Raw genomic sequence first — 57,671 nt, 5'->3', positions numbered from 1 at the left:
AAAACAAAACAACAACGTAGAACAACAAGCTAAAGCCGTTGCTGTTTCAAGCAACTGCAAATATCGAGCTCTGATTTTCAAGGTTCTAGAACGTCTGCAATTCGCAAAACTCGAAGTGATTGAACGTGACCAACATTCGGTGTTCGGAGACAGAGAAGCGACCTTAAGCGCTCAAATCGTTATTCATGACGCGAGCTTCTATCGAGATGTTGTGACGAGCGGCAGTATTGGTGCATCTGAGGCCTATATTGATGGAAAATGGACCAGCCCAGATCTCACCAAAGTGATACAAATCATGGCTCGAAATCAAGCACAGTTAGACGAGCTTGACGACAAGACGCAATGGATTTCACGAATCAAAAATTTACTGCTACGCCGTAAGAACGCCAACACCGAGCAAGGCTCCAAACGTAATATCCTCGCCCACTACGACATTGGTAACGAGCTGTATGAACGCTTCCTAGACAGTTCAATGCAATACTCTTCCGCTATCTACAGCGAAGATGCGTTAACCCTGTCGAAAGCACAACAGAACAAAATGAAAACCATCTGTGAGCGTTTAGAACTGTCTGAATCAGATAACGTGGTTGAGATAGGCACTGGCTGGGGCGGACTAGCGATATTTATTGCTCAGCACTACGGCTGCCACGTTACGACCACGACCATTTCAGATGCTCAGCACGAGCTGGCAGAACAGCGAGTCAAAGCGCTCGGCTTAACCGACAAAATCACCCTACTGAAAGAGGATTATCGCAACCTCTCTGGTGAGTATGACAAGTTGGTGTCTATCGAGATGATAGAAGCGGTCGGACATGAATATCTGCAAACCTTCTTTGAAAAGTGCTCTTCTCTGTTGAAGCCTTCAGGAAAAATGCTGATTCAAGCGATTACCATTGCCGACAGTCGTTATGATAAATACCGTAAAGGCGTCGACTTTATTCAGAAGTACATCTTCCCCGGTGGTTGTTTACCTTCGATTGCCGTGATGACTCAACATCTTGCCACCAGCACCGACCTTGTCGTCCAAGAAATTGATGACATTGGCCTTCACTACGCTCGAACACTCAACGACTGGAACATCGCCTTTGAAAACAGCTGGGAAGAGCTCGAATCATTAGGTTATTCAGAAGAGTTTAAACGCCTTTGGGTTTTCTACTTCTGTTACTGCGAAGGGGCATTCCTAGAGCGCGTGATCAGTACTCATCACCTTGTCGCAAGAAAACCTCGTTACTTTGGAGCAAAAGATGAAACGGTTTTGGATTATTAATCTCGTTCTGTTTCAAGCGACCTGGGTTTGCAGCGCATTCTTTACCGAGCAAGCCCCGTTCGTCACGCCATTGATCGTGGTAGTTCACTTCCTTCTCTCTCCAACTCGCAGTAGCGACTTGAAAATACTCGTCTTATTACCATTGGGGCTATTGCTTGATAGCCTCATGCTCCATTTCGGTATTTTTGCCGTCGACTCTGAAATTGCTAATCAATCTTGGTTCCCAGTTTGGCTCATTTGCCTGTGGATCATGTTCTTAATCAGTTTCAATCACAGCCTGAATTGGCTTTTAAAATGCTCAAAAGTGATCTTGTTTGTCATAGGGTTCGTAGCAGGTACTAGTAGTTATTGGGGAGGCATCAAAGCAGGCGCCCTTCTTACGACTTGGCCAGATGCATCGGTGCTCGCTGCCCTTGCAATAAGTTGGGGGATTTTGTTGCCCTTACTGGTGGCCGCTTACTCCAACTTAGTACAACCCAAAATGGCAACAACGAGGTGACTTATGGCTTTTCCACGCAACCCTACGCAAGCGTTCAAATCTGAGAGCGATAACAGTCGCGTTCGCACTCAAACAAGCGAGCAATCAATAAATCGACTGTTTAGCTTAGTCACCTTAACCCTCATTTGTGTGGCACTCCTGTTCACCGGAAATGCGAAGGCCTCCGCTGTAGATAATCTAAGCAAACGCGGCCAAGGTGAGATGAGCTACCTGTTTTGGACACTCTACTCAGCTGAATTCTACGCGACCCCAACCAATTCTGAACGCGCTTTAAAGCTTGAATATTACCGTGCGATTGACAGCAAAGACCTCGTTGATGCTACCCAAGATCAATGGAGCAAACTTGGTTACTCCAACAACAATATCCAACGTTGGTTGAAGCCTTTGTACGAGATGTGGCCTAACGTAGAAGCAGGAAGCACACTCACTATCCGCGTAACCGAAGACAACGTGAGTCGTTTTTATTTCGATGAGCAGCCTATCGGTATCATCCAAGACAAGCAGTTTGGTGACGCTTTCTTAGCGATTTGGTTATCTGAAAACACCTCTGAGCCCGGTCTACGCAAACAACTTTTAGGTTTGAATAAATGAATTCAAAAATAAAAATAACAAAATTCGCTCTAGCACTGCTCTCTCTCATTTGGCTGGCGGGTTGTGGTTCTGCCAATTTAGAGAACCACGCAGACACGACCCCAGAGCTAAAGCTGGAAACCTTCTTTGACGGTGAATTGATGGCCTACGGCATCGTGCTTGACCGCTCTGGTAACCTACTGCGCCGCTTTGATGCCAAGCTCATCGCTACTTGGGATGGAGACAACGGAGAAATCAAAGAGTGGTTTTCCTTTGCTGATGGCGAGCGTTCAACCCGCGTTTGGAACCTCATCAAAACCGGTGACAACACCTACACAGGCACCGCCAACGATGTCGTGGGCGCGGCATATGGAGAGACCCAAGGTTCAGCGCTTTACTGGAAATACGATTTGGAAATCGAAGTAGACGGTAGCACTTATGAAGTAGTGCTTGATGATTGGATGTTCTTGATGGACGACAAACGCCTGTTCAACAAAACCGAGATGTCTAAGTTCGGCTTTAAAGTCGGTGAAGTGATTTTGTATATCGAGAAACTTTAATTAACTGGCGTTTCTGATTAGCAGTTCCATCAGCAATAACCTCGATCCCAAAAGACAATCTCAGCCCACAATGTAATCTCAACCCACAACAGAAAATTGTGGGTTGTTCTGTTTAATCCCTCGAATAGCATACCTGTATGCTCAAACCTTTGTGCTAAGATGCGCCACCAGCATACAAATGGGCTAAACTCAGTTGAGCGAACGTGATACACAGTTCCACCAATTCAGAGCACTTCCCCATTGGTTTCGCTAAGCGTAGATCCCCTACCATGAATAATTGAAAAGGCTTTAAAGCATGAGCAAGTTGACCTCAGCGGAGCGTAAAGCTCGCGACAATGAACGTTTCTCACAACGTGTAAACGACCGCAGAGAAAAAGGCGAAGACGTAGTTGCTTACGCACTGACCAACAAGAAAGCTGTAAAATTCCTGACTAAGTCGGAAAAGAAACGCTTCAATGAAGCAAAAGTCATTCGCCAAGAAGAACAGCGAGTGAAAGATCAAGAAGAGCTCAACAGAATCGAAGACTCATTCACGACCAAACAGTTCGACGACGAGTAATCTGATTTTCAAAAGCGCTGGCCCTATGCCGGCGTTTTTACTTTTTAGTACTCCTTCTTTTTTCCTTCCTACTTACTTCACTTTCTCAAACCTCAATTCTATCGAGCAATCTTAGTCATTAGCCTCAGCATCTTGGTCTTAGATCTCAGAAAACAAGCTTTCAAAGCCTTACTATCTCGATTCAATTCAACAATCCCGAGTCCCCATGATTTTAATCACCGGATCAAGCAGCGGTTTAGGCGCAGCTTTAGCTAAGCAATATGCGAACACATCAAACAGCCGTCAGCGCTTAATGATCACTGGCCGCAGCTCACAACGTTTAGCTGAATTAGCGAAAAACCTGCCAGCAGATACCGTTAGCCAAACCTGTGATCTATGTGACCCGCACTCCGTGAGCGAACTGCTTGATGCATTGCCAGAAACACCAAAACTGGTGGTTCACAGCGCTGGCAGTGGATACTTCGGTAAGATAGAACAGCAAGATCCAGCGGCGATCAGTGACATGCTAAAAAACAATATCGAGTCCTCGATATTTCTGATTCGCGAGCTGGTTCAGCGTTACAAAGATCAACCCGTCACCATTGCAGTCGTGATGTCGACCGCGGCTCAAGGCGCGAAAGCAGAAGAGTCCACCTACTGCGCAGCAAAATGGGCAGTAAAAGGCTTTATCGAATCGGTAAGGTTAGAGCTCAAAGGTCATCCGATGAAAATCGTTGCGGTTTATCCCGGCGGAATGGCGACAGAGTTTTGGGGAACTAGCGGCAAAGCGATGGATACTTCAAGCTTTATGACAGCTCAAGAGGCTGCTCAGATGCTGCAACAGGCGTTAACCAGCACTGAGCATGGATTTGTATCAGATATAACGATAAACCGCGGTTAACGGCTAATGAGAGCATCGAACAGGTAAACAGAGCTATTCGAGCTAATTATTTGTGAGGGTGAGCATGAAAGTGTGCGACAATGCTCGGCGTAAATTCATATTCAAGGTTTATTATGAAACTTCTAGTTCGTAACCTATCGCGCTCTACTGCTGAGCAAGACATCCGTGTTCTATTTTCTGAGTTCGGCTCAGTAAAAGAGTGCAGCCTAGTTTTAGACCAAAACACTGGCGAATCTAAAGGCTTTGCATTTGTTGAAATGCCAGAGCACGAAGAAGCGAAAGCGGCACTAAACAAACTGAACATGTCAAAGCTTGGCAGCAACACGATTCGTGTAAAAGTCGCTAACTCTTAATTAGAGTAAACGCTTTATAAGCCACATGGCTTAGCTTAAGCAGCACAAGCACAGATGATAAAGCCCGTAACGATATTCCGCTGAAAAACGTAATATCGTTACGGGCTTTTTGCTGCTCGCGATTCTCTTTTCACAACACGACCGATTCACTTATCGTTTGCGCTTACAACCCTTCATATTCATCAATAGCAAGCCTTGCTTCTGCCATTGAACACCCTGATTCCATCACTAACTGCGCGACCGTCATCGAGGGCGTAGCGGCTAACAACGATGCCAAACACACCACAGGCTTAGGTAGTACTTTGTCTATTGCAGTTGCTATCCAATCGTCTTTTTCATGAGTTAACATGGTTTTAAATTCAATGAGTTGATGATCTTGAGCCACCAACAGCCAGTTGCGTGAACGCCGCACTCGCTTCAACTGGCATCCACACACAGTCGCATTCGCCATCACTTGGCTTTTATCACTCACACGATGTACAAAACTATTCAGTGGGACACTAAACATAACTCTCTGCCAACCAATCTATACCAATCATTCAAGCGCTCTCTAACTACCACTCAGCAACTCTAAATGCTCTATCAATAACTCAATAACTCAATAACTCAATAACTCAATAACTCAATAAAATCATGCTTAGAATTACACAGACACAAAAAAACCGCCAGTGATGCGCTAAGCAGCCTCGCGGTTTTTCGTTATTTACAGCCCAATGCTCAGCAGCAGATTTTTGAATTGCCACTATCGCAGCAGTTTGAACTCCCCTGACTTTCTCGCTCAAAACCCTCAATCGCATCAGCCAACGCAGTAAATGATTGCTCAATATTGTCACGCGAGGTGGCGATGTTCATTCGCATAAAATGATAACTTTCAGCGCCAAACCAACCGCCCGGCGTTAACCCCATTTTAGCTTGTTCAAACACCACACTTTTCAATTCATCTTCCGAAAAGCCTAAGCCAGCAAAATCAAACCACACTTGGTAAGTACCTTGCGGTTGGAAGACTTTTAACTGAGAAATTCGCTGCTCTGCAAATTCGGAAATCCACTTAACTGTGTCTTGCAGATACGCCAGCATACCATCTAACCACTCTTCACCTTTCTCAAAGGCGGCAATAGTCGCAAACGTCGTCAAAGCATTACCATGGTCAAGGTACATCGCCGCGACATTGGTTTTGAACGCTTCAAATAGCTCATTGTTGTTGGTGTACACATAGCCGTTTGAGATGCTGTGCATGCCAAAGGTTTTCGCCGGAGAGCCAATCAAGGTGATGACCTTGTCGTAATCAAAGCTGGTCAAGCTCGTGAAAGCGTGACCTTCAAAGATAATGTCTGAGTGGATTTCATCGCTGATGATCAGCACATCGTGGCGCTTGGCGATCTCGATGACTTGTTCAATTTCTTGCTGCATCCACACACGACCCGTTGGGTTGTGAGGATTACAGAAAATCATCGTTTTTACTTTGTGTTCGATTATCTGCTGTTCCATACCATCGAAATCAATGCGGTAACCTTGCTCATCATTAATCAGTGGGCTGTTCACCACCTGACGATTAGCCTTGTTCACCAAGTTAGAAAACTGGTGATACGCTGGCGTATGGATTAGCACACCATCACCTTCATTGGTGAATTGACGCAGTAACAACGCAATACCAGAAAGCACACCCGGAACCTGAACGAATTTGTCTGAAGACAGATTTAAACCATGACGCTTTGAATACCATTGAGATAGCGCCTCAAACACCGCCTGTTCATTGAACTCATAAGAGTACACACCACGTTCAACCAAACGATTCAGCTCTTGAGTGATCGGCTCTGCTACCTGAAAATCCATATCAGCCACCCAATATGGGAAGACATCAGTGGTGTTGTAGATACCTTGTAGCATCTGCGGTTTACTTTTAATAAACGCATTTTCGCCGTAGTTAGATGCACTGTTAAAGCTGGTCATATAGATTTCCCAAAGTTTACATTCGATAATTTGTAATCAAATCGATCACACTCATATCAGTAAGACGTTTTCTTTTTTGAAAAAGACGAAAAATGCACAAAAAAACGTCATTAAAAACACGATTTATATCTTAAAGTGAGTGGGCGTTTGCTGATCGCCCCTAAGAATCTCTATAAAGGCTCTGATTTTCTTCAAGTTATACATATCGCGGTGCACCAAAGCCCAAACAGGCATCGGCCAAACCAAACTGGAAGAAACTGAGATCAAATCCTCATCTCTCTCCACAAACTCCCTAGGCATAACCGCAATACCACACCCCGACTCCAAAGCTCGTGCGGCTACCTGAACACTCGAACACAGAAATACAACCTGCGTTTCTGGCACCGTGTCGTAGATCCATTCATTCCACAGCAAATGTTGTGGCCTCTCTTTCATGGCGATAAAACGATGCTGCTGCCAATCACTGTTTTGCGGTAATCCATACTGCTCGATATAGCTTTTGTGCGCGCACAATACCATCTCCACACTGGCGATTGGGAACACGATATTGTCTGGCGTCGTAGGTTTATCGCCACTACGAATCGCAATATCCGCCTCACCATATTCAAGGTTAAATTTCCTCAAATCACCAATAAAATCAACACGCATATTGGGATAACAACGCTGGTATTGTTGGATAACTGGCATCAGCATACTTGCCATGTCGTTTATTGCAGTAACGGTTAACGTGCCAGAAAGTGCCTGTTCTTTACTTTTGATTTGTGCGCCCAATTGCGAGAAGTGATTCTCTGTCACCTCACCTAAGCGCATGATATCTAGCCCGGCTTCGGTCGGTAAATAACCTTTGTCATTTCGTTGGAACAACAACACACCAAGCTCAGCTTCGAGAGTGTCGATATGCCTCATCACGGTTGAACGGTGCACGCCCATTTCTTGAGCGGTAGCACTCAGTGTTTGGTGTTGAGCTAGCTTATAGGCTGTTCTTATCTCATTCCACTTATCCATTTTCTCGCCTTTTCAATTATCTGCCTCTCGAAGTTGTGCGTTGCAAAAATGCACACCTCTGTTTTATTTTCGCTCATTTATTACAAATATGAAACGCACTAAGCTATTTCCCCATAGATAAGTGGCTTCTGTGGTCGACAAACGACCTGCCGCAAAAAAGACAAAGTATGAATAAAGGGCAAAATATGAAAAAGGTAGACGTACTCATTATTGGCGGTGGTTTCGCAGGCGTAGCAGCCGCGCAAGAGCTTGAGAAAAAAGGCGTGAGCACGTTATTGGTGGATAAAAAAGACTACTTTGAAGTGACCTACGCGACTCTTCGTAATGTGGCAGCACCAGCGGTGACCAAAGACGATGCTAGAAAGCCCTACCAATCTTTCTTGAAAGGCGCTTTTCTTCAAAGTGGTGTCAGCGAATTAACACGTAACCAAGCCACATTGGATAACGGAAGTACCATTGACTTTAAGATGGCGATCATTGCTTCAGGTACTCGCTACCCGAGCATGCCAATCGCGAAATCGAGCTCTGCGTTCAACCTAACCGATCGCAACAATGAACTATTACAGCACAATCAAAACATCCAAAATGCAGAGAACATATTAATCATTGGTGGCGGGGGCGTGGGAGTGGAACTGGCAGGAGAAATCGCACACGCCTTCCCTAGCAAAAAATTGGTTCTCGCACATAGAGGTGAAGCATTGCTTGATGGCTTCAAGAGCAAAACCAGAAGAGTCGCATTTCAGCAGTTAACAGCACTAGGTGTCGAAGTAGAATTTAACACGGGTTACCAAAACATCTCGGGAAGCTATATCGACCAACAAAGCGGTAAAACGGCGACCGCAGACATCGTATTCGAGGCGGTTGGCACCTTACCCAATAGTGAGTTCCTGCAAGCTCAGTTGCCACACGTGTTAAATAACAAAGGCTTCGTCAAGGTGAATAGCCAGCTCGAGGTGTCAGGAGAAGACAACCTATACGCACTCGGTGATGTCGCCGATGTTGGCGAAGCAAAGCTGGGTTATCTTGCTCAGCAACAAGGGGAGTACCTCGCTCGCCTGATCAGCAACAAGCTAAAGAGCAAATCGACAAAAGGTTACAAGCGAAATCCATTAATGGCACTGATTCCAACAGGGCCAAAAAGCGGCGTTGCCGAAATGCCTTTTGCTGTAACAACCTTTAAGCCTTTGCTCAATATGAAGCAAAAAGACTTGTTCATTAATAAGGTTTACAGTGCCTTTGAAAGCTAAGCGCGCAATGCTAATTGGTTTTGATAACGTTACGCATGCTTTATGACGCTACTTATGATTGGGTAGCGTTGCTTAGGCTTTAGCCTCTACCACAATTTCTGTTTTTACCGAGTTGGCGATAAAGCAGTTTTTGTGCGCCAAATGATGCAGTTTGTCGAGTTGTTTGGCGGTCGGTATCTTAGAACCGGAGAACACAATGTCAGGTCGCAAAGTCACCTTAGTGACCGATGAGCGGCCTGATTCATCTTCCTCAAGCACACCAACGGCATCATCCACATAAGAGTCGATCACATACTTCTGCTTTGCAGCAATGCCCAAAAACGTCAGCATATGGCAACTAGACAGTGCCGCAATAAAGGCTTCTTCTGGATCAACGTTGGCCTCAACTGAAAACGGCAGTGGCACAACATGAGGTGACGACGAGGCAGGCACCGTGACACCGCCATCGAACTCCCACGTATGACCGCGACTGTATTGGTTATCACTAAAGGTTTCATCGTCACCACGAGCCCAACGAATCACCGCACTATATTCAGACATAAACCCTTCCTCTATCCATTAATTATTAAATAATTGGTTCTCAAACGACGAGTTATTTAGCGATCAGCTGGGTGATTGACACCATCGTTAGTCACCACATCACCGATATCAAAAGGGTTCACCCCTTCCAAACAACCGATGTTAAATCCATATTCATTGGGGCTTGAACGGCGTTGATGATGGGTATAGATACCGCAGTTTGAACAGAAGTAATGTTTCGCGGTGTTGGTATTGAATTGATAAAGCTTAAGATGCTCAGCGCCTTTCAAAATCTTAATACCATCCAGCGCCACAGAACCCACAATCGCCCCTCTACGACGGCAGATAGAACAGTCACAACGGCGCGGCTTTTCTATTCCGTTAGGTAGGCTGAGTTCTAACTCAACTGCACCACAATGGCAGGTTGCCTTGTGAAAAGGTTGGATAACCGTGTTACCGACTACTTTCATTTCTCTCTCCAATCACGTCCTTGTATTGTACGCATCATAACCAGTTCAATGAACTCTGTCCTTAAGCTGACGTTGGGTTCGAGAGATACGTCATGGGTTGAGAGAAGTGCCTCGGAATGGCGTGGAGAGTTTGAGGTAAGTTAAACACCCACGTCATTCCATATTGAAAAACGGAACCAAGTTACATAAAGAAAATTCCGAAATAAGTGATAACAACGACACCCAGAATCAGTCCAGAGAGCGTCTTACTAATTATTGGCAATTGAATAAAGCTGCTTAATCGATTTGATACAGCAAAGTCCTTCCCTCCCCAATCTAAACGCTTAAAATCGAAACATAAGCTGAGAAACAGAAGGTGGCAGGCTGTCACGATACGAGCATGGAAAAAATCCTCCGCACCAATCGCTATCATAAAGGATGCAATATGGCAGATAGCGAGAGTAAGTTTCGGCAAAACTGAGCGATACTCCACCAACAGCAATTGAATTAACCAAAAGCCATAAATCACTTTTAATTGCCAAGGTACCACTTCACCAAATAAGAGAATCTTGCCCTCTCCTAACAGCAAGGTTTGTTCACCCGTATATACCCAATACGCAATTGTCGCGGCGAGCACCATCGAGATAAACATCGACAGGTAGGCCTGTTTTTTGAGTTGCACCAATACAAAACCAACAGACTGGAGGACAAAAAACACGACCAAACCTTTATCGACATACTCGACACTCACCCACTGACTAACCGCCATAAAACACAGTAGGTTAAACCCCATTTCGAGACCAAGGATTCGCTTTATCTCACTGGCGTTTTCGACTGGTTTTGTCAACGGCCAGAACAACACAGGCAAAACTAAAGTCAGAGCTAGTGCAAGCCAAATCGAGCTTTGCACAAGTAGATAAAAGCCACTGCCGTACACTAGGCAAATAAGTAAAAATAGCCCGGATGATAAAGGAGAATAGACACTTGATTTCATCGACGCTCCTCGCGCTCAGAAGAGACACGCTCAACCAAATCTGCAGCACATAGATTGGCAGTTTCAATGCATCGTTCCAGCGTAACGGGGACTCGCCAAGTTTGTCTTGGATCAGACAAATACTCACCGCTAAAAAAGACGTTAGAAAAGTTATTCATCGTTGTTGATAGCGAATTCTGAGCTGTCGGTTGAGTTAGTGCGTGTTGCAGGACCCAATAACGGGATTGCCCACGTTCATTGGTCACCACATCGCCACAAAAGTAATCGGAATATAAGGTTTCCAATTCTTGAGGTGTCACCATTTTGGCACCAAGACCAACTCTGAAACCTTGATAAGCAGAATGGTCGAGTAAATCTAATTGCCCAAAAAGCTGGAACAGTAATTCATCCTTTACCTGCTTCTCTGTACAAGACAACATCGGTTTTTGATAAAGGAGGCCGATCGCCTTATCAAGATCAGTCGCTGTTACCGATAGACATGTCACCTCTCCTTCAGACGTACTTCGAGTCGTCACGTGATAACTCAAGCCCCAAGGAGAATCGAGAACTAATCCCACCGTCCTATTCTTCAATACCGAAGGGACTTGAGAGAAATAGAACTGAAACCCGTGGCTCAGTACATACTCATAATTTAATACTGAACTGATCTCTGAGAATAAAGATTTGATAACGTGAGCGGGAAGCGCGAAGACGTAATAATCAGCTAAGACACGACAATCATTATGTAGCAGCACACTATCAATCCGAGTTCGTTTTTTATTGGGATAAATAGCTTTGGCTTTGTAGCCTAAGTGAAATTGAACGCCTTGCTTTTTAAGATGGTGAGTCAACGGATTAATAAGCGCATCACTAATCGGTTCTTTCATTCCCAAACTGTACGCGTCGGGGGCAGAGGCATGCAGTTCTCCATCTTTATTGTTGAGCAAATCCAAAATTGCCAACGCTGGCGTATCATCCGTTGCTCCAATCCAACCTAATAAGACCGAACGAAGGAAGCCAGCAAGTCCAGGCCTAGACTCATAAGAAAAAAACTCACTAACAGGAACCCCAAGCAGTTCCTCCATCGAATACGGTTTCTGTAACCTTTGCTTAAACCAAAGCGTATCCTTTATGGGAACTTGAGCATAAAGCATTGAATAAGCAGACTTTGCGTCGTCCCATAGCTTTTCAAAGCGGGAAAAATACCCGCGTTGAAACTGTATCGTCTTATTATTTTGCGCCCAAGAAAACTGAACCATATTCTGGGGATATAGTGAATCTAAACAATTGCCAGACTCACGAGGAACCTCTTTAAGGAAGTTTATCAAGTTGTAGTTTTTAGCGAAAAACTGTCGATGGGTAAGCTCATGAACCACGCCTCCCTCATCCACCGTTCCGACACATTTTCCTCCGGTGTAGAGCTCCTTATCGTAAACAGCCACATCGAAGCCTTGTTTTACACAATTATGAGCCACTGCTAAGCCAGAAATCCCAGCACCGAAAATGGCAACTTTGGGCCGCGTAGGGCCGGTGCTAACACCGACCTCACTTTCACTCTCATTGACATAATGACAGGTCATGTTTTCTCCTTAAACTATCGGTTCAAGATGACATGATTCGCGAGCTCTAAACGATATAGGTCGTGATTCGGAAGCTGATTCAATACTGGGTTGATGTCTAATTCAAACGGACTATTAGCCAGTGAACGACACATAATTAGGTCATCCCCAACAATCATCACTTTCGGTGTCGCACCCTCCCAGACAAGTTGTGCCGATAGGTTTAGATCACTGATATTAATTCCGCAATCGTAAGTGCGAGAATGCAAAATACCATTTTCTATTTCGTATCCACCAACTAACGCGATTGGATGCTGAACGGTCGGAAAGACTATCGACTCATTCACCTCAGTAGCTTGTTGAGTTGGGAAAGTTATAGCGTCTTCGGCGTGAACAAAAGAAGCAGCAAGAAGGGTCACGAAGCCAAGAACGTTTTTCATTATATTTCTCCATTATTATATTTATTAGCGGGAATGTTCCCAAATGAGAATCTATCTCAAATTCAATGTCACAACTATTGGCTTATGTATTTTAATTCTGTGAGAGATACACCATTGACAGGGAAGGCGAAGAAAAATAAAAAACTGATAAATATTAGATGGTTAAATAGATAAGAAAGACAACAAATGACCAATTGGGTAGAAAAAGAGCTCTACGAGAGTTTCTTTGACGTCGTGATTTATTCAGGCTCTGGATGAGGAAATTAATAAACCTGAATAATTACATGAGCTTTAAATCATAAAAAACTCAAATAACAACTCAAAGGCTTCCTTACTAACACATTGATTATTAAAATTTTATAAAACAGGACAATCTCTCACCTAAACTTGCGAGAAGATAGCTTGATCTTTCCTTCCGACCTCTATTTTTAGCGGCAAAAGGGGATAAGATAAGCGGATATATTTCAATAAGGATGAAGTACGAACGTGTGACGAACAGAGGAGGAATGGTGTCATCTACGATGAAGAGGTCTTTTTACTGACAGACCTCTCATCATAAACATTTACCGCCAGACAAAGCTGGCCAGCATTGAAGCTTCACTATTGATAAATTAACAATAATTGTTCTCAGCCTGACCTCTCGACCAAACCAGTGAAGTTCTCAAGAAGATAATCCAAAAACAACCGAATACGCTTCGGCTGATATTTCTTGCTGATATACACCACATTCAAGTCGGCGCTCGATACTGAAGTCGAGGTGTTGAAGTTCTTCATGTAGCCATTAAGTAGCGTCACAAGGCGTTGGTTATTGATGTCATCTTGCACATCGAGTACCGACTTCAACGCAATCCCTTCTCCTTGCAATGCCCAGTATCGAATCACTTCGCCATCGTCTGAAAATCGCTTCGGCACAACCGTCACAGCCTTCTTCATGTCATGATCTTGAAAGTGCCATGTCTTGAGCTCTTCATTGCTACGCAGCATAGCCAAACAGTCATGTTCAACCAAATCTTGTGGCTTGATCGGCGTACCGTGTTTGGCAAGATATTCTGGTGAAGCGCACAGCACTCGTCGGCTTGGTGATAAACGTCTAGAGATCAAACTACTATCAACCAATTCGCCGTAGCGGATCACGATGTCCATGCCTGATTCGGCGATATTCGATAGGTTGTCATTCAAATACAAGTAGGGAATAACGTCTGGATACTGCTGACAAAATTCCGACAGAATAGGAAGGATGTACTGCTTTCCGATGTCTTTAGGTGCTGCAATCTTTAGTGGGCCTTTAACCTCTTTGACGCCATTTTGAATCAGGTTTTCAGCCTCGCTAACGTTATCCAATATCTCCAGACACGCCTTGTGATACAGCTCCCCAGAGTCAGTTAAAGACACATGTCTTGTGCTTCGGTTCAGCAGTTTCACACCATAACGCTCTTCCAGTGCCTGAAGCCTTGCTGTCATGGTCGCAGGAGAAAGCCCTAACTCTCGCCCCGCCGCTGCTAACCCGTGATGCTTAACAATGCTCACGAACATCGCCATATCTGAAAACTTGTCCACTCACCTCTCCTACCATTCAGTTAATCCGAATAATGATTTTATATTTTAACCAATTATCAAGTTTAGTCGAATAAATATAATGGCAACCATCAGCAGAACACGCAGGAATTCAGAACATGAACAACGAACTTACAAACCAAGAAAAGCACACATTCGTCATCATTGGTGGAACATCAGGTATCGGCAAAGCATTAGCAATGCAATTAAGAAACGAAGACAACACAGTACACATTGCCAGCCGACACACCGGCGTTGATATCAGCAATGAGAAATCGGTTTGTGAATACTTCGAATCGATCGGTGCATTTGATCACTTGGTGATAACCGCGGGTTCATACGCTCCCGCAGGAAAAGTGACAGACGTTGCTATCGCAGACGCAAAAGCAGCATTTGATACCAAGTTTTGGGGAAGCTTAAACGTAGCCAAGCACGCCGCACGTTACATGACTCCAAACGGCTCAATCACTCTAACCACGGGCATGCTGTCACGCAAAGTGGTTGCTGGTACTTACGTAAAAACCGCGATTAATGCCGCGCTAGAGAGCGTAACTAAAGTGCTTGCCAAAGAGCTATCACCGATTCGAGTCAACGCCGTCAGCCCCGGCCTTACCATGACTGAAGCCTACAAAAATATGGATGACTCAGCTCGTTCAACCATGTACGACAACGCGAAAAACAACCTACCAGCAGGCAAAGTCGGAGAGGCTAAAGATATCGCAATGGGCTATCTATTCGCAATTAACAACCCATACGTAACGGGGTCAATCATCGACATCGATGGCGGTGCTCTACTCGGCTAACACTTCGCAAAGAAGCAAAGAAGCAAAGAAGCAAAGAAGCAAAGAAGCAAAGAAGCAAAGAACAATCGTTAGGGCGTGTATGTAAACGTCCTAACAAACAAGAATTAACACAGGTACTTCACTATGAAATCAGAAGCGATCCATAAAGAAAAGATCCCATTCCAAGTTTGGATACTGACACTCGCAGCTTTTGCCATCGGCACCGCTGAGTTTGTTATTGCAGGCATCCTTCCACAAATTGCCACATCCCTTTCGATCACCGAAGGTCAAGCCGGATACCTAATCAGTGCTTACGCATTGGCTATCGTTATTGGTGGCCCGATCTTAACCATCTACCTCGCACGTTTTAACAAAAAGATGGTACTGATTGGCTTAATGGCTTTGTTCATCATCGGCAATATCTTGTCAGCCTTAGCTCCTAGCTACCCACTTCTACTTGCAAGCCGCGTTATCGCAGGCTTAGTTCAAGGTCCTTTCTATGGCATAGGTGCAGTTGTCGCGACCAATTTAGTGTCTGAAAAAATGGCAGGTCGTGCTGTTGGTCAGATGTTCGCTGGCTTAACACTCGCTAACGTTCTAGGGGTTCCCGCAGGTACTTGGGTGAGCTTGCAATTCGGTTGGCACACCACTTTCTTTACCGTGGCAGCACTTGGCACCATCGCCATGATTTCAATCTTAACGTCAATAAAATCTTCAGGTCACAGCGAAGCGAAAGACATCAAAACTCAGCTGTTGGCATTCAAAAATCCAATGCTTCTCATCAGCTTGGCGATCACCGCTTTTGCTTGGTCTGGCTTCATGACGCTTTACGGCTACCTTGCGCCTATCGCCATGCACATCACGGGTTACGGTCAAGAATCAGTAACTTGGATCTTAGTGATTGTTGGTGTCGGCTTAATCATCGGTAACACCTTGGGCGGACGCTCTTCTGACAAAGATTTAGGCAAAGCATCGATGTTTTGGGCTATCGCGATGATCGTTTCACTAGTAGTGGTTGGCCTTGTTGTAGACAACAAAATCCTATTCGTTGCAGCTGCATTTGTCTTTGGTATTGCATCATTTGCGAACGTTCCTGCTATGCAGCTTCGAGTAATGAACCACGGTGGCGAAGGCCAAGAACTAGCAGCAACCGCGAATATCTCAGCCTTTAACTTAGCCAATGCTTTCGGTGGTTTCCTAGGCGGCATGGTACTCGACAGCCAACTAGGCGCAGGGATGATTCCATTCGCAGCCGTTGTTGTCCCAGTGATTGGTTTGTTGCTTATTGCAAAAGCCAACCGAGCTGAAAAGCCACAAAACGACTCTATCTTCAGCCCAGCAGAAAGCAAATAACGCGACTTATCGCCCCAATACAAAACGAAAGATCACAGCATTAAAACAAGGTAATAACCATGAACAAATTATTCGAAACAACAGAACTCAAAGATCTAGAACTACAAAACCGTGTGGTTATGGCGCCCATGACGCGCGCTCGTACAAGCCAACCTGGAAACGTGCCAAATGAAATGATGGCAACTTACTACCAACAACGTGCCAGTGCAGGGCTCATCATCACTGAAGCGACACAAATCTCAGATGACTCTCAAGGGTACTCATTCACTCCCGGTGTTTACACAAGCGAACAAGTGAAAGGCTGGCAAGGTGTCACCTCTGCCGCTAAAGAACAAGGCGCAGCGATATTCTGCCAACTATGGCATGTGGGACGCGTGTCTCATCCAACCTTCCAAAAAGGTGAACTGCCAATCGCGCCTTCGGCACTGGCTCCGGTAGAAACTCAAGTTTGGATTTCTGATGAGAATGGAAACGGCAACATGGTGGATTGCATTCAACCAAGAGAAATGACCCAAACTGATATCGATCGTGTGGTTCAAGATTTTGCTAAGTCAGCGAAGAAAGCGGTCGAGGCAGGGTTCAATGGCGTGGAAATCCACGGTGGTAATGGCTACCTTATCGATCAATTCCTAAGAACTAATTCGAACAAGCGCACCGACAACTACGGTGGTAGCCGCGAGAACCGACTTCGTTTTCTAATTGAAGTCGTGGATGCGGTAATTGAAGCGATTGGTGCCGATAAGGTGGGTGTTCGTTTAGCTCCGTTCATCACCTTCAAAGACATGAACTGCCCAGACATTGTGCCAACGATTCTAGAGGCATCAAAGGCGCTGCAAGCACGTGATATCGCTTACTTGCACCTATCAGAAGCAGACTGGGATGACGCGCCGGTTATCCCTGAAAGCTTCCGTGTCGAGCTAAGAGAACTATTCTCTAACACAATCATCGTCGCTGGCAGCTACACACCAGAACGCGCCGAAGAAGTGTTAAGCAAAGGCTACGCTGACCTTGTCGCATTTGGTCGCCCATTTGTAGCAAACCCAGATCTCGTATCACGCCTACAAAACGGCAGCGAGCTATCCGATCTTGATAGCGCGACTCTGTTCGGCGGTAACGACAAAGGCTATACCGATTACCCAGCGTTGTAGTGATAAAGCATTAAACAAACACCAAGCCTGCATGAGTCCTGCAGGCTTGCCTCTTTAGAAACGTGACCGAACCGATACCTTTTCACACTCGAAAATCCACTTGCATATTTTCACTTAAACCACTGTTATATTTGAACTTTACATGAAATTTAAATTATAAAAACATCAATAACAATTCCGATTTAAACGGATAAATAGAGGACTCTCCATTGTTCAATGTAGGACAGGTTTACAATCGACGTGCAGATATACACGGTCATTACAAAGGTCAGCAATATGGCGGTATCGCTACGCCGGCGGCTCACCCATATGTGTTTATCTTCACTAGCGATGCAGGTGAAGAATTTGGCTACTCTGATGGTTTTAGTGCTGACGGCACTTTCCGATATACAGGAGAAGGGCAAGAAGGTGATATGCAAATGGTTAAAGGAAACTTGGCCATCTTTGAACACCAAAACAACCTCAAAGAGATTCTCTTATTTGAATCTGTCTCTACTGGTTTTGTTAGATTCGTCGGTGTTTGCAACTACATCTGTCATCACATCGAGCAACGCCCCGACAAGAACGACCAACTTCGTGATGCAATAGTTTTCCATCTAGATATTGTCCCACAAAGTGTCGGAAATACCATTCAATCTCCAAAAGTCTCATACCTTACTAAGCCGACTAAAAGTAAGTCTCTGAAGCAATTACGAGACATTGCGTTAGCTTCAACGCCACGCCAAGCAGACACAAAAGAACAACTTACGCATGTGAAGTATCGCAGTGAAGCCATTAAGCTTTACGCAAAAAAGAGGGCAAATGGTATTTGTGAAGGTTGTGGCGTGCCCTCACCTTTTGAGACCAAGTCAGGTCCTTACCTAGAAGTACATCACCTGACACGGTTAGCTGATGGTGGCGCTGATTGCCCTGAAAATGTAATTGCACTCTGTCCGACTTGCCATCGTAAAGCGCACTACTCAGTGGAAGCTGCAGATTTCAATGCGAAACTCATCGAGAAAGCACTAAAGATTGAAGAGCAATTGCTGTAAACATTTTCTTCAAGCAAAAGAAAGGCTCGCGTGACTAGTGCGAGCCTTATGCAGTTTAGGGGGTAAACCACAATCTGATATTAATTAGGGGTAATTATTTAACTTATGAGCCAGTATGCACCTGTGCGCATTGATATTCTATTTTTAAATGATTCACAGCCATTAATCAATCGATAAAAGTTAGCTTTTGGTCAATTTAAACCACAATAGTCACAGTGATTTAGTGAACAGCGTCTAGAAATTCATCATAAACCCCAGATAAATCAGGTTTATAGACTTCTCATTTGCCAATAACCCTCACCATTGGTTGCGAGCTGACTATGTAAGTAATCCAGAGTATCAGCCACCGTTCCAGCAATGCCTTGGGGTGGGTTAAACAACAATAAGCCACTGCCGATCAGGCGATCATCACCCTTAGGATCTCGAAGGCGAAGTTCCGACTTAATCGGACTTGGCAGCAAACCATCTTTTACCGCTGTCACACAGTGGTTCAGAATCAGTGAGCTCTTGTCGTCCGTATAAAGTGGGTACCAAATCAAGGCAGATACCTTCTCAGATTGTTGATACGCCTTAACCAAGGCATCAATCACCGCAAGATATTCAGAATCGGTTTCATAGGGTGGGTCGATAACGATCAGGTGATGATTATCATGCTTAGCTACATCATCAGGGAGCGCTTTAAGCCCATCGCCTGCGGTAATAGTGAGCTTGCTTGAGACATCAAGATCGCGTTGTAGCTTCTCAATGTTGGTTTGCAATAGGTCAGCTTCGTCTTGCTGAATGTCTGAAAAATAGAAGCTGTCTTGGCTGCGGCCTTGTTGATATGCGATGGCAGCAGAGCCGGGATACAAAGAGATAAGCTGATTCGGATTGTAGTATTCCAGCACCGACATAAAAGAACTGAATGCCGGCGGAAGATAAGCCTTATTTCGCCAAAGATATCCGACCCCTTCCGCAAACTCACCCGCGTGATTACTTGGCGCGGTGGTTAGGTCGTAACACCCTGTTCCTGAGTGTGTGTCGATAACATTGAGGCGTGAGTGTTGCTGCATTAATGATTTAACCAGTGCACTCAATACTGGATGCTTGAGTGCATCCCCATGGTCGCCTACATGACATTGATGTCGATATTCCATTCCTTTGCCTCATTTCTACTGACGTCATCTAAACATACTTCATATCATGGGGGCTTGCCTGCTGAATCCATCGTTTTTTGAAATAGGCTCTCTTTTCTGTAACTGTCTGACTCTTATAAAAAATAAAGCCCCTCGTTTTGTTATAAACGAAGGGCTTTATTGACGTTATTTACTAAGTCGTCTTGTGAACGAATAGATAACCTAAGGGTACTCACCCTCAACTTCTACTGGCGCTTTCACTTGGTAGTGACAAGGCTGTAGGCCAAGTAACTTAGGCAGTGTGATACCTACAGAAACAGAAGACCACGTACCGCTGACAATGCCGACAACCAATGCAATAGCAAAACCTTGCAGCGCAGCGCCACCGAGTAGCCAAAGCGCAGATACGGTGATTAGCGTTGTACCTGAAGTCACCATGGTGCGTGAGAAGGTCGCTTTAACCGATTCGTTAAGCCGGTTGTCAGTATCACCGTTTGGATTGCCGCGAAGCATTTCACGCACACGGTCAGCAATGATGATCGAGTCATTCAATGAATAACCGAGAATCGCTAGTACGGCCGCTAATACAGTCAGGTTAAACTCAAACTGAGTAAACGCGAACAGACCTAAAATAAGCGTCACGTCATAGATGATCGCGGCAAGAGCACCAAGTGCCAAACGCCATTCAAAACGTACACTCAGGTACAGCATGATCATTAGGAAACACACCAATACCGCCAAGCCACCTTGGTCAACCATGTCTTGACCCACCTGAGGGCCAACCACGCTGCTGTTAAGCACTTTTACTTGGTCACTTACAGAAGACAAAGCATCCACTAAGTTTGGCTGTGGCGCGTCTGTCAGTTGGCTGTAACGAATTGTCCAGCGATCTTGTTCTGCCATCCCAACCACTTGAACGTCTTGTTGGAAAGCCGTATCAAGTTTGGTTTTTAACGCATCTTTGGTTACTTGATCAGAGAGTTGAACCTCGGCAACCACACCGCCAGTAAAGTCCAAGCCCCAGTTAAAACCTTTCACTGCCACCAGCATCACAGAGCTCATGAACAGCACAATAGAAATCACAGACATCACCTTACGAAGGCGAGTCATGCTGCTGTTTGAAATAGTCATATTTGAAATACTCATGCTTAAATTCTTACATCGTGGCGTTGGTCACGCCCCCAAACCAAATTGATGATCGCTCGTGAAGCAAAAATGCCCGTGAACATACTGGTTAGAAGGCCTAAGCCCAGTGTCAGAGCGAAGCCCTGAATCGGTCCATTACCAATGGTATATAGCGCCACAGCAACGATCATGGTGGTGACGTTAGCATCGAAAATAGAAGAGAACGCACTGTCAAAACCACGGTCGATGGAGCTAGCAAAGCTGCGGCCTTCTTTCATCTTGTCTCGAATACGTTCGAAGATAAGCACGTTAGTATCCACCGCCATACCGACGGTCAGTACTAAACCAGCAATACCCGGCAGAGTTAAGACGGCACCCGGTAGCAAGGCAATCAAACCAAACAATGTGGTCATGTTGACGATTAACGCGCCGTTCGCGACCCAACCAAGGCGGCGATACCATAGCGCCATAAACGTTAAAGTCAGACCAAGCCCAAGCGCCAAAGCAGCAAAGCCGTTGGTTACGTTTTCCGCACCCAAAGACGGACCAATGGTACGTTCTTCAATGATGGTCACTGGCGCAGTCAATGAACCCGCACGCAGTAGTAACGCAAGCTCTTGCGCTTCAGCCAAGCTGCCTGCGCCAGTAATTCTGAAGCGGCTACCCAGTTGAGACTGGATGTTTGCCACACTGATCACTTCACTGTCTTGCTTGCTGTTGCCCGCTCTGTCACGACTGTACTCGCTGTACACAGTTGCCATTGGCTTACCGATGTTGTGACGTGAGAACTCAGACATTTTCTTACCACCAGAAGAATCTAGGGTAATGTTTACTTCTGCACTGCCCATCTCACCGATGCCACTACGAGCATCAATAATGTGTTCACCGCTCAGTACTGCTTTGCGAGCGACAACGACACGGTTGCCATCTGTATCTTTTAGCGTTTGAGTATTGCGAGTTGCATTGTCGTAAACAGAGTAGAACGCCAAAGATGCGGTTGCACCAATCACATCTTTTGCTGCTGCAGGGTCTTGAACACCCGGCAATTCAATACGAATACGGCTTTCACCTTGGCGTTGAATCGATGCTTCTGTGATGCCTAATTCTTCAATACGGCTGCGCATGATTTGCAGGTTTTGTTGAACGGTTAGGTTGCGTAGCGTTCTTTGCTCTTCTTCAGACTGAGTTAACGTCAGTGACTTATCTGAACGATCACGTAGCCAATGTGGGAATTCTTCACGAATCAGCTTTTGTGCTTTTTCGAAATCGGCGTCGGTACGGAAATCAAACTGAACTTGGTTGTTCACCACTTTACCGCGTGCATAACGCACCTGACTGGTCACCTCATCGACCATCGCTTGCGCTTGTGCGTGGTAAACCGGTTCCATGTCCACTTCTAATAAGAACTGCACACCACCGCGTAAATCTAGGCCTAGCTGAATAGGTGCAAAGCCCATATCAGTCAGCCATTTAGGTGCTGCAGGCTCCATAGCAAGCGCAACCGTCGCGTTGTCGAGGAAGCGCTCATTGAGTACTTCTTTGGCTTTCGCTTGTTGCTCTGCGTCTTCTAAGATCACCACTAAACGTTTGTCTTTTTGAAAGGCTGATTTGGCTTGAATGCCTTCGCTAGCAAGATATTGCGTAATTTGAGTCGCGTCGATCGTCTGCTCAGAACGGTTACTGATTTGAACCGAGGCATTTTCGCCAAACCAAGAAGGTAGAGCGCTTAGAATCATGATGATGATGGTGGCAATAAGCACCACGTATTTCCACTTTGAGTAGTGGTTAATTTGTTTTCTTGGAATGCGTTTTTTCACAGTCAAGATCTCTTCTTTTTACCAATCACCGTAAACACGTGCTCAAAAATAGCGCCGGGAAAAAGCAGTGTTCGAGCGTTTTAACCAGCTAGGATGGCCAGTTATTTACTGCGATTGGTATAACTAATGTTTTGCGAACACGAACGACAACTAGTCACAACCAAAACAAGCTGATTGAGTAATAGTGAGGCTAATAATTGTGTGTCGCTATATTGGGTTAATTGGCGAGTTCAACGGGCACGAGGCGACCATCGATACGACCAATTTAGGGTCAAACGATTAGCTAAGAAGTTCTCGGAAATGCGAGTATTGAATGTTGCCCTCTTTCCACCCAGAAAGCCGGGAGGACGGAGAACTCACAATGCTGGTCCAGTGCTGCTTGGAATCCAACAACGGCGTGTTGAAGAGCAGAGAAGCCAGTATTGAAGGGGGAGAGAAGTCGATCAGTAGATGATACGCAGGCTCAAGGTCGGCCACGCTTTCTTGCTCATTGCTGAGCATGCGTCGAAAGGCTGTCGCTTGAAGGCTCGATTCAGTGTCGTGATAGTTGGAACTGTCATCTAATGACGTGGTGCCAAACTGAACCTTATCGCACTCTAAATAGGCCGACGGATTATCCGCAGTTGCCTGTTTACAAAGATTAGTCTGCGAAGATTGCCCTTGAGCCGAATGAATTTGAAATGGCTTAGAAGGAAACGAATAGCCGTTAGAATTCACTAAACCAAAGCTCAGTAAAAACAACATTAAGACTAATCGGGTACCCAGTTTAAGCAATCTAATATCCAAACAACATTCTCGTAGATCGTCAATCTACAATACAAATGAAACGCTGTCTTGATTTAAAACATTTTTTTAGAAAATGATTCGATGCAACCGATTAAGCACCCTCGCAATTTAGATTTACATAGATCTAAAACGGCTTCACAACAGGTGATGGATAGATGTTATGAATGGTGGAGAAACAAGAAAGCCAAGCGATGCTCGCTTGGCTTTCAGTTATCTCTTTCTGTTGGCTTCAAGCTTTAGGCTTTAGGCTTTAGGCTTTAGGACGCATGATGTTCTTAACCTTACGGCTATTTTCACCAAAGATACTTTGCACTAGCGCATTCATCTCTTCTACAGAGACCGATCTCGCCACTCGTTCTACTTGAGACAAAGCTTCGATACCGTAGCCATGGAGCAGATAACGAGACACATACCACGCTTGGTCGATAGAGCTCTTCTCTAGAGGCGCGAAATCAGCTTCGAACTGTTTCACTACCGCTCGCATTTCCTCTTCAGAGACACCTTGCAGAAGGTCAGTAATCACCTTATCGATCGCCACTTCGACTTGATCAACGTTCTCCGGCGCTACCATCGCCCCGATAACCCACTCATAACTCGGTTCGCTATCTAACAACTTTGCATACGTATATGGCGAGTAATCTAAGCTCAACTCTTCACGAATATAAGTGTCTAAACGAGCCGCCAGCAAACGTTGCAGTAAGTCTTCCATGAAAACATCTTTTGCCGACATTTTAACTTCAATACTAGGCTCAGAGATAACTCTTAGGACGTACTCTGCGCTATTCACATTGTTGATCGCCAAATCAATGCGTGACTCAGTTGGCTGCTTATAAGCCACCTTAAAGTCAGGAACCTCGGCTTTTTCTAATGGAATCGAAGCCAAGTATTGCTGAACCAAAGGCTTTAATTCACTTGGGTCGATATCACCCACAATCACCAATTGGTTATGCCTCAATTGACCAAACAGTTGCTGATGAAGATGACTAAGATCTTCCACGGAAACCGCTTCAACACGCTCTTTATCAACAAGGTGATGACCACTTTCCTGACGATAAATATTGTGGTTTACCGCTCGTTCAAACTGGCCAACAGGGCTGCTCAAGAAAGATTCTTGACCTTGTACAAACTCCTGCTTAACGGCCTCTAACTGCTCGGGAACAATTTTAGGCGCAGTGATGAAGGTATAAAGCGCAGCAAACGTATCTTTAAGCCCATCTTTATTAATATTAAATTCAATACCATGGCGGGTGTTGCCAATAAAGGAATCGGCTCGAATATCTTCACGGTCAAAATACGCTAAAAGCTCAGAACCCGTAAACTCACCAACACCACTTCGAGCGAAGGTAGGCAACGCAACCTCAACGGCGGGGTATAAGCTCGGATCCAAAGCGGCTTTTCCGCCGAGGCTCATGTACATCACGCCAACATCATCGCCAGCAAGATAATCGCGCAAGTACCACATGTCGATACCATTGCTTAGCGTCCACTTTTGGATGTATGGGTCTACGGACATTTGTTCAGCAAGCACAACCTCGCCTTGCGAACTAGGTACAGCAAAGGCACTTGCTGTTCCAATCGTAAGCGGTGGAATTCCCGCCTCGCTATACGTGGCTTTTAAACTATTTAGAGAGTTGATGATCGCTGTTCTGTCTTCGGAGTCATCCATACCAATAACAAGGAAGTAATCATCAGAAAGTAGGTTTTTGATGTTGTCGTTAATCACTTCAAGGCTCAAGTTAGCAATGAAGGCTTCCAAACTGACTTGGTAGTCTTTCTGTGATTGGACAATTCGATCAGTGACTAACGCTCTCGCTTTGTAGTTCGCGTGTTCAACGCTGTCCATTTTATCCCAGTCGTGCTCGATATTATCCAGCAAGTCTTGGTAGTAGTGCTGCTCGCCAACGATATCCGTTTCCGAAACGCCAAAATCACGCAGTGATGCCAATGTAGAAAGCAGATCTTGTTGGATCACTTCACGGCCACCAGCCGGAAACCCAACACTTATTGAAGAATAGTGCAGAGCCCCCATTCGATAGCCATCAGACGCTATCCATTGAGTCGGCAGCGCTGCATCATTGAATACTGCTTCTAATCGTTGTCGAATCAATTGTTGAGCGGTTTCATCCAACCAGCGTTGATGCTGCTGAGCATGATTTTCAACTCTATCTAAACCTCGGTTAAACGTCAGAGTGATGCTTGGCGCTTCTCTTCCTGCGTACTCAACATAATCATCTTCATTGAACGAGGTCACTTTCTGTTTTTCTGGTCTTGGTGTGTCGCCACGCTCCCAGTTCGAAAACTTCTCTTCAATGAGTGGAATCACGGTTTTGATATCCACATCACCAGAAACCACCAGTTCAACTATTTGAGGTTGATACCAAGTCTGATAAAAGTTGCTGATGCCTTGAGGAGTAGCATTCACAATCGACGATTTAGTGCCTAATGCATCTTGCGATTCGTACGGGCTGCCTTCAATGAAGTGGTCAAAGAATTTCTCTCCGAATGACTTATCATCGAGGCGAGCCATACGAAACTCGCCAAGAACCACGCCTTTCTCTTTTTCAACTTCTGAACTTGATAGATCCAGACCATCACCAATGTCACGCATCCACGTCAGGGCAGACTGCAATTGGATGTTATCTGGCAAATCTAACTGGTATACCGTCTCTTCATAAGAGGTGTAAGCATTAATATCAGCGCCAAAGCTAGCGCCTGCATCTTCGAAGAGACGAATCACATCATTTTCAGAGAAATTTTTACTGCCATTGAATGCCATGTGTTCCAAGAAGTGCGCATAGCCTTCTTGTTGAGAAGTCTCTTGAATTGAGCCCGCGTGTACGACTAAACGAACAGATACGGATTCTTCATGATCTGGATAAACATGGTAGGTAAGGCCATTTGCTAGCTGACCTGATGTCCATGCCGGATCCGGCTGGATTAAGGTTTCGGTGATACTTGATGTTGAACTACAGCCAACTAAGGTGAGGCATAGAGCCGTCGCTAAATAATATGTTTTCATAACAACCTCTTAATGTCATTCATCGACAATATACAGATTGAGTTAATGATTATTATTTAATATTTAACTCGATGAATACCTTTGTGATCTAGATCTTCATTTTATAAATCACCATGCGCTATGTAAGATCGACGGTGTTCATTTAAAGTGGCGTTTTAATAAGAGCCTAATGCATCCATTTAAGCTAGTTCTCTACATCCCCTTAAACAACGCTTGCGAGGCACGGCTGATCGGTAACTTCTCTCCGAAGACATAAGCCGACATCTGACCTGAGAGCCCTTTCTTCACCTTATCAATGGCCGAGACTTTCACTACCACTGAGCGGTGGATCTGCCAAAACTCATCAGGATTGAGCTGGGCGATCAGCTCTTTTAGTGATACGCGAAGAATAAACTCCTCTAGAGAGCCGCCTTGGCCTTTTTTGAATATCGAGACGTACTTGTCTTCTGCTTTGAAGTAAGCCACATCATCGACGGCGATTAGGTGGATGTCTTCCCCAACACTGGCTTTAAGCCATGTGAGATACTTTTTCTGCGATAGATAAGGAGGTTGAGCTTGCTGTGATGTTGATTGAGATAATTGCTGAAGCTGACTCATTAACGCCGTGATATCGGGCTGTTCTGGCGTAATACCGGATTGTGTTTGATTGTTCGACAGACGTGCTTGAACCTTCTGACAGGTAGCGAGTAGACGCTCTTCGTTGATTGGCTTCAGCAGGTAATCCATCGCATTGTGTTCAAAGGCTTTGACCGCATATTCGTCATAAGCCGTAATGAACACAATCAATGGCGGCGAATCTAGCTTGTTGAGTTGTTTCGCTAGTGAGATTCCATCCAGCTCAGGCATACGAATATCGAGAAACGCCACATCAGGTTCAAGCTGCTGAATACTCTGCATCGCCTCCAAACCGTTTTGTGCCTTACCGACGATCTCTAGCTCCGGCCAAACCTCAGCCAAGCTCTTATCTAGGTGATGTCTTAACAGTGCTTCATCGTCTGCGATAATCGCCGTTACGCTCTGCTGTATTGCTGGGTTGTTCATGGTTAATCCTTTAAATTCACACTGTAAATCGTCTATTTTTCGTCACGGCTCTGTGCTTTCTGGTGTGTCCTTCTAGACAACTGCGTCAGTCAGCGGTAACAAGATCGTAGAGACTACCCCGCCCTCAGTTTGTTCAGTAATCGTTAGGCTCGCCTTATCGCCATAAAGGGTTTCGATTCTTTGACGAATATTGCTTAACCCAACACCATGACCCGTATTCGCAGAGGGCGTTTTCAACCCAGCACCACTGTCTGACACTTCAATTTTCAACTGCTCGGCTTGTTGAGTAATACGAATATTCACTTGGCCACCAGCGGCTTTGGGCTCGATGCCGTGCGTGAGTGCATTCTCGACCAAAGGTTGAATCAAGAACGGTGGAATCACCTGCAAATTGCTAATCTCGTGTGTTTCAATCGAGAACGCTAAGCGCTCACCCAAGCGTATCTTCTGAATATTAAGATAAGCGTCTAACAAGTCGACCTCTTGTGCGATGGTCGATTGCTCGGTGCGGCTGTTTTTCAGGGTCACACGCAGCAAGTCAGTCAACTTTTCGAGCATCAACTTAGCTTTCGCGCTATCACTCTCAATCAACACATTGATGGTCGCAAGGGTGTTGAACAAGAAGTGCGGTTCAATTTGGCTTTGCAGTTGCTTAAGCTGACTCAGCACCACCACCTTTTCTTGATCGGCCTGACGACGCTTGGCCACTTCCAATTCGTTATCGGCGCGTAGTTGTTGCTCTCGTGTATAGAAGTAGTAATAACAAACCGAACAGAAGATCACACCGAGCAAGACTACGGATTTAAGGTCAGAGATATTGGCTCCGAAATATCCGTTCAGCCAATAGTGCGCGTTCAAGGTACCAAAGGTCATCGCGAACACCATTGAGATACCGACTTCAAGCGTTCTTGATGTCCTCTTGAACAACTTCACTAAGATGAAAGAAGAACCCACTGCGCTGTAACCAAAGCCAAAACTGATCGCGAGGTTAACCACAAGGTCTCCGCCCCAAATTGTTTGAGTGGTGATGGCAATGACGAAACAAAACAGAGTGGTCAGCGTGAAACTTTTAATCCATGAAAACTGACTGTTTGAAGAAGTGTTCATTAAAATCGTCCTTTGATATTTAAAAGAATCATATGACTATCGGGTAAGTTAGCGTAAGCAGAATCACTTTTACCGCCGAGAAAGCGTGCAGCAAGTTCCAAATCCAACGATGAATGGCCATTATCTAAAGCCTGATAGTTGAGCCACTGGGTAGCAATAAAGCCGCCGTCTTGAGGAGACAACATGACGTCGAATGTCGGCGTGATATCTTCGAGCCAGCCATGTGTCGAATCCAAAGACCAGTGAAACATGATGTTGTGTTGAACCAAATTGGCGTGTTGATAACCTTGAGCGTAAGAACCAGCCAGTGATGCTGTCATCGGATTAACCGACAAAGACTCGGCACTTTCTATGGCACTTTGCCACTCAGAATCACTCCACGCTCGGCTATCAAACCAGTATTCCAACACCACATTGTGGCCAGTGTCATTGGCCCATGTTAATCCTACTAACGCTTGATAAGCCTCGCCCTGCTCTTCAAGATAAACCGGTTTAAGCAGTGAGTTAGGCTGACCGTAGCCAAGGCTTTGTCGTTGATAGACCACCGAGCCATGAAACTCCCAAGCGAGGTTCAACACCGACACTAAACTCGCCCCAAGCAAGCCGTGACGTACATCGTCGTAATAAGCGACCCATTGATACTCATGGTCACCCACTAGGTTGTAACGACGTAACCCAAATCCTTGTTGCTGGTTCTGCTTTTCGAATTCATTTACGTCTTGAGAAGTCCATGACGAATCACTGTAAAGCAGTGTCCATTCTCCTGTCATATCGAACAGTGACGCCGAGGCCACACCCGCGCCCTCTTCTGCGACAATGCCTACTGGGTTTTGTCGATACGGCTTGATGATGTCTAACGGTCGATAGCCATAACCCACGCCCCAATCCAAACGAACCTTGCCGAGTGTGACATCGAGGTAGTGGTCACCGAACGCTGAATTAGACAGCTCAACACCACCTTGCCAAAACAGCTCACGCACGATGAATTCAGACTCAAAGCTCGCCTCTTGCCCTTGAGGATTGTTGCTCAAAATATCGTTGGCTTTCACTGCAAACAGACCAAGCCAATTGTTGTATCCAGCTTCAAGATCCAGCAAGCCATTGAGCGACTGACGATTATCAGATGCTGAAGGAGTGAATGGCGACTGTCGTGATTCAACCGACTCAGCGCTAAGTTGCCAATCCCACGCCAAGCTCAGGTCGTCCGCTTGAATCGTGTTACTCACGCAAGACAAAGCAAGCAAAGTAGCGATTGAAGACTTTATGTGGAATCGGCGATTGGGCACTCTCATAAGCTCACCTACAGCCCAGACACGCTGTTACGCGATAAGTAAGCAGGGTTGTAATACTTATCTGCCAAGCTTTGTTTAATCACTTCGCGATACTCAATTACGGTTTTTTTACTTGGCTGAATCTTATCAAGTAAGGTCATCGACACCACTGTTGGTAATCCATCACGCACACCTTCAGTAAACCACGCTTGCTTAGCTAACTTTCCTGAACGCAGATACAAATCCGCTTTAACTGGAAATGCACGGTCTGTCGTTAACCACAGATCAATCGATTGATAACTGGCACCCTTGGTTTTCGCCGCGAGCTTTAAGTGATGGGTATCGAGTGTCTCGCCAGTCGGCCTCTCAACCTGTTGCTCGGCAACCCACTCTCCTTGGTAATCTTCACTCCAAGTGAGCGTTGAAATATCCCCTACCGAAGCTTCACCCAATAGCTTTTGCATTGGGGTAATACGAATGGGACGGCGAGATTTTGGCATCAGCAACCAGTAGTTATCTTCAATCATCAGCATCTTTTGACCTGCCTCGACAGCTGATTTAAAGACCACTAATGACTCTCGGTTTGGTCTTGTATAGACGTTGTACTCACGGGTTTTATCCAGTTGCTCGTCTTGGTATAACGCCACTAAAGAGACCACCTTAGAGGCTTGTGCACTGTTCAAACGGTAGCTATCGGCCTTAGCGATCATCTCTGTGACTTGTTGTGAATCGACTGCCCAGCTTGATACCGATGTTAAAGCTGATGCTAAAACCAACACAGAACCTAACATATTGAATGAACGAGTTAATCTAGACATAAACCAGTGCCTCCGTGATTGGCTTATTCACGCCTTTACGAGCAGAGAAATAAGCAGCCAGCAAACATATTGTCAGCACACCTAAAGTGGCGTAACCAACCAATTCTAATGAGAAGTAAATGTTGAGTGGGTAACCTTCGGTTCGACCCGGAGGTGGTGGCATTTGTATATCAACCACCAGCAATAACACCGACACTAAGCCACTCACTAAAGCGCCAATCGCACTGCCAATCACAGCCAGCAATCCCGCCTCTTTTAAGAAGCCTGCCACGATTTCAGAAGGGTAACTGCCGAGTGCTGACAATGTGCCGATTTCACGAGTGCGTTCGGTCACCGACATGGTCATGGTGTTAAACAGCGACACGAACACCACCAATGCCATCACAGCACCCATGATGCCGAAGATCCGGTCGTAAAGATCTTTAACCTTGGTGTAGAAAAACGCGCGATCTTGCCATGGGGTTATCTCGATCTCTGTGCCTTGATCGTTTTGGCTAGCGCTATTTCGATCCAAAGCAGCTTGAATGCGTTGTTGAACGGTCGATGTCTTGCTGGTTTCAAATAAGAACACCGACAATGTGCTGACTTTGTCTGAAGCCAAAAGCTCTTGCGCGGTAGTGATGTGTACATACAGTTGACGCTTATCCAGCTCAGGAACCCCTGTCGAGTAAATGCCCTGCACCTTAAAATCAAAGGCATTCAAAGCGCCATCACTGGTAGTCGCGAGCAATGTCACCCAATCACCAACCGCAACTTTGAGGTTACGAGCAAGGTCGGTTCCCAGCATGACTTGTGGCTCTTGGCTGTCGTATCTTGGGGATTTCACGTCCGACAGGGTTTGCCCGCTGCGCACATCTAAGAAAGGACCTTTCATGTCGAACTCACGCTCATTGACGCCCGTTCCCATAAAAATGGTCGACTTACTGCCATTAGAAACCAAGCCACTAAAATAGACTCGCGGCTGCACACCACGCACATCACTATCGCCAATAATGCTCTTGGTTAGCGCTTGAACGCTGTCCAGACCATTGCTCAGCGGCATGTCTTCATCTTGTTCAAAGTATCCCAGCGTGCTCAAGGTGAGATGACCAGTATCACGCGCAGTCGATTCTCTCAGTGACTCGTAGGTGTAAAGCCCATAACCACCGGCACTGGTGAGTGCAAATACCGCAATCGCGATGATCAACACCGAAAGTAGGCTGCGTCGACCATTTCTTAATAAGTTAAGCCACGCCAAACGCACCGAGGTTGGAAGTAAAAACGTGCTCATTCTTTGTGTTAACTTGCCCATGAGATCGCCTCCGTGGTTGCAACTTGTGGCGCCAGTTGACCGTCGATAAGTTCAATCACTCGATCACAACGCTGCGCCATTCTTGGGTCGTGCGTTGCGACGATAAAAGTCGTGCCCATTTCGTGGCCAAGCTCTTTCATAATGTCGATCACAAGGTTGGCAGTGTGGCTGTCTAGGCTCGCGGTCGGCTCATCGGCAATCACCAAGCTTGGGTTGTGGATTAACGCTCTGGCTATCGCGACACGTTGCTGTTGCCCGCCAGAAAGGTTGTCTGGGCGGTGATGAACGTAGTCTCCTAGCCCAACGCGCTCCAGCATCTGTTGTGCTCTGCTCTGCTGTTCTTGTTTCGAACATTGGCTCAACATCAATGGATAAGCGACGTTCTCGAGCGCCGTCATCACAGGAACGAGATTGAAGCGTTGAAACACAAAACCCAACGACTGACGACGAAAACGTGCAGCAGCGATTTGCTCGGTTGGATACGGTTGGCCATCAATATTGATCTGCCCTCGATAGTCCATATCCAACAAACCAAGAATGTTCAACAGTGTGCTTTTCCCTGACCCAGACGGCCCACACAAGGCCACCATTTCACCGCGCTGGATGTGCCCGTCGACCCCGTTTAGTGCATCAACACGTTGACCGCCCGTGACATATGCTTTGCCGATATCTTTAAATTCAATCATTTCATTGTCCTCTGATTACTCGCCTACTATTTAGCTTTCATGCCCTTTATTTCGCTTTCGCAATGAGCGCCTTAGCCGTCATAGTTTCGATGTTGCCAGCATCGGTGTTTTCCATTTTTTCAAGCCACACCTGTGCTTGCTCGAAGTCTTCAGCACGAATCGATGCGGTAATTGCGTAGCGATAAATCCACGAAGTTGCAGAGAAGTGCTGTTGTTGAAATTCATCTTCCGCGAGTAACGAGAGGAACAGGTCATAACCACGATCAAAATGGTTAAACATGTCTGGTAGAGAGGTGTAAGTCACCGCAGCCATGGCGCGAGTCAGGTAAGAATCTGGTAATCCTTGAACGCGAGGTTGCTCATGAATTGGTTGGTCTTCGTCTTTAAGCAACACCAGTGATTTATCAATGGTCGATAAACCCTTTTCCACATACTTCATCTTGTTCCATGGTAAGAACGCATCACGCCCCATTAAGGTTTCTGTGCTTCCTAAATAAACTAAAGTCAGTGGCGTAGCGCCGTCTTGTTGCAGCGTATCGTTAAGGCGTTCGTAAGCCACCTCAACCAGATCTTCATTGCCTTGCGCGGCTTGATTATAGATATCAAGAACGTCTGAACTTGGGTTAGCCAAAGCTAACGTAGGAGCGAATGAAACAAGAGCAATCAGCAATGAACGCTTAAGCAGAGAAGTGGTAGAGCCTGAATTAAATGAGTGTGAAGTAGTCATGATTTCTAATCCCTTTCAAATGTTGACGTTGAAAGGTTAACTAGAATTTGTCGTGCCGTTTTATCAATGCGACGAATGGTAATAATGAGGAGTGAATGGTTTAGAGAGGGTGTGAGTGGCGGGAACAAAAAGCACAAGTAGTGAAAACATAAAAGGCTAAGTACGCCTAAAGCCTCTTATCAACTTCGTAAACTTTCAACAGCAATTGAGCGAAGCTGCAAGGAAATCGATAAACAATCTTAGTTTGAGTGGCATTGGATCTCGCTCAGGAAACAATGCATAGACATTTTTCTCTGGCATCAGATAGTTAGATAGCAAGGGCAGCAATTGCCCCGACTGAATGGGTGCATTGGCGATAAAATCAGGAAGCCTAGCGATTCCAAGCCCTGCCATGGTCGCACACAGTAATGCTTCGCTGTTGTTGACTCGGTAATTGCCTTTCACTACAACGCTGGTCACCTGATCTTGGTGACCAAAAAACCACTCGGCACTCTCAGATGTATGACGATAGAGCAAAGCGTTGTGTGCACTCAGTTCGCAGATCTCGGTTGGGATCGACAAACCATTCTCATCAAAATACGTAGGCGAGGCGCAGATAACGCTACGGACGCTGGTTAACCGCTTCGCCACCAAACTCGAGTCATTTAAATCCCCAGCTCGAATCGCGACGTCATATCCTCCTTCGACAATATCGACGTAACCATCGTCCATCGTCATGTCGATGTGAATATGAGGATAACGTTTGAGAAATTGTGGGATGAGAGGGGCCAATATCAGACGACCAAAAGACATTGGTGCACTAACCCGCAATGTGCCAATTGCCTGATTTTGCTGACTGGTTGCTGCATCTTCAGCTTTTTGCAGCCAATAATTAGCTTTGGTGAGGTGATCATAAAACTGCTCACCAGATTCAGTAAGCGATACTTGGCGCGTAGTACGATGCAGCAAACGCACTCCAAGGCTCGACTCCAGTTGGATCACCCGTTTGTTGACTGCCGAACGTGACACGCCCAGTTCACGCGCTGCACCCGCAAAGCTCGATTGTTTTACGACCGCAAGGAAATAAGGAATAGCGTCTAAGTGCTGCATGATTGTCGCCAATTTGGATACAGTGTGGAGAGTGTAGAGCCTATTCTCTAATCAATCTAGGTCTTTTATGCTGATTTCATCGACTTCAATAATAGAGTAAGACATGAAATCACTGATAAAACCGATAACGGCAAGAAGGCACATAAATGGTATCGGTCGGCAATTCCAGTCTCCGCTATACGTGGTCAGCATTGGCAGTCTTGTCGCCGTAAACTTTGCGTTAGCCAAATATGCTGTGACCATTGGCATTCCACCGGTTGATGTCGCGATAATACCGATGGCAGGTGCCGCTTTATTGTTGATGACGTTATTGGTTATGCGAGGTCAGCTCAACCGAACGGCATTGGTGCATTACCGTTATTATCTTTGGGCTGGTTTACTGGGCGTCGCAATCCCTAATCTGGCGTCAACTTATGCCCTACAATCTCTTAATACCAGTACATTCAGTGTACTCGTCACTTTGTCGCCCATTTTTACCTTGTTATTCACCTTACCTTTTCAAGGGTCCTCGTTAACCTGGCGAAAAGTACTTGGAATCATGGTTGGGGTCGTTGCCGCACTCTCTGTGACTTTGTCACCACAAATGAACACTTCATCCCCTTGGTCAGCACTAGCCATTGCGCTACTCGTACCCATATTTTTGGCCGCTGGCAATGTCTATCGCAGTCGCGCGTTCCCCTCTCTTGCCAATCCAATTGTTCTGGCCGCTGGCATGCTGACACTACAGAGCATGGTATGGCTTCCGTTTACTCATGCGATCGATGGTGAGGTCATTGCAAACGGAACTGGCGTACTTGCGCTGATGGCATGCTTATCGGCACTCAGCTATTTACTGACGTTTCGTTTTCAACGGATCACGGACGGGTTGGGCTTTAGCCAAGTGGGAAATGTGGTGACCGTCGTCGGCGTTTCCATTGGGATCACGTGGTATGGCGAGCCATTAACGCTGCAATTGATCGCCGCCGTAATACTGTTGTTGATAAGCCTGTACTTATTTAATCACGCTAAATCTTAATCTCGTTCAGATCCAAATTAGTTTAAATTCAAAGGAGCAATTGCTATGTCACCATTAATCGAACAGACAAAACATCTATATCAAATCGTCGACCAAAAGGATGTCCACGCCCTAATGGCACTACTGCATGATGACGTGTCGTTTCATTTTTCGAACGCCGCACCAGTAGTAGGAAAGCCAGCTGTCGAAGCGGTCAACGCAGCGTTCTTTGGATCAATTGAATCAATGACGCATACGTTTTCTGGGATCTACGTAAACGATGATACGGTTGCGTGTGAGGGACAGGTGGATTACGTGCGCCTAAATGGCAGCGCGCATGCCGCTAAGTTCGCGACTTTCTTATCTTTCAAGCAGGGGTTGATACATCAATATAAAATCTTTGCGGATGTCTCTGAATTGTAATGCCGACAAACCTTAAGTAACCATGTTTGCCCAATTGAAAACCTCAGAGCTAGCAATCTGCTTCTATTTCTATGCAGCAGTGCCTAGTCAACGTTGCTGGCCTTTTCAGTCAGTGGAAGTAAATGCCTTAACGCTCTGCTTTAGCCAAACAAAAGCCTAAGTGATTAATGAGAGTTCTGCGTTAGAGATAAGTGTCATCCCTAAATACAAAAAGCGCCCCAAATAGGTTGGAGCGCTTTTTGTAACTCTTAAAGAAGAGATTACTTAATCACGCCACATACAATGCGCGCACCACCGCCGCCAAGTTTAGCCGGATGGTCAGAATGGTTGTCACCGCCAGCGTGAATCATCAACGCTCTGCCTTTCACGTCATCTAATGTCACTCTTGGTGCCATTACTGGCAGATCAGCTACACCATGAGCATTGACGTAAAGCGGTGGTAAATCACCAAGGTGATTATCATCCGTCCAAGGGAAACCATGCTTACCCGTTTTCTCTGGGTCATAATGTCCGCCTGCAGCCCCACCGAGTATGATTTTGCCATCTTTGGTGAGGCTTTCGCATGAACCATTGCCGTGTACATGGAAGCCATGTGTACCAGCAGGTAAACCTTTCAATACCGGCGTAAAAACAGCTCCGTATTCACTTGAGCTTATCATTACAGTTCCGGTTGACTGACCCGAGCCAAGATCAATCATTTCAACATTCACTACTTCAGCAAAAACAGGAGAAGAGATAAGGGCAAGTGCAGCAAGCCATGTTGTTTTGTTCATATTATTACGTCCTTTTTATTGTTATTAGCACACTTCATTTAGTGGGAAGGGATTTCAGCACATTGGATTGACCATAGATTTCGGCAAATTCTTTCAAATTAAGTCCTGCTTTATTACGCAATTCTGGGGAACACTCCGCTTGGTACAAGTCTTTCGCAGTACTGATTTCGCGTTTAATCAATGCCCCCATCAAAGCGGTGTTTCCACGTTTGTCTTGAAGGCATGCATTAGCACCCGAATCGAGTAAAAGCCTCACGGTTTCTCTGTTTCCTTGATAAGCGGCGACCATGAGTGCGGTATAACTTTGGTTATTGCGTTGATCAACGGGGAAACCTTGAGAAACAAATGCATCGATCACTTCATTGTTACCAATACGAGCGGCATCAAAGAACAACCCAACCAGAGATTGGTATTCCTCTTCCAGTTTGTCGTCAGCAGCCAATAAGCTGAGCGAGAAGATCAAAGAGAAAAAAACGGAGCTGAGTAAAAATACGATTTTCATTTATTCCCCCTAACTAACATGATTAGAGAATGGCCTACAGGAGCCCTGATTTTCGGGCAGAAAAGAGCAGATAAATCTCCCGCAGGCCAAAACTTTACGTCTTACATTGTCGCTTAATTGTTCGTTTGCGAGAGTTTTTCCACTCGTGACATACTGGTGCCAGTGGCTTTAGCCAAACGCGTTCCATACTGTTTGTCTGCACGATAGAAGTAGCTCACCATAGTCGTTTTGATGCCTTTGTCCGTCACCTTATTCAAGTCACCAGCGAGGTTAGCAATCAAATCACTTTTGTCTTGTTCATTCATGCTGCGGTACTGCACACCCGCTTGATAGAAATTTCGTGGATTGCTGATCGCTTTTTGTTGCACCGTACCAACAAGCTTGGTTTCTACAGCTTTGAATTGAACATCTTCTGCCAACTCTAGTTTCCGGCTTGGTTCATTCATAGTTCACAGCGCCACTAGTTAACGTTGCATTGTTGCTCAACCCATTTTGGTTATGGCTACTCACTGGCGCTAATGGTCGGTTAACGGGTAGCTGAAATAAGTTTGCTCCCAAGCGATAAAGCTGTGTATCGGCGTAAGCAAACAAACGACCTTGCAGCAAACGGTCTTCCGATGGCTCGATACCAGGAATTAGATTCGAAGGCGAAAATGCCGACTGTTCCGTGTCTAGAAAGAAGTTTTCAGGTAGACGATTCAACGTCATAGTGCCGACTTTTTGATCCGGTACATTCAGCCACACTTTGGTTGCATCCAATCCGTTGTAATCAAGCTTGCTCAACGCCTCCGGAGACAATACCTTCACATAAAGGTCCCACTTAGGGTAATTACGTCGACCAATTTCAGCATAAAGGTCATTAGTAAGATGGTTAAAATCTTTACCTTGCATCTCAGTGACTTGATCAGGGCGAAGGCTTTTAATACCTTGCTGGCTCTTCCATTGGAACTTCACATAGTTCACGTCACCTTGCTTATTGATCCATTTATAAGCATGAACCCCAAAGCCATCCATAGTGCGATAGCTCGCAGGCGTACCTAAGTTGCTGTACACCCAAGTCAGCATGTTGGTCGCACCCGGCTCACTGCTAAAGAAGTCGAAGAATCGGTTTGGATCCTGAACGTTGGTGACTGGAGACGGTTTTAGAGAGTGCACCATATCCGGAAACTTAATCGAATCACGAATAAAGAACACAGGCAGATTATTCCCTACCAGATCCCAGCTACCCTGTTCAGTATAAAATTTGGTGGCAAAACCACGTGGGTCGCGAAGTGTTTCTGGCGATCCTTTAGAGTGAATAACGGTCGAAAAACGAACGAAAACAGGAGTCACCTTACCTTTATTGGTAAAAGGGTCGGAAACCGTTAAATCACTAAAATTACCAGAAGCGACAAATTCACCATGTGCGCCCGTACCACGAGCATGAACAACACGCTCAGGAATACGTTCTCTGGCAAAACGCTGCAATTTTTGGATCAGATGGACGTCTTGCAGCAATACACTGCCATTCTCACCTGCTGTTATGGAATTTTGGTTATCACCTACTGGTGCGCCGTTGTCTCTGGTCAGGGTTTGAGCCTGTAGAGATGTGCTGGCTAAGCCAACTGTAATTAATAAAAAGCTTTTTGACATCTGCATGGTTGCTCTCCAATGCGTGCTAACCATTAAACCAACCGAGTGGTAAATGGATATTCAAAAGCTCTTTTCTGCCCACCAAGAATATAACTTCAATGTTTACATTTGTTTAATGGGAAATAACGATAGATTCAATAGGTGAAAACGATGGAACAATTAAGTGTGATTGGGATGAGGAAAATAGCAGCCCAATTGTGATTTTCAAAAGCAGAACTTTGCTTACCTTTCCGTGCAGACAAAAAAATAGCCGCTAATCAGCGGCTATTTTTAATTATCTAAACGAAGCTTCTATTACTTCTACTTCTTCGTCTCTTCAACCACGGCTTTCATCAATACCGAGGTATCCATGCGGCCTTGTCCTTCAGCAGACAGTGCCTTGTAGGCGTTGTTGGTTTTTTCGGTCAGTGGAAGTTGGATGCCTTGACGTTCTGCTTCATCTAGACAGAAGCCTAAGTCTTTGATCATCCAATCAATGGCGAAGCCGAAGTCGAACTTGTCTTGCGCCATTGTGGTCGCGCGGTTTTCCATCTGCCATGAACCAGCAGCGCCGTTTTTAAGGCAATCAACCAGAGTTGGGATATCCAAACCTGATTTTTCAGCAAGTACCAAGCCTTCAGATAAGCCGTTCAATACACCTGCAATGCAGATCTGATTAACCATTTTTGCGCGTTGGCCTTGGCCGACTTTACCCATCAGAACCGACGACTTACCGTAAGCTTCGAATACAGGTTGAAGGTCGTTGAAAAGCGCTTGTTCGCCGCCACACATGATAGTTAACACGCCGTTTTCTGCGCCCGCTTGACCACCTGACACTGGTGCATCCATAAAGCGAATACCGGCTTGCTTCGCAGCCACTTCAAGCTCTTCAGACAGAACTGCCGACGTTGTGGTGTGATCGACAAGAATTGCGCTTGGCTTCATCGCTGCCAATGCGCCTGTTTCGCTGGTTGTCATGCTGCGTACATCGTCATCGTTGCCCACACAAACCAATACCACGTCAGCTTCTGCGACACACTCAGCCACAGATTCTGCCGCTTTACCTTGGTGTTTATCAGCCCAGTCTAGCGCTTTGCTGTGAGTGCGGTTAAATACCGTTACTTCAAAACCGGCTTTGACTAGGTGGCCTGCCATTGGGAAGCCCATAACGCCTAGCCCGATAAAACTTACTTTCATTTCTTTCTCCTTTTATTTGACCAAGTCATCGCTATGAAAAGATCGAACACTCTCAATCAATGCATCAATAAGCAGGGTCAAAGCCTTTGGCTGATATTTTCTTTCTTTGTACACTAAATACGCTTGGCGATCACCCCGATGGTACTCAGGGAGCACTTGAATCAGATTCATCTCAGGGGATACATGACGAAAAGGCAATGAAGCAAGCCCCAAGCCTTTTTGCGCCGCGGCCGCCACCGCATGAATATCGTTGACGATGAACTTGGGTTTAATCGTGATCATCTGCTCTAAGCGGTCGGATTTGTAGAGCGGCATATCAAATACATCATCGACATTAATCCAATCTTGCAGCTCCAGATCGTCCGGCTTTTCTATTGTTTCACGCGAATCCAAATATTCTTGGCTCGCGAAAAATCCGTGTTTGGCCTTGAAAAGCGGACGAGCAATCATGCCTTCCATGTCTGAGATTTTAAACGTGATCAGTAAGTCACGATCGGTCTGCGGAATAAGCTGTTGCTGGCTCAGGGTTAGGTCGAGCTGAACGTTCGGATATTTAGTGAGGAATTGCTCTACTGTCGACCCTAGAAAGCCACTATAGAAGTTATGAGGCACTGCGAGCTTAATCTTACCTTGGATAGCATCACGCTCTTCCAACAAGCTATTAAAGCCTTGATGGATAGACTCCATGCCACTGCTCAGTGCAGCAAAGGCCTCCTCACCGTCTTTAGTGGCCACCAGCTCACGACCTTTCTTTTCTAGAAGTCGGATATTGAGGCGCTCTTCCAATGCAGTTAACCGACGCGACATAGTCGACACAGGCAGTTGCAGCCGTTTCGAGGCCGATAGCAAAGAGCCCTCTTCAACCACTGCACAGAATAAGAACAGATCATCAATGTTTCCAAATATGGAATTCATACTTCTATATGTGCCTATTTTTCTCATTAATGGATAGGAGTAACCTTATCTCATCAACAACAGAAAATCACGGGAGAAACATAATATGAACAACAAACAATTTTGGGTAACCGCGATTTTATCCTCCCTGACCATGGCGACTATCATGTCTGGGTTAATTTCTGGCTACAAAATGGGATTCAGCCACGAATGGCCGCCAATCTGGCTACAAAGTTTCTTTCTTGCTTGGCCGTGTGCCATCGTGCTCAACCTAACCGTGCTCCCTTTGATCAGAAAACTATCAGCATGGATTTGTCGTCCGAGAACGCTTTGTGTACCTGAGATAACGGAACGATGATCAAGGGCTTATGTTCAAGGAGCTATGATCTAGAAGCTGCCATCAAGGTGCTGCGATCAAAAAGTCATGCTCACGGATACATGTCTGAATTACGCCCATAAAAAAACCGAGCACTAGGCTCGGTTTTTTGTATTCTACATTTTACTCACAAGAGCAAAGCTATCAATTATAGATTGATATTACAGCTCAGCGTTGTGGTAAACCTGCTGAACGTCATCACAGTCGTCAAGCATGTCTAAGAACTTCTGGAACTTCTCAGAATCTTCTTCAGCTACTGGCGTAGTCGTTTGAGGAACGAAAGTGATTTCCTCAACGTCTAGCGTTAGCTCTGGGAACGCAGTGTGTAGTGCTGTCTTCGTTTTGAAGAACTCAGTTGTTGGAGCGAATACAGTGATAACACCGTCTTCTAGCTCAACGTCAGTCACGTCTACGTCTTCCATCATTAGCGTTTCTAGGATGATCTCGTCATCTTCGCCTGCAAACTGGAATACAGCTTGGTGAGCGAACATGTGAGAAACAGTACCTTCAACACCGATTTTCGCGCCAGTTTTAACGAAACATTGGCGAACGTCTTGGAAAGTACGGTTACCGTTGTCAGTTAGACAGTCAACGATTACGCTTGTGCCACCAGGGCCAAAACCTTCGTAACGAGCTGGTTGGAAGTCTTCACCGCCGCCGCCGTTCGCTTTATCGATCGCTTTGTCGATAACGTGAGCTGGTACTTGGTCTTTCTTCGCTTTAGCAATCAGGTGCTTAAGAGGTAAGTTCATGTCTGGGTCAGAGCTGCCGTTCTTAGCCAGTACGTAAATTTCTTTACCGTATTTAGAATAAACTTTAATTTTTGCGCCTGCAGTTTTCGCCATTGAGGCCTTGCGCACTTCAAAACTTCTTCCCATCGGGATCTTCTCTCTGATTCAATTAACGGTGCAAATTCTAGCAAATTACTGTGTCATTTCAATTCAACAGCTTTGCTGGGTAAGGTTTATCTGCGTTTATGCGACACCCATTACCCGTTTGTATTTTTCAACAGACTGATCAAACCAAGCCTTTTCTTCTGGATCACCTAGCTTCATTGCTTCTTCAACAATGGCTTCAGGGCCACATTTCGCTTGCTTCAGTTTCCATACAAGAAACGATGCTTGCTTATCCAGTTCGATTTTATTTTTCTCGCTGGGTGGAAGGAGTGAAAGGTTGATAGACATTATTAGCCTTCGTCTGTAATACGCTTGGCCGAGAAATATATCATAGAGCAGCCTCATAAAACCAATACTATGAGCAATAGTGGGGGGTTGTCGGACGAGAAAGCAGCAAGTCGCTGATGCAGGTCAAGCTAGTTTGGGAGAAGTTACGCCCAATGATACGAAAGTATCGCTTATTCAACTCATACCATGAGCCGCTTAAGCAGATATTCGACTCACCTTATGAGCCGAATAATTAGATAATCGCATCACAGAGGTTGGAAAAATACCTCATCTAGACCCAAAAAGGCTATTCACTCACCGCAAACACATCACAGCGTGAGGCGCAGATGAAGTCGTTTTTGTGTAGGCCTTTGATTGAATGACTCCACCAGGTGACGGTGACTTTGCCCCACTCCAATAAAATCGAAGGGTGGTGGAACTCTTCTTCTGCCAACTCTGACACTTTGTTGCTGAATGCCCACGCTTGTTTGTAGTTCTTAAACTTAAACACCTTCTCAAGCTGTGGGATGCCGTCTCTTTCGATGACCTGCCAGTCTGACAACTCCAACAATAAAGATTGTTGCTCGTCTTTACTTAGGGCAATCGCGTCGATACTGCAGGCTTCGCATTTTTGTTCATTCAACATGTGTTGGTTCCTTGGGTTCAAAAAGTGGTGGTAGTAATCCCTCGTCTATCGCGAGATCAGCTTGCTGTATTAGGTTTTCCTGACTGATTTTGAAGAGCTCAGACAGCTCATCAATCACATAATATTTCGGTTGTATGATGTCGATGCGATAAGGGGTTCTCAAAACCGTTTGCAGATCGAACCGCTCACGAACGGCCAAATCCCCTCCCAACGCATACATGGTTTCCGCCGGAGACGAAAGAATGCCGCCGCCATAGATTTTCAGCCTATCGCCTTCTTTTACTAAACCGAACTCGACCGTAAACCAATACAAACGGGCCAGATACGCGCGTTGTTTAGGTGTGGCTGCTTGGCCTAGTTTTCCGTAATGCTCAGTGAATGTCGCAAAATCGGCATTGGTGAGCATGGCACAATGGCCGAAAATTTCATGAAAGAAGTCAGGTTCTTGTAGGTAATCGAACTCATCTCGCGTTCTCAGAAATGTCGCCACTGGGAATTTCTTATTGGCGAGCAAATCAAAGAAACGGTCGAAATCGATCAACGCAGGCACAGGCTGTACCTGCCAACCTGTTGTTTCCATTAGCACTTTGTTTATCTCTGGAAGCTGGGGAACTCTGTCTAATGGCAGATCCAGCAGGGTTAAACCGTGCAAATAGGCATCGCATGCGCGGTCGTTAATGACGTCCAGTTGCCTTTTCACTAAGTCGTGCCAAATGGCGTCTTCTTCGAGGCTCCACTCAACCCATCCCTCTTGGCTCACGGGCTTAGAATGATATTGAGTCATTACACACCTCCTTTCGAATGTCTCCCTTTAAGCCTATCTCCACTCCTTATATCCGCCAATTTGCGCGATTTTTCGAAACAAGCGATCGTGTAACATTTTATTTACACAGTTCCGTCGCACCCTTATTTTGCTGATCTTTTGACTTTGTAAAACCTAAATACCAGACTGAAAACGTTAACTTTTTGTTAAAGGTAAAGGAATGCACGAAAACAATAAGCCAGTTTGGCAGCCCAGCGAACAGCGCATCGCAGACGCCAACTTAACCCAATTCATTGATAGCCTTAATCAGCAGGCCGTACTCGGGCGGGAATTACAAAACTATGCGGATCTCCATCAATGGTCTGTGGAACATCCAGAGTCGTTTTGGCAGAACGTATGGCAGTTTTGTGAAATGGTCGGCTCGCAAGGGGATGACACCAAAACTCAACGTGAGAGTCGCTGGCAGAAGCCGAAATCAAATCGCGATGCGGTTTGGTTCCCGAATGCTCAAGTTAACTACGCCGAAAACTTGCTGCATTCAGCAAAAACGTTGCCAAACGAGCTTGCGATTTGGTTTGAGAATGAGCGTGGCGAACAGCAAAGCTACACATGGCAAACCTTGTGTGAAGAAGTATCTAGCGTTCAGCAATGGCTCGTGGAGTGTGGCGTACAACAAGGCGATGTGGTCGCCGCTTATACCCCTTATCTGCCACAAACCGTGATCGCAATGCTAGCGACCACCAGCTTAGGCGCGATTTGGACATCGACTTCGCCTGATTTTGGCGTCGAGAGTGTGATTGAGCGCTTTGGCCAAGTGAAACCCAAGGTGCTATTCACCTGCGATGGCTACACCTTCAATGGAAAAACGTTCGATATGACGGACAAAAACCGTCAAATCATCGAGCACTTAAACGAATTAAAACAGGTGTGTGAGATCGGTTATTTGAAACCGACTCGTGATTTAGAGAAGAACGATTTAAAGAAAAACAAAGTTGAACATGATGTGTCGATCCAAAGCTGGCAAAACATCATTAATCACTATCAGCCAAAACCTCTTGAGTTTATTCGTGTCGGCTTCAATGAACCGTTGTTCGTGCTCTATTCCTCCGGTACCACCGGAAAACCAAAGTGTATTGTTCACTCGGTTGGTGGCACTACCATCAACCACCTAAAAGAGCATCAGCTTCATTGCGATATTAAACCGAGAGATCGCGTGTTCTACTACACCACTTGTGGTTGGATGATGTGGAACTGGCACGTATCTTCGCTCGCGAGCGGTGCTTGTTTGGTGATCTTTGATGGCAGCCCAGTTTATCCGCAACCTAACGTTCTGTGGGATTTAGCGCAGCGAGCTGATGTATCGACATTTGGCACTTCAGCCAAGTATCTAGAAGCGATTGAGAAGGCAGAGCTCTCGCCTATCGACAGTCACAACCTTCCTAAATTAAGAACACTGTGCTCGACGGGTTCTGTACTCTACCCAGAGCAGTTCGATTACGTCTACAAACACATCAAGCAAGACCTGCATTTAGCGTCCATTTCTGGCGGCACGGATATTTGTGGCTGCTTTGTTTTAGGCAACCCTATCTCGCCAGTGTATCGCGGAGAGTGCCAACAGGCAGGGCTCGGGGTCGACATCAAGGTGTTAAATTCGTCTGGTCACAAGGTCAATCATGAACGTGGCGAACTGGTGTGTACAAACTCCCTACCCAACTTCCCTGTTGGCTTCTGGAATGACACCGGAGAGCGCTACCACAGCACTTATTGGGACAAGTTCGATAATGTGTGGCATCACGGTGATGAAGTCGCACAGAGCGAACATGGCGGCTACCTGTTCTACGGGCGAGGCGACACCACACTCAACCCCGGTGGTGTGCGAATTGGTACTGCCGAGATCTACCAGCAAGTGAACACCATTGAAGGCATTGTGGATTCCATCGCCGTAGGTAAAGATGTCGACCGCAACGAGCAGATTTGGCTGTTTGTCCAACTGCAGCAAGATGTGAGTCTAGACGAAACGTTACTCACAGCCATCAGAAGTAAACTCAAATCCTCTTGTTCACCAAGACACGTGCCAAGCCAGATATTTTCGATCAGCGACGTGCCAAAAACACGCTCTGGCAAACTGGTGGAGTTGGCGGTAAAACAGGTGATTAATGGCAAGAGTGTAGAAAACCTTGGTGCCATTGCTAATGCCGAGGTTTTAGAAGAGATAAAGCGCGTTGTTTCGCTTTAATAGTTAGAACAGAACTATGAGATAAAGGGCCAGTCAAAGGTGCAAGTTCAAAAGCATTCAGCCCTTTGCTGTTCTTTCTAATATTTGCGTTTACTGCAAGTTACCCATCACCATGACAGAAAGTCAGTAGCAATTTTCTATTCCCCACTAAACCCAAAAGTTAGAAAATCAGTACAAGTTATTGGATAATCGTACAATTTTTCGTTTATGAAACAACCGTAACAGCGCTTTATAAGGGCTAGACGTTGGTCTAAAACTTGCTTTAAAGCAGGTAATATTAACCTTATCGATTTCGTGAGCTTATGAGCAACCCTCTTCCTCCCAAAACATCCATGCTGTGGAATGACCATCCTTACACGCTCGAAGAAGCCGTTGCTGCGTATGAAAGCGATGGTTCCTTATCTTCATTGACTGAAACTTCAACAGCGCCCTCAAATGATCTTGCAGGCTCACCACCTGAGCGCAGCATGTTTTGGGAAGGAGAAACCAAGAAAATAGACCCGCCCTCAAAACCTGAGCCAAGAACGATTGATATGACGCAGAGGAATGAGCCCGAAGAAGGTGGACCGGCACATTTCATTCCCGTCCGCTACGCCATCGACCAGCTCGATAGTGAAGACGCTTCACCGTTTGGTTTACCGACTAAATGGCAAGGCAAAGGGCCAGCAAAGCTCAACACTATTGGCTATACACTTCGTCAGGTACGCGATGGTTGGCTTTATATTTATGATTCGGTGAGGAAGGCCCTTGATGAATATGAAGTGAAAGGGACACAATTCACGCTTCATAAACTCGGGGCAGCAGAAAGCCCAGAATCCGAGACGAGGGGAGTGCCAGAGTCCCCAAGTACATTCCTTACTTATACCGACGGAAGCCTTCTATCCCTCTGTTTTTCTGAGCACCGATGGACATGGAAAATGTTTCTTGCTGTGCTAAACAATCCCAGCAGTCATATTGACCGCATGCAAACCGTGGTATTAACAGCGAACTCGCAACAACATCATATTGCGCCTATCGCTCAGCTCTCTGAAGTGGCAGACATCGAAACCTCTGCTATTGATGATGGCCGCTTTGCGGATTCTGGCATCGCCACCAAAGCAGATGAAGATGGTTCTATCTTTAAACCTGTCGCAACCGAGAGTGATTTAACCTCTGCGATTCCAGAAAAAGAGTCGGGCTACTTCGTCGCGATAAAAGATTACGCCGCAGACATTCAAGATATGTCGCTGCATTTTGTTGGTGCCGCCAGCCCTTACCGCCTTTTCACTGATCAATTTTCAAACCAGTGGAGCTTGATGCAGACCGCCATGCAACTGTGTATGTTCGGGGCAAGTGACGAGATAGACATGCCAGCTAACGTTAAGCGTAACGGCGAAGAGCTGTCGTTTTATACCGACATGGCTGAGTATTATGATTCCTCTAACCAACTTGATTTGGCAGAGCAGAACAAAAGCTCGGTTCAGTCCGGCTATCCTGCCAAGTTTTCTGCTGGAGCGATTGAATCGCACCAACATACCCAAAGTGACATAACTAAAGCGATACAGGACAAATATCGAATTTCTGCGAGCCGATTTGGTAAATACGAGCAATGGATAGCGACTGAGCGTTGGCGTAAGCAGCTCAACTGGAAGCAAATGCTGAGCGAAATGCAGGAGCTGTCAGAACAAAAAGAAACCATGCTTGCCGAAGTTGTTTCAGTAAAAACCGACTTTATCGCTGTAATGGAGTCTTTGACACCGCATCATCTCGAAAGAACCTTCGACCTATATAGTGAAGACACACAATACAGCTTGTATCAACTGCACAAGCAAGCGGTTGAGTCATTTACTTTGGTAATACAAGAAGAAGACCGCCAATGGGCAGAAAGCCAATGGGAGAAACCAACCAGTTTACTTGCTCTCTATGCCTCTGGATTTAGCCGAAGCTTATTTAAAGTAATAGAGAAGAATATTACTGAGGCGCGGAATGAACAGTCGATCGCTTCAGAAAATCCTGCCCCTGATAATCAGTTGATGGACCAGATCTCTGCTACGAGCAACCGTGTGAGCATGTACTCTAAGATCATGGATTTTATTTCCAACCCAAACACTGCGGAAACGGACTTTCTCAAAGATATCGCCAAAGGCTTCCAAGAGCTGGATATTATCTTTAAATCAGCAATAGGTGCGCTTGCAAAAGGAATTTTAGAGTTTGGCGTTAGTATGACTTCACAAGCATCGATTATGCTGATGCCTGTTTTTGCTAAACCTCTGAACCGCCATAGCTATTATTTGTTTGCTGTTATAGCAGAGCATATGGCACACAATATGCCCGTAACAATAAAAGAAGGTTACGCTCTCGATTTTAAAAAATGGAAAACACGCGTAAATGATTATCTGATTAAGCTCGAAAAAAATGATGCAATCATTGCTGACTTCCAGAAAAATAACCGCAAAGCCGACTCTAAATACAAAACAGCTTTAGAGAATAAAAAGACTATTAAGAAAGCACTCGCTGTGGCTACATTGGAGTACCCGCAGTATATTGAGTTACCTGATGATCTCCCTCAAAGATCCGTCGAGCTTAGAACTCGGATCGTGATGAATAAGCTCGATGATTTGAATAAACTGTTCGAGAATGCCGGTGGTCTAGGCTTTATGGCATTAGTATTTAACTGCATCGCGCTTGGTGATGCCATGAGCAGTATTCAAGACACAGGGTTAATGTCCTCAGATGAATTTTTGGATATCCAGCAAAAGCTTTTTTATACAGTAAACGCTTGGACGGGAATTCGCACTGGTAAACTTTGGGACAACGTAAGAGTAGATAAAACGCTACGAGCACGTTCTTTATCTGCCCTAAAAGAAATGGCGAAACGTGATACCACAATACCTATTTCTTCTTTGGGTGATCTTAAGTTTTTCAACAAATGGCTTGCGGTAACAGGAATAATAGGTGCTTTAGCTTCAGGGATAGAAGCTTACCGGTCGTTACAACAACTTGATAGTTTGAATGGCACTGCAAAAATTGCGGGATACTTCAACTTTTCTTCTTTAGTTGGACTTACAGCAGTAGGGGCCTTTCAAGCTGTAGGGGGAGTAACTGGAATATGGTCAGCAAACGTTCTTTTCGGTGGGCCAATCATGTTTGTCATTATGGGGCTAACTGCAATTTACCTTTTGAGCAACTATGTAATGAGCAAGTTCAAACAAGACGATTTTCAAAAATGGTTAGATAAATTACCGTGGGGATATCATTCCGCCAGAGCACAATGGAGTCAGTCTCCAGATCTGTTAGAACGAGAAAAACACAACTCTTCATTAGTACAAAAGGCACTATTTGATTTACAAACCATCATAGATAAACCATCAATCTACCAAGTGCCAATGATGCGGGTTGTTCCCAATTCATCAACGCAATACCCATCAGCAATGCAGGAGCTGTTTGGTGTTGAATTGCGTATCCAAGTTCCTACCAAAATAGCAAGAGATGGAATTAAACTTCGGACAAATACTTCGGTAACTAAGGGAGAATTGATATCAGGAACTTGGTACACCGGAGTAGATCTAGAAACCTTTAATAGCCCGATGAACTCCGCAAACTCTCAAAGCGTGTATAAATTGAGTTTACCTATGAAAGACTCAGCTGACTATCTAGCATTTGAGATAGAATACATCCTCGATGATAAAAACGAATTAAGCCGTAAGTACTGGTTCCAAAATAATGCAAAACAGCGTGCAACTTATACGGCGATTTCAGACAATACTAAACAAGCAACGATCAGAAGTTCATTAACTTCAGATGCTAGTGAACTTAGCTTACAGGAGTAACCCTTGGCTTATTTACCTTTTTACATCACGCCAGACGAGTTTTCGGCTTATCAAGAAGAACAAGAGCAACAAATTCTAAAAGGGAAAAAGCTCACAACCTGGCACAAGCACGATATTGAAGAGCCTTTTCGATACTTATACTTATCAATTGCTATAGCCGCAGTCAGCCCATTACTTTTCCTTACCTACTTTCTCCACGATAGTAGTCAGATGCTCTTGACCTACATATTATCAGGCTTAACGATAATCATGTCCGGTGTTTCTTATCTTACATTTGGTTTAGACAATCGTTATGACTACACCATATCCGAGCAAGGCATGGTCTTGAGAAAGAGACGAGATCTCCCTACTTGGGTGAACTCAGCAGCGCAAGTGATGGGTTGGTTTGGAGCGGTAGTCTGCGTATTTATGGTAATCGCTGTAGGACCAATGGCTCTAGTCGGTGCTGGTGGATTTATTTTAGTTTCATTTCGCATGCTGAAGCGCCAACCTGAAGAAGAAACTGAAGTACGAGTGGGGCGTCGCAAAGATTCATTGTTTGCTCAATACAACAAACAGCGAAAACTCATTGTGATTTATCACAAATTTGACGACTGCTATTTCTTTGACATTGAGCATACAGAAGTCAGTCGAAACCAAACTCGTGGTCGTAGTTATATATTTTGCAAAACTGAATCAGAAGTGGATTACTTGTTGAAGTTGTTAGTTAACAAGTGGAACATCGAATGCTCTGAAGAAAACAATATTAAACAGCTTTTCAATACAGACCTAATGTACGAAAAACTTCAAGATATTCCAGTAAGAGGAACTAAATATCTACTAAGCGAAGTTGATAGCCTGAGAAATCAGAATGCCACATTACCCGAACTAAAATACTTGCGTGGTGACTTATGGCTAAGCGAAGCGGAAATCGACCAACGCAAAGCAGAACTGAATACAACCAAGAAGTAACCCTTGGCATATTCACCATTTTATATCACCCCAGAAGAATTGGCGGTTTATCAAGAAGCGCAAGAGCAAGAGATTCTTACAGGGAACAATTTAACAACATGGCACAAATAGGATGTAGAAGAGCCGTTTCGCTACTACTACAAACTATTTTCGCTTCCATTTGTGATCGCGCCATTCCTATTAACTTTTTTGATACATACAAGTGACACGGTTGGTGCGACCATTTTTTCTTTTATTTTGTCGGTGATGGTGTCTGGAGCTTTCTACCTTACGATCGGCCTCGATTGTCGGTATGACTACATTTTTTCTGACAAGGGCTTTGTGATGAAAAAGTGTCGTAATATGCCTAAGTGGGTAAATACCGCCACGCAAGCTGTTGGCTGGATAGGCTCCGTGGTGTGTGTTCTGATGGTGGCGGTGGTTGGCCCAATGGCATTAGCGGGAGCTGGCGCCCTTATTTTACTCTCATTTGGGATGTTAAAACGTCAGCCTGATGAACCAACAGATGTGAGAGTTGGAGAGCGTGAAGACTGGTTGTTTGCTTACTTTAACAAAAAGCGCAAAGTGATTCGCTTCTACCACAAATACGACGATTGCTCTAAATGGGATCTAGTCGAACATACCATTTTCAGAACTCAAACTCGTGGTTATAGCTACTTATTTTTTAAAACAGTCGAAGAACTAGACGAGGTGCTAGAGGCTCTCTCAAATAGATATGATATCGAATGTGTTGAGTTTCCAAACCACAAAGAGTTTTTTGAAGGAAGGCCTGAGTCTCGAATTCAAGATATCCCTTCCCGGAGTCTTGAATTTCCAGTAGCCGATACCTTTGACCTTAGAGCACAAAACACCCCACTTCCTGAATGGCGACGTATTTACAAAGGTAAGTGGCAAACCGAGTCTGAGATTGAACAGTCTAAGGCAGAAGGTACAAATAACCTGAGTGGCAATATTTGATATCACCTTTGTCACTCGCGCTAGTTGTTAAAGTGTAGAAACCAAGAAGCCTCCAACATTGGAGGTTTCTTTTTATCCGGATAATATTAAGATACTAAGCTTCTGAGTAAAGACAAAAGCATGCGTTCGAACTCTTATGAGAACAGGTTAAATATTTGGATACTCAGTCCAGATTTCTCCCCTCTTTTCAAAAAACATCCTCAATTTAGCAAAATAAATCGTTGTTTCCGTTCACATCGGTGCATTCGCATCCGCTTGGTTCTCTGGCATTGCATCGATAAAAGCGGGTAACTGGTTACACGCTTCAACTATCGAGTTAATCAACGGATAAAGCGACATATCAATACCAAAGCGCAAAGCATTGTAGACTTGCGGCACTAAGCAAATATCGACGATACAAGGGGAATCTGTGAGGCTATACACCGCGTCGCCATGTACTTTTCTGTGCTTCGCTAGCTTCTCTTCTAACGCCGAAAAACCTTGGCTCATCCAATAGTGAAGCCAATCCACTTTTGCCTCTTGCTCGCACGACAATTCTCGCTCCAAATACTGCAACACACGCAGGTTATTTAGAGGGTGAATTTCCATCGCGATATCCTGAGCCATCGCCAACGCTTGATAGCGCAGTGGGGTTTGCTCAGGAATCAACAAGGTGTCTGGGCTGCTCTCACACAAATAGTGTTCATCGAGATATTGAAGAATAGCCAGCGACTGATTGAGTTGAACGTCACCATCCACCAGCACCGGCACTAATTCACTGGCATTGAGCTCGCGATATTGTGGGTCATGCTGCTCGCCGCCATTACGCACCAAGTGCACCGATTTAGACTCGTAGTTGAGTTGCTTCAGGTTTAATCCAATACGCACTCGATAGGCTGCGGACGAGCGCCAGTAACCGTAAAGTATAATGTTCTTGTTCACGATGCTCTCGCTCATACAGAAATCCTATTATGTGGACTATAGCGCCCGATACTGGCTCACTTTTTGGTCAATCGCACCAAAAATGGAGTCACCAGCTGCATCAAACATCTCAAGCTTGATCGAATCGCCAAACGACATGAATTTAGTCGACGGTTTACCATCACGAATCGTCTCTATCATGCGAACTTCGGCAATGCATGAATAACCCACTCCGCCCTCGGCAATTGAGGTGCCATGGTCAGTGCCTTGCTTATTGGAAACCGTGCCCGAGCCAATGATTGCACCGGCCGATAGTGGGCGAGTTTTCGCAGCGTGAACAACTAATTCTGCAAAGTTGAAAGTCATATCCACGCCAGCATTCGGACAACCAAAAGGCTTATCGTTGTAGGTCGATATCAACGGTAGATGCACCTTACTGCCTCTCCACTGTTCACCAAGCTCGTCAGGTGTTACCGCAACCGGAGAGAACGCTGAAGAAGGCTTAGACTGGAAGAAACCAAAACCCTTAGCAAGCTCTGCCGGAATCAAACCACGCAGCGACACATCATTCACCAACATCAGCAAGCGAATCGACTCGTGCGCCTGTTTAGCACTGGCACCCATTGGCACGTCACCGGTCACAATCGCGACCTCGCCCTCGAAATCGATACCCCATTCGTCGCTGGCAAATTCGATGTTGTCACGAGGGCCGATAAACGCGTCTGAGCCGCCTTGATACATTAATGGATCGACCCAGAAACTTTCTGGCATTTCAGCACCACGAGCCTTACGCACCAGCTCAACATGATTTACATATGCGCTGCCATCGGCCCATTGATAAGCGCGTGGCAGAGGTGATTCACAATACTGAGGTGCAAACACTTCACTGCCTGTCACATGCCCAGTATTAAGCGAGGTGTATAACTCTTCTAACTGAGGTGCAACGCTGTCCCAGTTATCCAAAGCCACCTGCATGGTTGGCGCCAGATGCATCGCATGGAAGATTTCAGTGGCAGCCACACATTGTTTGAGATCTTTGCTCACGACCATCAATAGACCATCGCGAGTGCCATTTTTCTTGGTTGCTAATTTCATCCTTATCCCTTATTTCTCTTGCCAACTGTAGACATATTCTTTGTTCTCAACGCTATCGAGTTCCTCAGAGAACTGCAGTGCATGGCGAGTATCGATCATCACCGCCACTTCGTCGGTAAACTTCTTCTTATGCGCCTGACCTGCCTTAAAGGCTTTAGGGTGAGGTCCATGACTGAAGCCTGCTGGATGGAAAGTCACCATGCCCGCTTCAATATTGTCGCGACTGAAGAAGTCACCAGCGTGATAGAACAGCACTTCGTCGTAGTCATCATTGTTGTGGTAGAACGGCACTTTCAATGCACCTGGGTCGCTCTCAATCGGACGTGGTACAAAGGTGCACACTACAAAACCTGCGCCAACAAACGTCGTGTGCGCAGAAGGTGGCAAGTGGTAGCGATGCGACATCAGCGGTCTGATATCGCGCCAATTCACTTTCACCACAGCTAAGTCGCCATGCCAGCCAATTGCATCCAATGGATTGAACGGATAGGTGATCACGCTGACTTTGTCGTGGCGCTTCACCTGAACCTGAGTTTGGTTTTCTGAATACTGAGCGCGGAATTGATCATTGATCGAAGGGATATCGAGCACTGCAGGATCAAACACCGCGTGATTGCCGACCATGCCTTTCTCTGGCAAGGAGTAAGCCGCGTCTGTGTTCTCAATCATCAAGATAAACATCGGCTCGCTTGGCTCTAAGCGCCAGTTGGTCGAGCGCGGGATCATCACGTAATCCCCTTCACTCACCTCTAGATGACCATAGTCACAATAAAGATCGGCGCTGCCTTGGTGAATGAACAGTAGCTCATCGCCATCGGAGTTACGCACTAAGAAATCCATCTTCTCATCCATGCGCCACACGCGGATTTTGCAGTCCGCATTGTGCAAAAGATGAGGCACCGCCCAAGGGGTTATCTGGCTGGCTTTTTCCACTAGCGTAAAATCAAAAGCGCGAGGACGTAAATCGCCCTCCCACTCCGACCAACCTGTTGGGGCGTGTTGGTGATGAAAGTGAGCAGCAGGACCGAAGAAACCACTTCGGCCGGCTTCTCGCTCATAGATTGCCTCTTCGGGGAAGTCGGCGTGCGCTTGTTTAGAACACACCCCCTCCCGATGAGGAAATGAGATCCATTTATGCATCGTCTAATACTCCTCGACGAATCTGGTCCTCTTCAATCGATTCAAACAGCGCCTTGAAGTTACCTTCGCCAAAGCCTTCATTGCCTTTACGCTGAATGATTTCAAAGAACACAGGCCCAATTACCGTCTGTGTGAAAATTTGCAGCAAGATGCCGTCTTTGGTCGGCGCGCCATCAATCAGGACGCGTAGGTCACGCAGCAGATCAGTGTCTTCACCGTGGCCTTTCACACGATCGTCAACTTTCTCATAGTAGGTATCTGGGGTTGGCATAAAGTCCATGCCGCGATCACGCAGAGTCTTCACCGTTTTGTAGATGTCATCGGTGGCGAGTGCGATGTGTTGGATACCTTCGCCGTTGTATTCGCGAATAAACTCTTCGATTTGTGATTTGTCGTCGGAAGACTCATTGATAGGGATACGGATTTTGCCACACGGTGAGGTCATAGCGCGGCTCACAAGGCCAGTCAGCTTGCCTTCAATGTCGAAGTAGCGAATCTCACGGAAGTTACCAAGACGTTCATAGAACCCAGACCATAGGTCCATATTGCCTTGCTTCACGTTATGCGTGAGGTGGTCGATTTCATACAAGCCAACATTGGCTTCGGCCATGCGCTGTTCCGCATCGTCATAGAATCGGAAGTCGACGTCGTAGATGCTCTGCTTGCCATAACGATCCACAAAATAGAGCAGGCTTTCACCGATGCCGTAAATGGCAGGAATGCTCAGCTCCATCGGCCCTATTTCTGTTTTGTACTCTTCACCACCACCCTTAAACGCTTGCTCCATTGCAGCTGTTGCTTCGTTGACACGAAAAGCCATGCCACAGACCGATGGCCCATGCACTTTAGCGAACGCTTCCGCTTGGCTGTGAGGCTGTTCATTGACGATAAAGTTGATGTCACCTTGTCGATACAGCCAAGCCTCTTTTGAGCGGTGCTTGGCGATCTCAGCAAAACCAAGTGACACAAACAGCGCTTTAAGTTGCTCAATTCCCTTGTGGTCAACGGCCGTGTATTCAACAAACTCGAACCCATCCGTGCCAAGCGGGTTGTATGTATCCACCATGAACTTTCTCCTTGTACCTATTGGTTTTGTGTTGTGTATTTTTTGTCCTTAATTAAATTTGGCCCACAAGCCGAGATAATGGAATGGGTGGAGGAAAATGGGCAATTTCGATGAAACCCTGTCAATTTGTAAAATATTTGTTACACACAAACCATCAAGACAAGAAAGTGAGTGCTATCAAGGGATTGAAAGAGGGTGGTTTGATTTACAGCAGAGTGAGAGATGTTATTGAATTGTTACACACATCCTTTTGTCAGCTAAGGTAATAAATCGAACATTAGACTGATGATGCAAAAAAGCCGCTGTAGTCAGCGGCTTGATGAGTTCTAGAGCGAACCTAATTCGAATATAAGATTCTGTTTAATCCCAGTCGAGGATCGACCAATTCGGTTGATCAGCCAGTGCTTTCAAACGCGGGCATGGGTTTACTAGGTAAGCAAAATCAGCGTGTTCACACAAAGGTAAGTCATTGATTGAATCGGTATAAAAGTGGATATCTGAGTAATTGGTTTCTTGATTATCTAACCACTCTTTTAAACGCGTCACTTTACCTTCTCGGTAGCTTGGTACGCCTGATATTTGAGACGTGAAACGGCCTTGGTTTTCAATCAAATCGATACCAAGTGCATTCTCGATACCCATCTTACGACCGACCGCTTCCACTAAGAAAGTTACGCTGGCAGAGATGATCAGCATATCGATGTCGTCATTTTCTAGCTGTTCAATCAAAGGTTTCGACTGCTTGAATTGCTTAGGCAAAATATGCTGTTCGACACACTCTTCAACCAAAGCGGTGACTTGCTCTGTTGGCATGTCGGCCAAAGGCTGCATGGAAAACGTGAGGTAATCTTCCATGTTCAGTTTGCCTTCCGAATACAGGCCCATTAAGCGCTTATCTTCTTCAATAAAGTTGGGCGCAGTGGCAATGCCCTTTTCAACCAAGAACTCATTCCAGAGCATCGCTGCATCGGCATTGATCAGCGTTTCATCCATATCAAATACATACAAAGGTTTGAACATCTTAGGCTCTCACAGGTTGAATTTCGTTAAGGTTAAACAGGAGTTCAAGTTGGCTGCCGTTTGCCAACAGTCGTTCAGAGGAACGGTTAAGCAGGTCGACCGTTAATTCACACTCATCAACGTCCACTTGGTAGCGAATCACGTTACCCAAGAGCTGGTGGTTGCGAATGGTGCCCGTTTTCGGCGCGGAGATATGTTCGCCATATTGTCGACCTTGCTCTTTAACGTAGATAGATTCAGGTCGAATCGCCACTTTCCACTCGGTTTCAATATTGAACAACTGCTTGGCTTTGTTCGCTTGCACCAGATTGTAGTGCCCCATGAACCCTGCCACGAACTCATTGGCAGGTTGAGTGTAGATCTCTTCGGGTGTGCCGGCTTGTACGATCTCGCCTTTGTTCATCAGGAAGATACGGTCAGACATGATCATCGCTTCTTCCTGATCGTGAGTCACGAAGATCGTGGTCAGGTTCATCTCTTTTTGGATGTCTCGGATCTGTTGGCGCAGATGTTTACGGATCTTCGCATCCAGCGCTGAAAGCGGCTCATCGAGTAATAATATACG

General features: G+C 45.6%; 55 protein-coding genes and 2 pseudogenes (2 of these 57 running past the window's edge). 20 read left to right on the top strand and 37 right to left on the bottom strand.

Annotation, left to right across the window (positions count from 1 at the left end):
- The 7 genes from QWZ07_RS05805 to QWZ07_RS05775 all read left to right on the top strand — a co-directional run.
- On the top strand, positions 1-1,267 hold the 3' portion of the coding sequence (locus QWZ07_RS05805) for an SAM-dependent methyltransferase (protein ID WP_192852381.1). 14 nt of this gene lie to the left of the window's left edge; 1,267 of the gene's 1,281 nt are visible here — the last part of the coding sequence; the start codon falls outside the window, past its left edge; its stop codon occupies positions 1,265-1,267.
- On the top strand, positions 1,245-1,766 hold the full coding sequence (locus tag QWZ07_RS05800; protein ID WP_192852380.1) for a DUF2878 domain-containing protein: 522 nt from the start codon (positions 1,245-1,247) through the stop codon (positions 1,764-1,766). The genes QWZ07_RS05805 and QWZ07_RS05800 overlap by 23 nt, the downstream gene beginning before the upstream one ends.
- Positions 1,767-1,769: 3 nt before the next feature.
- Positions 1,770-2,357 (top strand): chalcone isomerase family protein, encoded by a 588-nt coding sequence (locus tag QWZ07_RS05795; protein ID WP_192852379.1) that lies wholly within the window; start codon positions 1,770-1,772, stop codon positions 2,355-2,357.
- Positions 2,354-2,896, top strand: a complete 543-nt coding sequence (locus QWZ07_RS05790; RefSeq protein WP_192852378.1) for a DUF3833 domain-containing protein — start codon at positions 2,354-2,356, stop codon at positions 2,894-2,896. The genes QWZ07_RS05795 and QWZ07_RS05790 overlap by 4 nt, the downstream gene beginning before the upstream one ends.
- 295 nt (positions 2,897-3,191) lie before the next feature.
- Complete coding sequence (locus tag QWZ07_RS05785; RefSeq protein ID WP_017098840.1) at positions 3,192-3,455, top strand: hypothetical protein; 264 nt, start codon at positions 3,192-3,194, stop codon at positions 3,453-3,455.
- Positions 3,456-3,660: 205 nt separating this feature from the next.
- Positions 3,661-4,335 carry an SDR family NAD(P)-dependent oxidoreductase gene (locus tag QWZ07_RS05780; protein WP_192852377.1) on the top strand — a complete coding sequence of 225 codons (675 nt, stop codon included), beginning with the start codon at positions 3,661-3,663 and terminating at the stop codon, positions 4,333-4,335.
- A gap of 113 nt (positions 4,336-4,448) precedes the next feature.
- On the top strand, positions 4,449-4,688 hold the full coding sequence (locus QWZ07_RS05775; protein WP_009846076.1) for an RNA recognition motif domain-containing protein: 240 nt from the start codon (positions 4,449-4,451) through the stop codon (positions 4,686-4,688).
- Between the two features lie 163 nt (positions 4,689-4,851).
- Here QWZ07_RS05775 and QWZ07_RS05770 read toward each other — a convergent pair whose 3' ends face one another.
- The 3 genes from QWZ07_RS05770 to QWZ07_RS05760 all read right to left on the bottom strand — a co-directional run bounded on the left by QWZ07_RS05770 (position 4,852) and on the right by QWZ07_RS05760 (position 7,643).
- Positions 4,852-5,196 (bottom strand): ribosome recycling factor family protein, encoded by a 345-nt coding sequence (locus QWZ07_RS05770; RefSeq protein ID WP_104211309.1) that lies wholly within the window; start codon positions 5,194-5,196, stop codon positions 4,852-4,854.
- A gap of 209 nt (positions 5,197-5,405) precedes the next feature.
- Complete coding sequence (locus tag QWZ07_RS05765) at positions 5,406-6,638, bottom strand: MalY/PatB family protein (protein WP_192852376.1); 1,233 nt, start codon at positions 6,636-6,638, stop codon at positions 5,406-5,408.
- Positions 6,639-6,761: 123 nt separating this feature from the next.
- Positions 6,762-7,643, bottom strand: a complete 882-nt coding sequence (locus tag QWZ07_RS05760) for a LysR family transcriptional regulator (RefSeq protein ID WP_192852375.1) — start codon at positions 7,641-7,643, stop codon at positions 6,762-6,764.
- Positions 7,644-7,828: 185 nt separating this feature from the next.
- Here QWZ07_RS05760 and QWZ07_RS05755 point away from each other — a divergent pair, with 185 nt between their 5' ends.
- A complete protein-coding gene (locus tag QWZ07_RS05755; protein WP_192852374.1) occupies positions 7,829-8,890 on the top strand; it encodes an FAD-dependent oxidoreductase in 1,062 nt (353 codons plus the stop codon).
- Positions 8,891-8,962: 72 nt separating this feature from the next.
- Here QWZ07_RS05755 and QWZ07_RS05750 read toward each other — a convergent pair whose 3' ends face one another.
- The 6 genes from QWZ07_RS05750 to QWZ07_RS05725 all read right to left on the bottom strand — a co-directional run bounded on the left by QWZ07_RS05750 (position 8,963) and on the right by QWZ07_RS05725 (position 14,387).
- Positions 8,963-9,430, bottom strand: coding sequence for an OsmC family protein (locus tag QWZ07_RS05750; RefSeq protein ID WP_102328074.1), 468 nt, complete (start codon positions 9,428-9,430; stop codon positions 8,963-8,965).
- Positions 9,431-9,486: 56 nt separating this feature from the next.
- Positions 9,487-9,879: a GFA family protein gene (locus QWZ07_RS05745; RefSeq protein ID WP_017070209.1), complete on the bottom strand. Its 393-nt coding sequence runs from the start codon at positions 9,877-9,879 to the stop codon at positions 9,487-9,489.
- A gap of 181 nt (positions 9,880-10,060) precedes the next feature.
- Positions 10,061-10,852: a hypothetical protein gene (locus QWZ07_RS05740; protein ID WP_192852373.1), complete on the bottom strand. Its 792-nt coding sequence runs from the start codon at positions 10,850-10,852 to the stop codon at positions 10,061-10,063.
- Positions 10,849-12,411 (bottom strand): NAD(P)-binding protein, encoded by a 1,563-nt coding sequence (locus QWZ07_RS05735; RefSeq protein ID WP_192852372.1) that lies wholly within the window; start codon positions 12,409-12,411, stop codon positions 10,849-10,851. Before QWZ07_RS05735 ends, QWZ07_RS05740 begins: the two co-directional genes overlap by 4 nt.
- A 14-nt stretch (positions 12,412-12,425) precedes the next feature.
- The gene (locus tag QWZ07_RS05730; RefSeq protein WP_017107995.1) at positions 12,426-12,830 is read right to left on the bottom strand and encodes a hypothetical protein; all 405 of its coding nucleotides are present in this window, start codon (positions 12,828-12,830) and stop codon (positions 12,426-12,428) included.
- 627 nt (positions 12,831-13,457) lie between these two features.
- Complete coding sequence (locus QWZ07_RS05725) at positions 13,458-14,387, bottom strand: LysR family transcriptional regulator (RefSeq protein ID WP_065105070.1); 930 nt, start codon at positions 14,385-14,387, stop codon at positions 13,458-13,460.
- A gap of 116 nt (positions 14,388-14,503) precedes the next feature.
- Here QWZ07_RS05725 and QWZ07_RS05720 point away from each other — a divergent pair, with 116 nt between their 5' ends.
- From QWZ07_RS05720 to QWZ07_RS05705, 4 genes are all read left to right on the top strand, one after another.
- On the top strand, positions 14,504-15,187 hold the full coding sequence (locus tag QWZ07_RS05720; RefSeq protein ID WP_102314790.1) for an SDR family oxidoreductase: 684 nt from the start codon (positions 14,504-14,506) through the stop codon (positions 15,185-15,187).
- A 123-nt stretch (positions 15,188-15,310) separates the two neighbouring features.
- Positions 15,311-16,519, top strand: a complete 1,209-nt coding sequence (locus QWZ07_RS05715) for an MFS transporter (RefSeq protein ID WP_065105068.1) — start codon at positions 15,311-15,313, stop codon at positions 16,517-16,519.
- A 59-nt stretch (positions 16,520-16,578) separates the two neighbouring features.
- Positions 16,579-17,667 (top strand): alkene reductase, encoded by a 1,089-nt coding sequence (locus QWZ07_RS05710; RefSeq protein WP_192852371.1) that lies wholly within the window; start codon positions 16,579-16,581, stop codon positions 17,665-17,667.
- A gap of 209 nt (positions 17,668-17,876) precedes the next feature.
- The gene (locus tag QWZ07_RS05705) at positions 17,877-18,698 is read left to right on the top strand and encodes an HNH endonuclease (RefSeq protein ID WP_192852370.1); all 822 of its coding nucleotides are present in this window, start codon (positions 17,877-17,879) and stop codon (positions 18,696-18,698) included.
- A gap of 269 nt (positions 18,699-18,967) precedes the next feature.
- On the opposite strand, the gene rlmJ is transcribed toward QWZ07_RS05705, so the two are convergent.
- The 13 genes from rlmJ to QWZ07_RS05640 form a co-directional block, all read right to left on the bottom strand.
- Positions 18,968-19,834, bottom strand: a complete 867-nt coding sequence (gene rlmJ, locus QWZ07_RS05700) for a 23S rRNA (adenine(2030)-N(6))-methyltransferase RlmJ (protein ID WP_192852369.1) — start codon at positions 19,832-19,834, stop codon at positions 18,968-18,970.
- A 201-nt stretch (positions 19,835-20,035) separates the two neighbouring features.
- Positions 20,036-20,959, bottom strand: a complete 924-nt coding sequence (secF, locus tag QWZ07_RS05695; RefSeq protein ID WP_192852368.1) for a protein translocase subunit SecF — start codon at positions 20,957-20,959, stop codon at positions 20,036-20,038.
- A gap of 2 nt (positions 20,960-20,961) precedes the next feature.
- Positions 20,962-22,761 (bottom strand): protein translocase subunit SecD, encoded by a 1,800-nt coding sequence (gene secD, locus QWZ07_RS05690; RefSeq protein ID WP_192852367.1) that lies wholly within the window; start codon positions 22,759-22,761, stop codon positions 20,962-20,964.
- Positions 22,762-23,034: 273 nt separating this feature from the next.
- Positions 23,035-23,499 (bottom strand): hypothetical protein, encoded by a 465-nt coding sequence (locus QWZ07_RS05685; protein ID WP_192852509.1) that lies wholly within the window; start codon positions 23,497-23,499, stop codon positions 23,035-23,037.
- A gap of 292 nt (positions 23,500-23,791) precedes the next feature.
- Complete coding sequence (locus tag QWZ07_RS05680) at positions 23,792-26,560, bottom strand: M16 family metallopeptidase (RefSeq protein ID WP_192852366.1); 2,769 nt, start codon at positions 26,558-26,560, stop codon at positions 23,792-23,794.
- Positions 26,561-26,752: 192 nt separating this feature from the next.
- A complete protein-coding gene (locus tag QWZ07_RS05675) occupies positions 26,753-27,601 on the bottom strand; it encodes a LytR/AlgR family response regulator transcription factor (RefSeq protein WP_102362774.1) in 849 nt (282 codons plus the stop codon).
- 72 nt (positions 27,602-27,673) lie between these two features.
- Positions 27,674-28,708 carry a sensor histidine kinase gene (locus QWZ07_RS05670; protein ID WP_192852365.1) on the bottom strand — a complete coding sequence of 345 codons (1,035 nt, stop codon included), beginning with the start codon at positions 28,706-28,708 and terminating at the stop codon, positions 27,674-27,676.
- Entirely contained in the window at positions 28,708-30,000 is a 1,293-nt protein-coding gene (locus tag QWZ07_RS05665) for a hypothetical protein (protein ID WP_192852364.1), read from the bottom strand. Before QWZ07_RS05665 ends, QWZ07_RS05670 begins: the two co-directional genes overlap by 1 nt.
- 8 nt (positions 30,001-30,008) lie before the next feature.
- Positions 30,009-30,797 carry an outer membrane lipoprotein-sorting protein gene (locus tag QWZ07_RS05660; protein WP_192852363.1) on the bottom strand — a complete coding sequence of 263 codons (789 nt, stop codon included), beginning with the start codon at positions 30,795-30,797 and terminating at the stop codon, positions 30,009-30,011.
- Complete coding sequence (locus QWZ07_RS05655; protein ID WP_102383728.1) at positions 30,790-32,088, bottom strand: ABC transporter permease; 1,299 nt, start codon at positions 32,086-32,088, stop codon at positions 30,790-30,792. The genes QWZ07_RS05660 and QWZ07_RS05655 overlap by 8 nt, the downstream gene beginning before the upstream one ends.
- On the bottom strand, positions 32,076-32,774 hold the full coding sequence (locus QWZ07_RS05650) for an ABC transporter ATP-binding protein (protein WP_192852362.1): 699 nt from the start codon (positions 32,772-32,774) through the stop codon (positions 32,076-32,078). The genes QWZ07_RS05655 and QWZ07_RS05650 overlap by 13 nt, the downstream gene beginning before the upstream one ends.
- Before the next feature lie 46 nt (positions 32,775-32,820).
- The gene (locus QWZ07_RS05645; RefSeq protein WP_102312199.1) at positions 32,821-33,501 is read right to left on the bottom strand and encodes a hypothetical protein; all 681 of its coding nucleotides are present in this window, start codon (positions 33,499-33,501) and stop codon (positions 32,821-32,823) included.
- Between the two features lie 195 nt (positions 33,502-33,696).
- Complete coding sequence (locus QWZ07_RS05640; protein WP_102312198.1) at positions 33,697-34,590, bottom strand: LysR family transcriptional regulator; 894 nt, start codon at positions 34,588-34,590, stop codon at positions 33,697-33,699.
- Positions 34,591-34,693: 103 nt separating this feature from the next.
- Here QWZ07_RS05640 and QWZ07_RS05635 point away from each other — a divergent pair, with 103 nt between their 5' ends.
- A complete protein-coding gene (locus tag QWZ07_RS05635; RefSeq protein WP_065111712.1) occupies positions 34,694-35,605 on the top strand; it encodes a DMT family transporter in 912 nt (303 codons plus the stop codon).
- Between the two features lie 45 nt (positions 35,606-35,650).
- Complete coding sequence (locus QWZ07_RS05630) at positions 35,651-36,007, top strand: nuclear transport factor 2 family protein (RefSeq protein WP_004732643.1); 357 nt, start codon at positions 35,651-35,653, stop codon at positions 36,005-36,007.
- 260 nt (positions 36,008-36,267) lie between these two features.
- On the opposite strand, the gene sodC is transcribed toward QWZ07_RS05630, so the two are convergent.
- From sodC to QWZ07_RS05605, 5 genes and pseudogenes are all read right to left on the bottom strand, one after another.
- On the bottom strand, positions 36,268-36,780 hold the full coding sequence (gene sodC / locus QWZ07_RS05625) for a superoxide dismutase family protein (RefSeq protein WP_065111711.1): 513 nt from the start codon (positions 36,778-36,780) through the stop codon (positions 36,268-36,270).
- A 34-nt stretch (positions 36,781-36,814) separates the two neighbouring features.
- A complete protein-coding gene (locus QWZ07_RS05620; RefSeq protein ID WP_065111710.1) occupies positions 36,815-37,282 on the bottom strand; it encodes an ankyrin repeat domain-containing protein in 468 nt (155 codons plus the stop codon).
- A 113-nt stretch (positions 37,283-37,395) separates the two neighbouring features.
- Positions 37,396-38,920, bottom strand: a pseudogene (gene katE1, locus QWZ07_RS05615) (catalase KatE1).
- A gap of 294 nt (positions 38,921-39,214) precedes the next feature.
- The gene (locus tag QWZ07_RS05610; RefSeq protein WP_192852361.1) at positions 39,215-40,090 is read right to left on the bottom strand and encodes an NAD(P)-dependent oxidoreductase; all 876 of its coding nucleotides are present in this window, start codon (positions 40,088-40,090) and stop codon (positions 39,215-39,217) included.
- 12 nt (positions 40,091-40,102) lie between these two features.
- Positions 40,103-41,005, bottom strand: a complete 903-nt coding sequence (locus tag QWZ07_RS05605; RefSeq protein WP_192852360.1) for a LysR family transcriptional regulator — start codon at positions 41,003-41,005, stop codon at positions 40,103-40,105.
- An 85-nt stretch (positions 41,006-41,090) separates the two neighbouring features.
- On the opposite strand from QWZ07_RS05605, the gene QWZ07_RS05600 reads away from it, so the two are divergent.
- Positions 41,091-41,342, top strand: coding sequence for a DUF2798 domain-containing protein (locus QWZ07_RS05600; protein WP_017090357.1), 252 nt, complete (start codon positions 41,091-41,093; stop codon positions 41,340-41,342).
- 179 nt (positions 41,343-41,521) lie between these two features.
- On the opposite strand, the gene QWZ07_RS05595 is transcribed toward QWZ07_RS05600, so the two are convergent.
- The 4 genes from QWZ07_RS05595 to phhA form a co-directional block, all read right to left on the bottom strand.
- Positions 41,522-42,238, bottom strand: a complete 717-nt coding sequence (locus QWZ07_RS05595) for a YebC/PmpR family DNA-binding transcriptional regulator (RefSeq protein WP_004732617.1) — start codon at positions 42,236-42,238, stop codon at positions 41,522-41,524.
- A 96-nt stretch (positions 42,239-42,334) separates the two neighbouring features.
- Positions 42,335-42,544, bottom strand: coding sequence for a DUF3283 family protein (locus QWZ07_RS05590; protein WP_004732615.1), 210 nt, complete (start codon positions 42,542-42,544; stop codon positions 42,335-42,337).
- A 286-nt stretch (positions 42,545-42,830) separates the two neighbouring features.
- A complete protein-coding gene (locus tag QWZ07_RS05585) occupies positions 42,831-43,169 on the bottom strand; it encodes a 4a-hydroxytetrahydrobiopterin dehydratase (RefSeq protein ID WP_050653115.1) in 339 nt (112 codons plus the stop codon).
- Entirely contained in the window at positions 43,159-43,953 is a 795-nt protein-coding gene (phhA, locus tag QWZ07_RS05580) for a phenylalanine 4-monooxygenase (protein ID WP_017111285.1), read from the bottom strand. Before phhA ends, QWZ07_RS05585 begins: the two co-directional genes overlap by 11 nt.
- Positions 43,954-44,152: 199 nt before the next feature.
- On the opposite strand from phhA, the gene QWZ07_RS05575 reads away from it, so the two are divergent.
- The 4 genes and pseudogenes from QWZ07_RS05575 (at position 44,153) to QWZ07_RS05560 (ending at position 51,885) form a co-directional block, all read left to right on the top strand.
- The gene (locus QWZ07_RS05575) at positions 44,153-46,168 is read left to right on the top strand and encodes an acetoacetate--CoA ligase (RefSeq protein ID WP_192852359.1); all 2,016 of its coding nucleotides are present in this window, start codon (positions 44,153-44,155) and stop codon (positions 46,166-46,168) included.
- A gap of 302 nt (positions 46,169-46,470) precedes the next feature.
- Positions 46,471-49,977, top strand: coding sequence for a T6SS effector BTH_I2691 family protein (locus QWZ07_RS05570; protein WP_192852358.1), 3,507 nt, complete (start codon positions 46,471-46,473; stop codon positions 49,975-49,977).
- 3 nt (positions 49,978-49,980) lie between these two features.
- Entirely contained in the window at positions 49,981-50,928 is a 948-nt protein-coding gene (locus QWZ07_RS05565) for an immunity protein TsiV2 protein (protein ID WP_076667458.1), read from the top strand.
- A gap of 3 nt (positions 50,929-50,931) precedes the next feature.
- Positions 50,932-51,885: pseudogene (locus QWZ07_RS05560) on the top strand (immunity protein TsiV2 protein).
- A gap of 231 nt (positions 51,886-52,116) precedes the next feature.
- Here the strand turns inward: QWZ07_RS05560 and maiA are convergent.
- From maiA to hppD, 4 genes are read right to left on the bottom strand one after another with little or no spacing between them, the layout of a single operon-like run.
- The gene (maiA, locus tag QWZ07_RS05555; protein ID WP_192852357.1) at positions 52,117-52,821 is read right to left on the bottom strand and encodes a maleylacetoacetate isomerase; all 705 of its coding nucleotides are present in this window, start codon (positions 52,819-52,821) and stop codon (positions 52,117-52,119) included.
- A 21-nt stretch (positions 52,822-52,842) separates the two neighbouring features.
- A complete protein-coding gene (locus QWZ07_RS05550) occupies positions 52,843-53,880 on the bottom strand; it encodes a fumarylacetoacetate hydrolase family protein (RefSeq protein ID WP_192852356.1) in 1,038 nt (345 codons plus the stop codon).
- Positions 53,881-53,889: 9 nt separating this feature from the next.
- A complete protein-coding gene (locus QWZ07_RS05545; RefSeq protein WP_192852355.1) occupies positions 53,890-55,020 on the bottom strand; it encodes a homogentisate 1,2-dioxygenase in 1,131 nt (376 codons plus the stop codon).
- Positions 55,013-56,086, bottom strand: coding sequence for a 4-hydroxyphenylpyruvate dioxygenase (gene hppD / locus QWZ07_RS05540; RefSeq protein WP_192852354.1), 1,074 nt, complete (start codon positions 56,084-56,086; stop codon positions 55,013-55,015). Before hppD ends, QWZ07_RS05545 begins: the two co-directional genes overlap by 8 nt.
- Positions 56,087-56,169: 83 nt before the next feature.
- Here hppD and QWZ07_RS05535 point away from each other — a divergent pair, with 83 nt between their 5' ends.
- Positions 56,170-56,352: a hypothetical protein gene (locus QWZ07_RS05535; protein WP_225998371.1), complete on the top strand. Its 183-nt coding sequence runs from the start codon at positions 56,170-56,172 to the stop codon at positions 56,350-56,352.
- A 94-nt stretch (positions 56,353-56,446) separates the two neighbouring features.
- On the opposite strand, the gene QWZ07_RS05530 is transcribed toward QWZ07_RS05535, so the two are convergent.
- A complete protein-coding gene (locus tag QWZ07_RS05530; protein WP_192852353.1) occupies positions 56,447-57,106 on the bottom strand; it encodes an HAD family hydrolase in 660 nt (219 codons plus the stop codon).
- Position 57,107: 1 nt separating this feature from the next.
- Positions 57,108-57,671, bottom strand: partial view of an ABC transporter ATP-binding protein gene (locus QWZ07_RS05525; RefSeq protein WP_004732593.1) — the 3' portion only. 456 nt of this gene lie beyond the right edge of the window; the window shows 564 of its 1,020 coding nt (coding positions 457-1,020); its start codon lies beyond the right edge, outside the window — the gene reads right to left on this strand; the stop codon is at positions 57,108-57,110.

It is taken from the genome of Vibrio lentus, assembly GCF_030409755.1.
Classification (GTDB): domain Bacteria; phylum Pseudomonadota; class Gammaproteobacteria; order Enterobacterales; family Vibrionaceae; genus Vibrio; species Vibrio lentus.
The sequence above is the reverse complement of the archived record's forward strand: the minus strand, read 5'-3'. Positions and strand labels throughout refer to the sequence as shown.

Excerpts from the sequence above, each read along its gene's own strand:
- QWZ07_RS05800 (WP_192852380.1), top strand. The coding sequence starts at position 1,245 with ATGAAACGGTTTTGGATTATTAATCTCGTTCTGTTTCAAGCGACCTGG.
- QWZ07_RS05795 (WP_192852379.1), top strand. The coding sequence starts at position 1,770 with ATGGCTTTTCCACGCAACCCTACGCAAGCGTTCAAATCTGAGAGCGAT.
- QWZ07_RS05790 (WP_192852378.1), top strand. The coding sequence starts at position 2,354 with ATGAATTCAAAAATAAAAATAACAAAATTCGCTCTAGCACTGCTCTCT.
- QWZ07_RS05785 (WP_017098840.1), top strand. The coding sequence starts at position 3,192 with ATGAGCAAGTTGACCTCAGCGGAGCGTAAAGCTCGCGACAATGAACGT.
- QWZ07_RS05780 (WP_192852377.1), top strand. The coding sequence starts at position 3,661 with ATGATTTTAATCACCGGATCAAGCAGCGGTTTAGGCGCAGCTTTAGCT.
- QWZ07_RS05775 (WP_009846076.1), top strand. The coding sequence starts at position 4,449 with ATGAAACTTCTAGTTCGTAACCTATCGCGCTCTACTGCTGAGCAAGAC.
- QWZ07_RS05770 (WP_104211309.1), bottom strand. The coding sequence starts at position 5,196 with ATGTTTAGTGTCCCACTGAATAGTTTTGTACATCGTGTGAGTGATAAA.
- QWZ07_RS05765 (WP_192852376.1), bottom strand. The coding sequence starts at position 6,638 with ATGACCAGCTTTAACAGTGCATCTAACTACGGCGAAAATGCGTTTATT.
- QWZ07_RS05760 (WP_192852375.1), bottom strand. The coding sequence starts at position 7,643 with ATGGATAAGTGGAATGAGATAAGAACAGCCTATAAGCTAGCTCAACAC.
- QWZ07_RS05755 (WP_192852374.1), top strand. The coding sequence starts at position 7,829 with ATGAAAAAGGTAGACGTACTCATTATTGGCGGTGGTTTCGCAGGCGTA.
- QWZ07_RS05750 (WP_102328074.1), bottom strand. The coding sequence starts at position 9,430 with ATGTCTGAATATAGTGCGGTGATTCGTTGGGCTCGTGGTGACGATGAA.
- QWZ07_RS05745 (WP_017070209.1), bottom strand. The coding sequence starts at position 9,879 with ATGAAAGTAGTCGGTAACACGGTTATCCAACCTTTTCACAAGGCAACC.
- QWZ07_RS05740 (WP_192852373.1), bottom strand. The coding sequence starts at position 10,852 with ATGAAATCAAGTGTCTATTCTCCTTTATCATCCGGGCTATTTTTACTT.
- QWZ07_RS05735 (WP_192852372.1), bottom strand. The coding sequence starts at position 12,411 with ATGACCTGTCATTATGTCAATGAGAGTGAAAGTGAGGTCGGTGTTAGC.
- QWZ07_RS05730 (WP_017107995.1), bottom strand. The coding sequence starts at position 12,830 with ATGAAAAACGTTCTTGGCTTCGTGACCCTTCTTGCTGCTTCTTTTGTT.
- QWZ07_RS05720 (WP_102314790.1), top strand. The coding sequence starts at position 14,504 with ATGAACAACGAACTTACAAACCAAGAAAAGCACACATTCGTCATCATT.
- QWZ07_RS05715 (WP_065105068.1), top strand. The coding sequence starts at position 15,311 with ATGAAATCAGAAGCGATCCATAAAGAAAAGATCCCATTCCAAGTTTGG.
- QWZ07_RS05710 (WP_192852371.1), top strand. The coding sequence starts at position 16,579 with ATGAACAAATTATTCGAAACAACAGAACTCAAAGATCTAGAACTACAA.
- rlmJ (WP_192852369.1), bottom strand. The coding sequence starts at position 19,834 with ATGGAATATCGACATCAATGTCATGTAGGCGACCATGGGGATGCACTC.
- secF (WP_192852368.1), bottom strand. The coding sequence starts at position 20,959 with ATGAGTATTTCAAATATGACTATTTCAAACAGCAGCATGACTCGCCTT.
- QWZ07_RS05685 (WP_192852509.1), bottom strand. The coding sequence starts at position 23,499 with ATGTTGTTTTTACTGAGCTTTGGTTTAGTGAATTCTAACGGCTATTCG.
- QWZ07_RS05680 (WP_192852366.1), bottom strand. The coding sequence starts at position 26,560 with ATGAAAACATATTATTTAGCGACGGCTCTATGCCTCACCTTAGTTGGC.
- QWZ07_RS05675 (WP_102362774.1), bottom strand. The coding sequence starts at position 27,601 with ATGAACAACCCAGCAATACAGCAGAGCGTAACGGCGATTATCGCAGAC.
- QWZ07_RS05670 (WP_192852365.1), bottom strand. The coding sequence starts at position 28,708 with ATGAACACTTCTTCAAACAGTCAGTTTTCATGGATTAAAAGTTTCACG.
- QWZ07_RS05665 (WP_192852364.1), bottom strand. The coding sequence starts at position 30,000 with ATGAGAGTGCCCAATCGCCGATTCCACATAAAGTCTTCAATCGCTACT.
- QWZ07_RS05660 (WP_192852363.1), bottom strand. The coding sequence starts at position 30,797 with ATGTCTAGATTAACTCGTTCATTCAATATGTTAGGTTCTGTGTTGGTT.
- QWZ07_RS05655 (WP_102383728.1), bottom strand. The coding sequence starts at position 32,088 with ATGGGCAAGTTAACACAAAGAATGAGCACGTTTTTACTTCCAACCTCG.
- QWZ07_RS05650 (WP_192852362.1), bottom strand. The coding sequence starts at position 32,774 with ATGATTGAATTTAAAGATATCGGCAAAGCATATGTCACGGGCGGTCAA.
- QWZ07_RS05645 (WP_102312199.1), bottom strand. The coding sequence starts at position 33,501 with ATGACTACTTCACACTCATTTAATTCAGGCTCTACCACTTCTCTGCTT.
- QWZ07_RS05640 (WP_102312198.1), bottom strand. The coding sequence starts at position 34,590 with ATGCAGCACTTAGACGCTATTCCTTATTTCCTTGCGGTCGTAAAACAA.
- QWZ07_RS05635 (WP_065111712.1), top strand. The coding sequence starts at position 34,694 with ATGAAATCACTGATAAAACCGATAACGGCAAGAAGGCACATAAATGGT.
- QWZ07_RS05630 (WP_004732643.1), top strand. The coding sequence starts at position 35,651 with ATGTCACCATTAATCGAACAGACAAAACATCTATATCAAATCGTCGAC.
- sodC (WP_065111711.1), bottom strand. The coding sequence starts at position 36,780 with ATGAACAAAACAACATGGCTTGCTGCACTTGCCCTTATCTCTTCTCCT.
- QWZ07_RS05620 (WP_065111710.1), bottom strand. The coding sequence starts at position 37,282 with ATGAAAATCGTATTTTTACTCAGCTCCGTTTTTTTCTCTTTGATCTTC.
- QWZ07_RS05610 (WP_192852361.1), bottom strand. The coding sequence starts at position 40,090 with ATGAAAGTAAGTTTTATCGGGCTAGGCGTTATGGGCTTCCCAATGGCA.
- QWZ07_RS05605 (WP_192852360.1), bottom strand. The coding sequence starts at position 41,005 with ATGAATTCCATATTTGGAAACATTGATGATCTGTTCTTATTCTGTGCA.
- QWZ07_RS05600 (WP_017090357.1), top strand. The coding sequence starts at position 41,091 with ATGAACAACAAACAATTTTGGGTAACCGCGATTTTATCCTCCCTGACC.
- QWZ07_RS05595 (WP_004732617.1), bottom strand. The coding sequence starts at position 42,238 with ATGGGAAGAAGTTTTGAAGTGCGCAAGGCCTCAATGGCGAAAACTGCA.
- QWZ07_RS05590 (WP_004732615.1), bottom strand. The coding sequence starts at position 42,544 with ATGTCTATCAACCTTTCACTCCTTCCACCCAGCGAGAAAAATAAAATC.
- QWZ07_RS05585 (WP_050653115.1), bottom strand. The coding sequence starts at position 43,169 with ATGTTGAATGAACAAAAATGCGAAGCCTGCAGTATCGACGCGATTGCC.
- phhA (WP_017111285.1), bottom strand. The coding sequence starts at position 43,953 with ATGACTCAATATCATTCTAAGCCCGTGAGCCAAGAGGGATGGGTTGAG.
- QWZ07_RS05575 (WP_192852359.1), top strand. The coding sequence starts at position 44,153 with ATGCACGAAAACAATAAGCCAGTTTGGCAGCCCAGCGAACAGCGCATC.
- QWZ07_RS05570 (WP_192852358.1), top strand. The coding sequence starts at position 46,471 with ATGAGCAACCCTCTTCCTCCCAAAACATCCATGCTGTGGAATGACCAT.
- maiA (WP_192852357.1), bottom strand. The coding sequence starts at position 52,821 with ATGAGCGAGAGCATCGTGAACAAGAACATTATACTTTACGGTTACTGG.
- QWZ07_RS05550 (WP_192852356.1), bottom strand. The coding sequence starts at position 53,880 with ATGAAATTAGCAACCAAGAAAAATGGCACTCGCGATGGTCTATTGATG.
- QWZ07_RS05545 (WP_192852355.1), bottom strand. The coding sequence starts at position 55,020 with ATGCATAAATGGATCTCATTTCCTCATCGGGAGGGGGTGTGTTCTAAA.
- hppD (WP_192852354.1), bottom strand. The coding sequence starts at position 56,086 with ATGGTGGATACATACAACCCGCTTGGCACGGATGGGTTCGAGTTTGTT.
- QWZ07_RS05535 (WP_225998371.1), top strand. The coding sequence starts at position 56,170 with ATGGGTGGAGGAAAATGGGCAATTTCGATGAAACCCTGTCAATTTGTA.
- QWZ07_RS05530 (WP_192852353.1), bottom strand. The coding sequence starts at position 57,106 with ATGTTCAAACCTTTGTATGTATTTGATATGGATGAAACGCTGATCAAT.